This is a genomic window from Phaeobacter sp. JH20_26, from assembly GCF_048056275.1.
Lineage (GTDB): Bacteria > Pseudomonadota > Alphaproteobacteria > Rhodobacterales > Rhodobacteraceae > Phaeobacter > Phaeobacter bryozoorum.
In genome coordinates this window covers 1-57,671 of record NZ_JAYMWL010000017.1, presented here as the reverse complement: position 1 = coordinate 57,671, position 57,671 = coordinate 1, and the positions used below count along the sequence as shown (strand labels likewise).

The 57,671-nt window shown below is 64.6% G+C and carries 41 protein-coding genes (1 of these 41 running past the window's edge); 14 read left to right on the top strand and 27 right to left on the bottom strand.

Annotated elements, in window-relative coordinates:
• The 5 genes from VWY60_RS15225 to VWY60_RS15205 all read right to left on the bottom strand — a co-directional run.
• Positions 1–146: the beginning of a glycosyltransferase family 2 protein gene (locus tag VWY60_RS15225; RefSeq protein WP_340547848.1), read on the bottom strand. The gene continues 772 nt to the left of window position 1, outside the view; only the first 146 of its 918 coding nucleotides appear in the window; it begins with the start codon at positions 144–146; the stop codon falls past the left edge of the window.
• Positions 143–1,441, bottom strand: a complete 1,299-nt coding sequence (locus VWY60_RS15220) for a hypothetical protein (protein WP_340547847.1) — start codon at positions 1,439–1,441, stop codon at positions 143–145. Before VWY60_RS15220 ends, VWY60_RS15225 begins: the two co-directional genes overlap by 4 nt.
• Before the next feature lie 128 nt (positions 1,442–1,569).
• The gene (gene glf, locus VWY60_RS15215) at positions 1,570–2,733 is read right to left on the bottom strand and encodes a UDP-galactopyranose mutase (RefSeq protein WP_416541059.1); all 1,164 of its coding nucleotides are present in this window, start codon (positions 2,731–2,733) and stop codon (positions 1,570–1,572) included.
• Between the two features lie 159 nt (positions 2,734–2,892).
• Positions 2,893–3,549: an ABC transporter ATP-binding protein gene (locus VWY60_RS15210; RefSeq protein ID WP_340547845.1), complete on the bottom strand. Its 657-nt coding sequence runs from the start codon at positions 3,547–3,549 to the stop codon at positions 2,893–2,895.
• 17 nt (positions 3,550–3,566) lie between these two features.
• Positions 3,567–4,991 (bottom strand): sugar transporter, encoded by a 1,425-nt coding sequence (locus tag VWY60_RS15205; RefSeq protein WP_416541058.1) that lies wholly within the window; start codon positions 4,989–4,991, stop codon positions 3,567–3,569.
• A gap of 116 nt (positions 4,992–5,107) precedes the next feature.
• Here VWY60_RS15205 and VWY60_RS15200 point away from each other — a divergent pair, with 116 nt between their 5' ends.
• Positions 5,108–6,016, top strand: a complete 909-nt coding sequence (locus tag VWY60_RS15200) for an ABC transporter permease (RefSeq protein WP_416535230.1) — start codon at positions 5,108–5,110, stop codon at positions 6,014–6,016.
• A 12-nt stretch (positions 6,017–6,028) separates the two neighbouring features.
• On the opposite strand, the gene VWY60_RS15195 is transcribed toward VWY60_RS15200, so the two are convergent.
• Complete coding sequence (locus VWY60_RS15195) at positions 6,029–7,069, bottom strand: glycosyltransferase (RefSeq protein ID WP_416541057.1); 1,041 nt, start codon at positions 7,067–7,069, stop codon at positions 6,029–6,031.
• A gap of 153 nt (positions 7,070–7,222) precedes the next feature.
• Between VWY60_RS15195 and VWY60_RS15190 the strand changes: the two genes are divergently transcribed.
• Both VWY60_RS15190 and VWY60_RS15185 read left to right on the top strand, forming a co-directional pair.
• A complete protein-coding gene (locus tag VWY60_RS15190) occupies positions 7,223–8,233 on the top strand; it encodes an NAD-dependent epimerase/dehydratase family protein (protein WP_416541056.1) in 1,011 nt (336 codons plus the stop codon).
• A 334-nt stretch (positions 8,234–8,567) separates the two neighbouring features.
• Positions 8,568–9,872 (top strand): UDP-glucose dehydrogenase family protein, encoded by a 1,305-nt coding sequence (locus tag VWY60_RS15185; RefSeq protein ID WP_260107657.1) that lies wholly within the window; start codon positions 8,568–8,570, stop codon positions 9,870–9,872.
• Positions 9,873–9,954: 82 nt separating this feature from the next.
• Here the strand turns inward: VWY60_RS15185 and VWY60_RS15180 are convergent, their stop codons facing one another.
• Positions 9,955–11,082: a ParB/RepB/Spo0J family partition protein gene (locus VWY60_RS15180; protein ID WP_416541055.1), complete on the bottom strand. Its 1,128-nt coding sequence runs from the start codon at positions 11,080–11,082 to the stop codon at positions 9,955–9,957.
• 101 nt (positions 11,083–11,183) lie between these two features.
• Positions 11,184–12,599, bottom strand: a complete 1,416-nt coding sequence (locus tag VWY60_RS15175; protein WP_340547839.1) for an AAA family ATPase — start codon at positions 12,597–12,599, stop codon at positions 11,184–11,186.
• A 497-nt stretch (positions 12,600–13,096) separates the two neighbouring features.
• Between VWY60_RS15175 and VWY60_RS15170 the strand changes: the two genes are divergently transcribed.
• Complete coding sequence (locus VWY60_RS15170) at positions 13,097–14,113, top strand: replication initiator protein A (RefSeq protein WP_340547838.1); 1,017 nt, start codon at positions 13,097–13,099, stop codon at positions 14,111–14,113.
• Positions 14,114–14,354: 241 nt separating this feature from the next.
• Here the strand turns inward: VWY60_RS15170 and VWY60_RS15165 are convergent, their stop codons facing one another.
• The 5 genes from VWY60_RS15165 to VWY60_RS15145 all read right to left on the bottom strand — a co-directional run bounded on the left by VWY60_RS15165 (position 14,355) and on the right by VWY60_RS15145 (position 22,416).
• A complete protein-coding gene (locus VWY60_RS15165) occupies positions 14,355–15,758 on the bottom strand; it encodes an HlyD family type I secretion periplasmic adaptor subunit (protein WP_416535226.1) in 1,404 nt (467 codons plus the stop codon).
• Complete coding sequence (locus VWY60_RS15160; RefSeq protein ID WP_340547836.1) at positions 15,755–17,521, bottom strand: type I secretion system permease/ATPase; 1,767 nt, start codon at positions 17,519–17,521, stop codon at positions 15,755–15,757. The genes VWY60_RS15165 and VWY60_RS15160 overlap by 4 nt, the downstream gene beginning before the upstream one ends.
• Before the next feature lie 162 nt (positions 17,522–17,683).
• Complete coding sequence (locus VWY60_RS15155; protein WP_416535224.1) at positions 17,684–20,008, bottom strand: calcium-binding protein; 2,325 nt, start codon at positions 20,006–20,008, stop codon at positions 17,684–17,686.
• Between the two features lie 405 nt (positions 20,009–20,413).
• Positions 20,414–21,241 carry a hypothetical protein gene (locus VWY60_RS15150; RefSeq protein WP_416541054.1) on the bottom strand — a complete coding sequence of 276 codons (828 nt, stop codon included), beginning with the start codon at positions 21,239–21,241 and terminating at the stop codon, positions 20,414–20,416.
• The gene (locus VWY60_RS15145; RefSeq protein ID WP_416541053.1) at positions 21,238–22,416 is read right to left on the bottom strand and encodes a helix-turn-helix transcriptional regulator; all 1,179 of its coding nucleotides are present in this window, start codon (positions 22,414–22,416) and stop codon (positions 21,238–21,240) included. The genes VWY60_RS15150 and VWY60_RS15145 overlap by 4 nt, the downstream gene beginning before the upstream one ends.
• Before the next feature lie 1,025 nt (positions 22,417–23,441).
• Between VWY60_RS15145 and VWY60_RS15140 the strand changes: the two genes are divergently transcribed.
• Positions 23,442–24,218: a helix-turn-helix transcriptional regulator gene (locus VWY60_RS15140; protein ID WP_340547831.1), complete on the top strand. Its 777-nt coding sequence runs from the start codon at positions 23,442–23,444 to the stop codon at positions 24,216–24,218.
• Between the two features lie 162 nt (positions 24,219–24,380).
• On the opposite strand, the gene VWY60_RS15135 is transcribed toward VWY60_RS15140, so the two are convergent.
• Positions 24,381–25,625 (bottom strand): glycosyltransferase family 4 protein, encoded by a 1,245-nt coding sequence (locus tag VWY60_RS15135; protein ID WP_340547830.1) that lies wholly within the window; start codon positions 25,623–25,625, stop codon positions 24,381–24,383.
• Between the two features lie 315 nt (positions 25,626–25,940).
• Between VWY60_RS15135 and VWY60_RS15130 the strand changes: the two genes are divergently transcribed.
• The 5 genes from VWY60_RS15130 (at position 25,941) to VWY60_RS15110 (ending at position 35,062) form a co-directional block, all read left to right on the top strand.
• A complete protein-coding gene (locus VWY60_RS15130; RefSeq protein WP_416535221.1) occupies positions 25,941–27,950 on the top strand; it encodes a polysaccharide pyruvyl transferase family protein in 2,010 nt (669 codons plus the stop codon).
• Between the two features lie 414 nt (positions 27,951–28,364).
• Positions 28,365–32,612, top strand: coding sequence for a non-ribosomal peptide synthetase (locus VWY60_RS15125; protein ID WP_416541052.1), 4,248 nt, complete (start codon positions 28,365–28,367; stop codon positions 32,610–32,612).
• A gap of 283 nt (positions 32,613–32,895) precedes the next feature.
• Positions 32,896–33,627: an amino acid ABC transporter substrate-binding protein gene (locus VWY60_RS15120; protein ID WP_374015690.1), complete on the top strand. Its 732-nt coding sequence runs from the start codon at positions 32,896–32,898 to the stop codon at positions 33,625–33,627.
• An 8-nt stretch (positions 33,628–33,635) separates the two neighbouring features.
• Positions 33,636–34,310, top strand: coding sequence for an amino acid ABC transporter permease (locus VWY60_RS15115; RefSeq protein WP_340547826.1), 675 nt, complete (start codon positions 33,636–33,638; stop codon positions 34,308–34,310).
• Complete coding sequence (locus VWY60_RS15110; protein ID WP_416541051.1) at positions 34,307–35,062, top strand: amino acid ABC transporter ATP-binding protein; 756 nt, start codon at positions 34,307–34,309, stop codon at positions 35,060–35,062. The genes VWY60_RS15115 and VWY60_RS15110 overlap by 4 nt, the downstream gene beginning before the upstream one ends.
• A 186-nt stretch (positions 35,063–35,248) precedes the next feature.
• On the opposite strand, the gene VWY60_RS15105 is transcribed toward VWY60_RS15110, so the two are convergent.
• From VWY60_RS15105 to VWY60_RS15080, 6 genes are all read right to left on the bottom strand, one after another.
• Complete coding sequence (locus VWY60_RS15105) at positions 35,249–35,455, bottom strand: hypothetical protein (protein WP_340547824.1); 207 nt, start codon at positions 35,453–35,455, stop codon at positions 35,249–35,251.
• A 181-nt stretch (positions 35,456–35,636) separates the two neighbouring features.
• Entirely contained in the window at positions 35,637–36,374 is a 738-nt protein-coding gene (locus VWY60_RS15100; RefSeq protein ID WP_416541050.1) for a YjbF family lipoprotein, read from the bottom strand.
• Positions 36,371–38,545, bottom strand: coding sequence for a YjbH domain-containing protein (locus tag VWY60_RS15095; RefSeq protein ID WP_416541063.1), 2,175 nt, complete (start codon positions 38,543–38,545; stop codon positions 36,371–36,373). The genes VWY60_RS15100 and VWY60_RS15095 overlap by 4 nt, the downstream gene beginning before the upstream one ends.
• A gap of 347 nt (positions 38,546–38,892) precedes the next feature.
• Positions 38,893–40,767: a polysaccharide biosynthesis protein gene (locus VWY60_RS15090; RefSeq protein WP_340547822.1), complete on the bottom strand. Its 1,875-nt coding sequence runs from the start codon at positions 40,765–40,767 to the stop codon at positions 38,893–38,895.
• Between the two features lie 509 nt (positions 40,768–41,276).
• A complete protein-coding gene (locus tag VWY60_RS15085; RefSeq protein ID WP_340547821.1) occupies positions 41,277–41,888 on the bottom strand; it encodes a sugar transferase in 612 nt (203 codons plus the stop codon).
• Complete coding sequence (locus tag VWY60_RS15080; RefSeq protein ID WP_416541049.1) at positions 41,885–42,871, bottom strand: NAD-dependent epimerase/dehydratase family protein; 987 nt, start codon at positions 42,869–42,871, stop codon at positions 41,885–41,887. The genes VWY60_RS15085 and VWY60_RS15080 overlap by 4 nt, the downstream gene beginning before the upstream one ends.
• A gap of 98 nt (positions 42,872–42,969) precedes the next feature.
• Between VWY60_RS15080 and VWY60_RS15075 the strand changes: the two genes are divergently transcribed.
• Positions 42,970–44,109 carry a polysaccharide biosynthesis/export family protein gene (locus tag VWY60_RS15075; RefSeq protein WP_416541048.1) on the top strand — a complete coding sequence of 380 codons (1,140 nt, stop codon included), beginning with the start codon at positions 42,970–42,972 and terminating at the stop codon, positions 44,107–44,109.
• Positions 44,110–44,262: 153 nt separating this feature from the next.
• Here the strand turns inward: VWY60_RS15075 and rfbA are convergent, their stop codons facing one another.
• From rfbA to rfbC, 4 genes are all read right to left on the bottom strand, one after another.
• The gene (gene rfbA, locus VWY60_RS15070; RefSeq protein ID WP_416541047.1) at positions 44,263–45,135 is read right to left on the bottom strand and encodes a glucose-1-phosphate thymidylyltransferase RfbA; all 873 of its coding nucleotides are present in this window, start codon (positions 45,133–45,135) and stop codon (positions 44,263–44,265) included.
• Positions 45,132–45,980 carry a dTDP-4-dehydrorhamnose reductase gene (gene rfbD / locus VWY60_RS15065; RefSeq protein ID WP_416541046.1) on the bottom strand — a complete coding sequence of 283 codons (849 nt, stop codon included), beginning with the start codon at positions 45,978–45,980 and terminating at the stop codon, positions 45,132–45,134. The genes rfbA and rfbD overlap by 4 nt, the downstream gene beginning before the upstream one ends.
• A 264-nt stretch (positions 45,981–46,244) precedes the next feature.
• Positions 46,245–47,297 carry a dTDP-glucose 4,6-dehydratase gene (gene rfbB, locus VWY60_RS15060; RefSeq protein ID WP_416541045.1) on the bottom strand — a complete coding sequence of 351 codons (1,053 nt, stop codon included), beginning with the start codon at positions 47,295–47,297 and terminating at the stop codon, positions 46,245–46,247.
• Positions 47,298–47,300: 3 nt separating this feature from the next.
• Entirely contained in the window at positions 47,301–47,855 is a 555-nt protein-coding gene (rfbC, locus tag VWY60_RS15055) for a dTDP-4-dehydrorhamnose 3,5-epimerase (protein ID WP_416535213.1), read from the bottom strand.
• Positions 47,856–48,066: 211 nt separating this feature from the next.
• On the opposite strand from rfbC, the gene VWY60_RS15050 reads away from it, so the two are divergent.
• Positions 48,067–49,518: a M10 family metallopeptidase C-terminal domain-containing protein gene (locus VWY60_RS15050; RefSeq protein ID WP_416541044.1), complete on the top strand. Its 1,452-nt coding sequence runs from the start codon at positions 48,067–48,069 to the stop codon at positions 49,516–49,518.
• Between the two features lie 425 nt (positions 49,519–49,943).
• Positions 49,944–51,290, top strand: a complete 1,347-nt coding sequence (locus VWY60_RS15045; RefSeq protein ID WP_416541043.1) for a M10 family metallopeptidase — start codon at positions 49,944–49,946, stop codon at positions 51,288–51,290.
• Between the two features lie 95 nt (positions 51,291–51,385).
• Here VWY60_RS15045 and VWY60_RS15040 read toward each other — a convergent pair whose 3' ends face one another.
• Entirely contained in the window at positions 51,386–53,572 is a 2,187-nt protein-coding gene (locus VWY60_RS15040) for a calcium-binding protein (protein WP_416541042.1), read from the bottom strand.
• A gap of 279 nt (positions 53,573–53,851) precedes the next feature.
• Here VWY60_RS15040 and VWY60_RS15035 point away from each other — a divergent pair, with 279 nt between their 5' ends.
• Positions 53,852–55,120, top strand: a complete 1,269-nt coding sequence (locus VWY60_RS15035) for a DUF2793 domain-containing protein (RefSeq protein ID WP_416537069.1) — start codon at positions 53,852–53,854, stop codon at positions 55,118–55,120.
• Between the two features lie 16 nt (positions 55,121–55,136).
• Here the strand turns inward: VWY60_RS15035 and VWY60_RS15030 are convergent, their stop codons facing one another.
• Positions 55,137–56,558: a mannose-1-phosphate guanylyltransferase/mannose-6-phosphate isomerase gene (locus VWY60_RS15030; protein WP_416541041.1), complete on the bottom strand. Its 1,422-nt coding sequence runs from the start codon at positions 56,556–56,558 to the stop codon at positions 55,137–55,139.
• Between the two features lie 126 nt (positions 56,559–56,684).
• A partial coding sequence (gene fcl, locus VWY60_RS15025) for a GDP-L-fucose synthase (protein WP_416541040.1) occupies positions 56,685–57,671 on the bottom strand: 987 nt, incomplete at its 5' end.

Sequence of the window (57,671 nt, the reverse complement as noted above, 5' to 3'; positions counted from 1 at the left end):
CCGGTTTCATCGGTGGAGGCATTGTCGATCACAAAGACCCGTTCCGGCAGGCAGGTCTGTGCCTGCAGGGCGGCGATCACGCGCTTCAGCTTGTCCAGCCGGTTATAGGTCACGATGACCGCAGCAAGGGAGGAACGGATATTCATGGCTGATCCTTCTGTGGCGCAGCCGCGGCTGCGGCATGTGCAAGGGCGCGGGCGGGCGGTGGTGTCTGGGCCGGCCTGTCAGATGTGGTGGCGGCGCTCTGTGTGGCGGGCGGCGCTGCGGTCTCGGATACGGTCGGCATCTCCGCCTCGGGGTCCAGCGGATCGCCATTTTCATCCAGCCCCAGACGCGCATTCTTGTGCCGCTCAATATCCTTGATCCGGTGGCTGTGGAAATAGGAGGGCCATTTGCCCTGCCGTTCCAGCATACCTTCGATGATCTTGGCCATGACGGTCAGATTGCGCAGATGTTCGGGGCTGAAGAACTGACTCGGATCCAGCGAGGGCGCACGCGGGGCGGATTGTTTTTCCATGTCGCGCAGCGCATTCCGCAGGAGCGGCCGGCCGCCAAAGAATTCGCGATCCATGATCTCGGCATCGCTGCGGTAGGCGGCGGTGGCGGCCTCGGCCAGATCCCGCGCCATCACCAGTTTGCGCACCTTGGCCTCGCTCTCGCTGCGCGAACGGTCCAGCTGGCGCGACAATTCCCAGCCCAGCGTATGGCGCAGCCAGGGGTCCTGCTCCTGGAACTGGCCCTGCAGGAAATACATCAGCGCCAGCTCGCGCACGGTCATGGCCTGGTTTTCAGGCTCGAATTCCTCCACCGTGCAGGGCCGCCCGTCAAAGGCCACCTCGGCGAAATCATCCAGTACCGAACCGTTTTTCAGCTCCTTGCGGATCATCGGGCGCAGGGTGAACTCATCGCCGAACAGCGCCCGCCACTGGGCAAAGCGCGGCGCGTAATGGAACCGGCCATTTTGCAGATTGTGGTCAAAGAAGTCCTGCATGCTGTCGCGATACCAGCCGATCTTGATCTGCTCGGCATAGCTCGACAGGATCCGCTGCGCATGGGGGCGCACATAGGCCACGATATGGATGCGATCGGCGCAGCCGCGAAAGAAGGTCTCGACCAGATCGTGGAATTCCGGTGCCGGGATGTTTTCAAAGGCCTCGGCGGACAGCACCGCATAATCCGCATCCGAGGCCGCAATCTGGGCCGCCACCTCTTCCAGACCATCGCGATCCTCAAGATGCTTGGGCAGGGGGGTGCCCTTGCGATAGCTGGTGATGAACCCGGTCAGGTAATTATGGTTGAGCTTGGCCGGGTACAGCAGCTTGGCGTCATGCAGCTGAATGCTGCCAACAGCCAGCGCGTTCTGAATGGTGGTGGTCCCGGTCTTGTGGTCGCCGATGTGAATCACAAGCGTCTTGGGTCTGGCTCCGGTCTTGTCGCTCATCGGCTCCATCTCGTTTCTGCATCAGCCTTGTTTTCCAGCGCCCAAGCCCTACTCTAACATCCGGCACGGGTCCAGACCAAGCCGCCGCCCCGGCAGCGGCCCGCCCTCTCACATCCGCTCCGATCCGCTCAGAGCGGCGCCACGAAGAACGCAGGCACCCGGGCGTTCTGCGCCTCAGCCGCCAGGAACCCGCGGGCGGTGTCCAGCGCCTCGCGGATGGTCACATCCATATCGAGATAGCGATAGGTGCCCAGACGGCCGACAAAGGTCACCCCTTGGGCCTGTTCCGCCAGCGCCACATAATCGCCCAGCAGCGCCTTCTCCTCGACCTGGCGGATCGGGTAATAGGGGATGTCCTCGGGCTCTGCGGCGCGGGAATATTCGCGGTAGCAGACCGAGCCGTCGTGGCTTTCCCAGGGGGCGAAATGCTTGTGTTCGGTGATGCGGGTATAGGGCACCTCTTCCTCGCCGTAGTTCATCACCGCGCAGCCCTGATAATCGCCCTGATGGGTAAAACGTTCGAAATCCAGCGTCCGGTAGCCAAGCCGCCCCAGCTGGTAGTCGAAATACCCATCCAGCGGCCCGGAGTAGAACACATGGTCAAAATCTGCCGCCTGGGACTGATCAAAAACAGTCTCTAACTTGACCGTTATGCCCGGATGATCGAGGATTTTGGCGATCATCGCGGTATAGCCGTCCTCCGGCATGCCCTGATATTTGTGGAAGAAGTAATTGTCGTCGTAGTTGAACCGCACCGGCAGCCGCTTCAGGATCGAGGCCGGCAGCGCGCTTGGCGCCACGCCCCATTGCTTGATCGTATAGCCCTTGAAAAACGCCTCATAAAGATCGCGCCCGACAAAGCGCAGCGCCTGTTCCTCAAAGGTCTGCGGATCGGTGATGGAGGTATCGGCCTGTTCTTCGGTGATGAAATCATGCGCCTCTTCGGGGCGCAGGGTCTTGCCGAAGAACTGGTTGATCGTATGCAGGTTCACCGGCAGCGAGAACACGCCGCGCCGCCCCTCGGGGTCCAGGCTGGTGGTCTTCACCCGGTTCTTATAGGGCAGGAAACGCGCGAAACGGTTCACATAGTCCCAGACCTCGCCGTCATCGGTGTGAAAGATATGCGGCCCGTAGACATGCACCATGACGCCGGTCTCGGCGTCGCGCTCGGTATGGCAATTGCCGCCGATATGGCTGCGGCTGTCCATGACCGTGATCCTGTGGCCTGCCTCGGCCAGATACCGTCCGATCACAGCGCCCGAAAGCCCTGCGCCCACCATCAGTATATTCACCCCGGCACCCCGTCCTGTTTGCGTCCCCTGCCCTTTTTGTCAAACAATCCAGAGGCACACAAGGTTCGGTTTCCGCACAGGCGAAGAGCCGCATTTCCCTTTTGTTTCAGAATATTGCGACGACATAACCGCAGATCGGGCAGCGCCGCCAGACCGCCATCAGACCGCCATCAGGCGGTGATGCTCGGCAATGGCCTCATCCAGATCGCTGAAATAGCGCAGCCGACCATTGTCCAGAACCAGCCCCGCATTGCAGAACTGGCGCAGCTGGCGCATCGAATGATTGACCAGAATGGCGCTGGAGTGGCGCATCCGGTCGGTAAAGATATCGCGGCTCTTGCGCTTGAAGGCGGCATCGCCCACCGCCGTCACCTCATCCACCAGATAGGTGTCGAATTTGATCCCCATAGACGCACCAAAGGTCAGCCGCGCCCGCATCCCCGAGGAATAGCTGCGCATCGGCATATGGTAGAATTTGCCCAATTCGGCAAAATCCTCGACAAATGCCACCAGATCATCGGTATCGACCCCATAGATCCGGGCGATGAAACGGACGTTCTCCGCCCCGCTCAGATCGCCATGAAACGACGCCGCCAGCCCCACCGGCCAGGAGATCGACCCATCGGAGATGATCTCGCCATGATCCGGGCGCATGGTGCCCGCCACCAGCTGCAGCAGGGTGGATTTGCCCGCCCCGTTGCGCCCCAGAAGCGCCAGCGACCGGCCCGTCGGCAGCGTCAGGTTCAGATTGTCGATGACAACCCGCCGCTCCCCCTTGAGCCAGAAGCTCTTGGTCAGATTTTCAAACCGGATCACTGCCCTGCCCTCTCGCCTCAGCTGCGGTCGCGGATCGAATAATAGATCAGCGCCAGAATCGACCAGGTCAGCAGCAGGAACAGCCCGGCCAGGGCCGCCAGCACGGCGCGGCGCGGGTATTCCGGCTCCGTGGCACGGGTGGGGTTGATATAGGTCGCCAGATAGCGGCTCTGGCGGGCGGCATCATCGCGCGCCACCTCCAGCGCCGTCAGCGCGGCACGGTAGCTTTCCTCGGCATATTCGCGATCCACCGTCAGCCGTTCGAATTCGGCAATCAGCGACGGGTAATCCTCACCGACACCACCGGTGTCGGTATTGTCGGAGGTAAAGGTCTGCCGTTCGATATTGATGCGGTCGCGAATGACGTCGATATGCTGCTGCGCCTTGGTCAGCCGCGGATCCGCCTCGCTGACCGTGCCCCGCAGCAGATCATATTGGATCAGCGCCTCGGCCAGCTGCTGCTGAAGGTTGTTCATCACCCCCATACGGCCCTGGATATCGGCCTCGGGATCGACGATCCGGGTGCGGGTGCGAAATTGGGTCAGCAACTGGCGCGCGGCCTTCAGCCGCTCCAGCGCCTCGTCCAGATCGGCGCGGGCATAGCGCATCGCATCGGCGCGCGCCTGTTCATTGAGCGCATTGATCCGGGTCTGGCTCTCGGCGACGATGGCTTTTGTGATCGCCTGCGCGGTTTCTGCGTCAAAGGCCAGCGCCTGCACCTCAATGAGCCCCGAGCCGCTGTCAAAGGAGATCCCGACAATGCGCTGCCAGTACCAGGTCAGATCCTCGATCGTCGCCTCCGGCCAGAGCGCAAAGGCCCAGTCGCGCGGCCAGAGCGCACTGTAATGCCCCTGCAGATCCACCGCCGCATCGACCGCGGCCACCATTTCCTGGCTCTGGATGAATTCATAGAGGATGTCGCTGTCCGAGGCGCTGCTGTTGCCGGTAAATTGCGCCAGCCCGCCCAGAAGATCATTGGCGCCGCTGCTTTCCTGGCTGCGCACGGTAAAGCCTGCGGTGGAGGCATATTGATCCTCGGCAAAGGTCCAGAGATAGATCATCACCGCCAGGAGCGGCGCCAGCACCAAGGCCACAAAGCTGATCACCAGCCCCCAGTGGCGTTTTTTCATGCTGGCAGGCCGTGCCAGCGGATAGGCCGGGCGCTGCTCGGCCTCAGCGATACGCGCCTCCAGCTCGGCAACGGCGGCCTCGGCCTTGCGCGCCTTGCGCCGTACCCGTTTCAGCTGTTTGACCGGATCCGGCACCCGCTGGACAGGGGCTGCGGCCTCTGCCGCATCCGGGGCCGATGCTGTGGCAGCAGGAGAGGCAGCGGGTGTACCGGTTGCTGTGCTTGCTGCGGTATCTGCCGCAGCCGCCTCCTCTGATGTCGCCTCTTCTGAGGCGGGGCGTCCGGCCAGGGCCGACGGGGGCGTCTGTGTCATGATCAACCTGTCCCGGCCCAAAAGCACCCTGCCCCAAGCCGTTTGTCATTGTCTTTTGTTTCTCTCATAATACCGTTCGCGATCCGCGTTTCACAATGGGTATTCATGGGGTGTTCATGGCCAGCCTGTCTTCTTCTGCGCCCCCGGCTCAGCCCCGTCCGTTAAGCCCGCCAAAGACACAGGTTACGGCACAGGCTCCCGCCCAGACGCCGGCCCAGATCCCCACCAGCCCAGCCGCCAATCCGCATCGCCGCCACCGCCGCAGCATGGCGACGCTGCGCACCGTGGCCGCGCTGGTGCTGCGCGAGATGTCGACCCGCTACGGGCGCACCCCCGGTGGCTATCTCTGGGGGATCCTGGAGCCCCTGGCCGCGATCCTGTTCCTGTCGCTGGGCTTCTCGCTGGTGATCCGCACGCCGTCGCTCGGCACCAGTTTCCTGCTGTTTTACGCAACCGGATTCCTGCCATTTAACCTGTATCAGACTCTCTCCGGCACCGTTGCGCGGGCGCTTGCCTATTCCCGCCCCCTGCTGCGATACCCCGCTGTCACCTGGCTGGATGCGATCCTGGCACGGTTTGTGCTGAACAGCCTGACCAGCATTGTCATCACCACCCTGCTGATGACCGGTATCCTCGCGGTGATCGACAGCCGCACCGCCATCGACCTGCCCCCCCTGGTCGAAGCCATCGCCCTCGCCATGATCCTCGGGCTGGGGGTCGGCTGCATGAATGCGGTGCTGATGGGGCTGTTTCCCCTGTGGGATGTGGCCTGGTCGATCATCACCCGGCCGCTGTTCCTGGCCTCCGGCGTGATCTATATCTACGAGGACCTGCCGCCGGTGGCACAGGACATTCTGTGGTATAATCCGCTTCTGCATATCATCGGGCTGATGCGCACCGGATTTTATCCCACCTATAATGCCGATTACGTCAGCCATGCCTATGTGCTGCTGATCGGCATGACACTGACCGCCCTGGGCCTGATCCTGATGCGCCGCTATCACCGGGTGATCCTGAACCGCTGATCTGCGCCTTATTTATTCGCGAGCCTCTGCCAGCACCGCGGCATGGCGGCGCCCCAGGCGCCGCAGCAGCCCGTCGCGCACCGCCAGCCAGGTGAGCCGCAGATAGGCGCGGCGCACGCCGGGGTGATGACGCACTTTCAGGATCCATTTCGGCAGGATCAGCAGCAGCACCGGCCAGAACAGCCAGCCCGCCGCCTGCCGATAAAGCAGCAGCAGATTGCGGTGGTGGTAATAGACCTTCCACAGCGGGCGAAAGCGCTGGCCGCTGTCGCCATTGCTGAAGGTGGAGAAATCATGCTCGAACCGCACATTGGCGGCAAAGCAGATGCGCCCGCCCGCCGCACTGAGCCCCAGCGTATAAAGCGCATCATCACCATAGATGAACAGGTCCGGATCCGGGTAGCCCACCCGCCGCACCGCCGCCGCCGAGATGAAAAACCCCACAAAAGACGTCACATCAATCGCGCTCAGCCCGCCGTCATAGGCGCTGCGCGGAATATGGAACCCATCGCGCCCTTTGCGCGCGGTGGACAGGAAATGCCCCAGGCTCCAGAACGGATTGCGCGAGGGGCGGTTCATCTCGCAGATCTCGCCGCTTGGGAAATAGACCGCCGCCGCCACCGCGTCCCAATGGGCCAGCTCACCGCTCTGCCCCATGGCGTGAAACGCCGCCAGCCCGCCGGGTTCCGGGCGGCCGTCATCATCCATCACCACCAGCCAGTCGGGGGCATGCGCCTCCATCGCGCGCTGCATCCCCAGGGCAAAACCGCCGGCCCCGCCGCGGTTGATCTCGCTGCGCACCACATCGGCGCGGGGATGATCCGCAGCCCAGGTCGCCAGCCAGTCGCCGGTGCCATCATCAGAGGCATTGTCCACCACCACCAGAGCGGCCAGCTCCGCGCCCGGGCTGTCCAGCAGCCGCGCCAATGTCACCTTGAGTTTCGCAAGCCGATTATAGGTGACCACCACCGCCACCAGACGTCCGGCACCAGCGGTAGCACCAGCGGCGGCCGCAGCCTGATGCGCGGGCTCGGGGATCAGGGTTTCAGTCACGGTGGCAAAGGCTCCTGTGGGCGGCGGCGGATCTGGTTCAGGGCGCAAAGCTCATAAATAGACCGTGCTGTCAATTCACCTGCCGGTCACAGGTCGCTTTCCCGCGCCACAGGACGCATTGACACCCCGCGCCCAAGCCGCCACCTAAGGGGCATGAAAACCGCTCTTATCACCGGATCGGCCGGCTTTATCGGCTATCACCTTGCAGACCGGCTGCTCGCCGCAGGCTGGCATGTCATTGGGCTGGATTGCCTCTCGCCCTATTACGACGTCACCCTGAAGAAACGCCGCCATGCGCGGCTGGCGGATTACGCGAGCTTCACGCCAATCATTGGCAAGCTGGAAGATCCCGGCCGCCTGATGGGGCTGTTTGCCACCCATAAACCGGATGTGGTGATCCATCTCGCCGCCCAGGCCGGGGTGCGCCATTCCATCGATGCGCCGCGCGATTATCTTGAGGCCAATCTGATCGGCACCTTTGAACTGCTGGAGGCCGCCCGCGCCCATCCGCCCGCCCATATGCTGATCGCCTCCACCTCCTCGGCCTATGGTGCCAACACGCAGATGCCCTTTGATGAGCGCCAGCAGGCGGATCATCAGATGTCCTTTTATGCCGCCACCAAGAAGGCCGGCGAGACAATGGCGCATTCCTATGCCCATCTCTACGGGCTGCCGACCACGATGTTCAGGTTTTTCACCGTCTATGGGCCCTGGGGCCGGCCCGATATGGCGCTGTTCAAATTCACCAGGGCGATAGAGGCCGGTGAGGCGATCGACGTCTACAATCACGGCAGGATGAGCCGGGATTTCACCTATATCGACGATCTGGTTGCGGGCATCACCGGGCTGATCGACGCGGTGCCGGGGGATCAGCCGGTCTCGGAACAGGACAATCTCAGCCCTGTCGCCCCCTTCCGGGTGGTCAATATCGGCGCCTCCAGACCCACGCCGCTGATGGAGTATATCGCGGCGCTGGAAACCGCGCTGGGGATCACGGCCCGCAAAAACCTGATGGACATGCAGCCCGGCGATGTGCCTGCCACCTGGGCCGATACCAGCTTGCTGAGCCAGCTCACCGGATATGAACCGCAGGTCAGCGTCGCAGAAGGCGTCGCGCGGTTTGTCGCCTGGTACCGGGCGTATTACAGCGGCACCCAAGGCTGATCCGGGCAGGGTTGATCTGGCGCGACATGCGCTTCTGACCTGTCACCTTTCCCCAAATACTCGCGCCGCAGGCCTCCCGATTTCTGTGAAATCGGGATCAGGACATCTCCCTAATTTAGGTCAGCATAATTGACCAAATGTTTCGCACGCGAAACATTTGGTCCGAACCGGACCTATTTCGCTCCCCGCCCCATTGGGCCACTTCCGCACCCTGATCAGCCTGAGTCCTGACCAAAATTCCGGTTCCCGCTTCCCGCGCGCCCGTATATGTCTGATCCCCAACACTCCGCCCCTGCAAGCGGAGGATATGAGGCAACAGCAAAGGACCGCCCCCATGCGCATTGCAATGATTGGCACCGGATATGTCGGATTGGTCTCCGGCGTCTGTTTTTCCGACTTTGGCCATGATGTGATCTGTGTCGACAAGGATGCGGCCAAGATTGCGCGGCTGCAGGCCGGCGAGGTGCCGATCTACGAGCCGGGGCTGGAGGATCTGATGGCGCGCAATGTGGCTGCGGGCCGGCTGTCCTTTACCGATGATCTGGCCGCCGCCGTGGCCGAGGCCGAAGCGGTGTTCATCGCCGTCGGCACGCCCACGCGGCGCGGCGATGGCCATGCCGATCTCACCTATGTGATGGCCGCCAGCGAGGAGATCGCCGCCGCCCTTCAGGGCTATACCGTGGTGGTCACCAAATCGACCGTGCCCCTGGGCACCAACCGGCAGGTGAAACAGGTGATTGCCAAAGCCAATCCGGCGGCGGAATTTGACGTCGCCTCCAATCCGGAATTCCTGCGCGAAGGGGCGGCGATTGATGATTTCATGCGCCCCGACCGGGTGGTTGTCGGCGTGCAGAACGACCGCGCCGCCGAGGTCATGGCCGAGATCTACCGGCCGCTTTACCTGCGCGATTTCCCGATCCTCACCACCGATCTCGAAAGCGCCGAGATGATCAAATATGCCGCCAATGCGTTTCTCGCGACCAAGATCACCTTCATGAATGAAATCGCAGGCCTCTGTGAACGGGTGGGCGCCGATGTAAAGGAGGTCGCCCGTGGCATCGGGCTGGACGGGCGCATCGGCAATAAGTTTCTGCATGCCGGTCCCGGCTATGGCGGGTCGTGTTTCCCAAAGGACACCGCCGCGCTGGCGCGCATCGGGCAGGACCACGCCTATCCGATGCAGATCACCGAAACGGTGATGCGGGTCAATCAGGAGGTCAAGGCGCGGATGCTGGAGAAGCTGCGCGATGCCTGTGACGGCAGTTTCAACGGCAAGACCATCGCGGTGCTTGGCGTCACCTTCAAACCCAACACCGATGACATGCGCGAGGCCCCCAGCCTCACCATCGTGCCGGCCCTGATCGGCGGCGGCGCCAAGGTGCGGGTGGTGGACCCGCAGGGCGAGGCCGAAGGCCGCGATCTGCTGCCCGGTGTCAAATGGGAAGACGATCCCTACAAGGCCGTGCGCAATGCCGATCTGGTGGTGCTGCTGACGGAATGGAATGAATTCCGCGCCCTCGACCTGAAGGCGCTGGGGCGCAAGATGGCGCAGCCCCGGATGGTGGATCTGCGCAATATCTACACCGCCAAAGCCGCCAAACGCGCCGGGTTCGAGACCTATATCGGGGTGGGCCGCTAAACCCACCCGGACATCACCCCAAACACAAAAAGACCCTGATACAGCTGTATCAGGGTCTTTTCACATCATCCTCAGACTCTGTTCAGCGGTGGCGCAGCCAGGCCTTCAGATCCTCCATCAGGGTGCTGTCCACCGCTGTCCCGGTGAGTTCGATCCGCTGCTGGCCGGGGGTGAATCCCAGCCGCACGCCAGCGGCGGCCTGCACGCTCACCCGCTCATGTGCGCCGATGCTGTCCGCCGGATCCAGGCTGCGCACCCGTGGCACCGGAGAAGGACCCGGAGAGGAACCCGGGGCAGAGGACGGAACCGGGGCAGGGGCCGCCTCCGGCGGATCTGCCGGCGCGATCTCACTCCCCTCATGGGCCTCAAGCAGCTGGCTCAGCAGCGCCTGTTCCGCCTCTGCCGTGGGGCGGGCGGTGGCGCGCAGGGCCGCGACCACCGCATCGGCAAAGCCCGGATCCTGCACAAAGGCCCGCGCCAGCCCCAATCCCAGTTTCTCGCGGATGGCGGTGGGAAACAGCAGCTCCTCATCCAGCGCCTCGACCAGGGTGACAAAGCTGCCGATCTTGGAGCGTTTGGCGCGGGTGGCATTGGCAAAGAGCGATTGCAGCGCGTATTTCTGGCTGCTGTAGACCCCTTCGCGCAGCGCCCGCACCGCAATGCGGGCGCGTTCGTAATGGGAGAGGTTCACCCGGATTTCGTTTTCCTCGACCATCGCCACATAGGCGCCCTCGGCCCCGTCGGGCTGGATCACCAGCGCCTTGATGGTGGCAAAGGCAGGATCATTGCTCTCGGCATATAGCCTGCGCATCGCGGTCAGACGGCGCCAGCCGGAGATCAGACCATGGGTCTTGCCCGCCGGGGCCTGCGCGCCCAGGGCGACCACCTCGATCGGGGTCTGCTGGCCACGGGCGCGCAGGGATCCGACCAGCGCCCCCATCTCTTCCTCGTCCTGCTCCAGCCGGTCGCGCACCAGATGGGTCTCGTCGATGGCGCCAAGCGCGATCTCCTCGATCATCAGCCCCTTGGCGCGGGCGGTCTCCAGCACCGCTGTCAGCTCCTGCAGCGCGCCCTCTGTGGCGGCTTCGGAGGCGACCTGCGCAATCGGCGGCGCTGACAGCGAACCGGGGCCGCCGAGGGCGGATTTGTTCTCAGGTGCCGTGCTGAGATAGGTCGGCTGTGCCGGTGAAAGCCGTTTGCGTTTTGCCATCTGCCTGTCCTCTTCCTGCGCCTGTTCTGATCCCTGCACGCCCTGTTTGCCCTTTGGGGGGTGCAGGGTCGCAGTATGAGGCGCTTTGCGTTTTTAGCCCGTTACTGCGCCGCGCGCTGCATCTGCAACTCATCCCGGCGCCAGACCGCCAGCAGGAGCCGCTTGAAGGCCGCATAGGTGGCGTCAAAGGTCTCGCGCCCCCTTGCGTAGGTCTCGCGGTTGAAATCGCGGTAATCGGCCTCGTAGATGCCATTGACCTGCTCGCCGGCCTGGCCGATCAGCGCGGTGTAATCCTGCCGGTGCGGCGACAGGGTGGGGCCCAGATAGGCCTGCATCAAGGCCGCCAGCTCGCCCTGCTGGGCGCCGTCATAGCGGGTGATCACCGTGCGCACCGCATCCCATTCAAAGGCAATCTCCGGCCGCCCCAGCGCGCGCGCCGCCAGATTCTCGCCCTCCTCGATGGAGGCGAAGGTGGAATGCAGCATATCGAAAAACCGCCCCGTACTGTCGAATTCCAGAAACGACGCGCCCATCGGCACCAGAAGGATATCCGCCGCCGACAGCCCGTTGATGGTGAGATAGCCAAGCGCCGGCGGCGTGTCGATGAAGATCACGTCGTATTGCTCCAGCACCCCGTCGGCCTCCAGCCGCTCGGTGAGCGCATCCCAGAGCTTCCAGCTGCGCGCGGCCATCCGCCAGACCGGGATCTGGAACTCCGCCCAGTAGAGGTTCAGCTGCGCGCCGATCAGATCGATATTGGGCCAATGGGTGGGCTGGATCACATCCGCTGCCGTCATGCCCATCGCCGCCGACAGGCTGTCGTCCAGCGGCTGGGGCGCATCGCCGCGATCCAGACGGCGCTGGTTTTCCAGGCGCAGGTGATCGCCGTAATGGCGCGCCAAGAGCGGAAAGGCGGTCTGCCATTCATCCTCCACGCGGCCACCAAAGATCGAGGTCATCGAACCCTGGCTATCAAGATCGATCACCAGCACCTTGTAGCCATCCAGCGCCGCCGACATCGCCAGATGGGCCGCTGTGGAGGTCTTGCCGACGCCGCCCTTGAAGTTGGCGACAGCGACCATTTTGGCGGGCAGCCCTTCGGGGCGGTAGGGCTGGTAATCCTTCGCCTTGGATCCCTGGGCGGCAAAATGCGCGCGCAGGCGCAGCACCTCGTCGAGAGTGAACCATTTGGCGCCACCTTCGGTCTCGGAGCGGCCCTGCGGCAGATCTGGGTTGGCCTTCAGCACCCGGCGGAAATGGGCCTGGGCGACCGGGATCAGATAGCGGGTGATCTCCCAGGTGGAGAACAGGCGCAGCTCCTTGCGGCCCTCTTCGTTCATGCCCCGGCTGGAGAGATCGGCCCGGCCGCGCGCGCAGGCCTCGGCGATATCGGCAAAGCCGCCGGTGCTGGTGGGGGCCTCCAGATCGCCCAGGGCGGCGTCGGGGTCGATGTTGAAATAGGGGGGCAGCCCGGCCGCATTGCGGCCTGGATCTTTCTTCTGGATGTCTCGTGCCATTGCTCTCACGCCTCTGCCTGGGTCCGCCGGTGCAGGGATCCTGTAGGGCTCCCTGTTTGATGTGCGGCCTTTTGGAGATGATAGCATAAAACAGCGCACATGAAAGATATATGCGCATCTGTTTTGAATTTTCTAAGCAAATCCGGGGGTTGCGGTAAAAGAAACCGGCGGGATCCGGGGCGGGACCGGGGCAATTTCTGCCCTGTCGATTTTTTCTACCTGTTATAATTGAGTTATATATAAGTTAAGGCGCAACACCAGTGGCGGCAAAGCCCTTTTTTCATTGGCGTTTGGAGCCGATTTTCGGGCTGCTGCGATTCCGAAACCCCGAAAGACTGACTCTGAACCCCCGAACCAGTGACTCCGAACCCCCGTTGAGAAGTGGTGTGGATAACTTTAGGGTGGGCGTAATCAAAACCACGAAGACGCGAGTCACCCCGAAAGAGGCCATAAGGCCCGGATAAGCGGGGGGCGGGCAGAGCAGACGGGACAGCAATATGGCAGGCCAGATTTCGGGCCAGATGACCGCAGGGGGCAGCGCGGCGCAGGGGGGGGATTTCTTTCTCTGCGATATCTTCGATGCGATTCCGAAAAACGATCTCGCCTCGATGGAACATCCGCTGTTCTCGCTCGGCACAAGACCGGACCGGCGCATCCTGAACTATGAACATAATGGTGCGGAGATCACCGTGGTGCCCTCGGTCAAAGGGCTGGCGACGATCCATGACAAGGACATCCTGATCTTCTGCATCAGCCAGCTGATGGCGGCGGTGAATGCCGGCCGGCAGGTCAGCCGCACGCTGCATCTCACCGCCCATGATCTGCTGGTGGCGACCAACCGCGAGACCTCGGGCGATGCCTACCGCCGCCTGCGCGAGGCGTTCGAGCGGCTGGCGGGCACCCGCATCACCACCAATATCGTCACCGGCGGTCAGGAGGTCACCAGCGGCTTTGGCCTGATCGAGAGCTGGGAGATCGTGCGCAAGGCGCGCGGCGGGCGGATGGTCAATGTGGTGGTGACGCTCAGCGAATGGATCTATCGCGCGGTGCTGTCGAAATCGGTGCTGACCCTCAGCCGCGATTACTTCCGTCTCCGCAAACCGCTGGAGCGGCGCATCTATGAGCTGGCGCGCAAACATTGCGGCCGCCAGGACAGCTGGCAGATCTCGGTGGAGACGCTGTTGAAGAAATCCGGCTCCGCCAGCCCGCGCCGGGTGTTCCGCAAGATGCTGCGCGACATGATCACCGCCCAGCCGCTGCCGGATTACGCGATGGAAGAGCTGCCGGGGGATCTGATCCGCTTTTCCCAGAAACATGCGGTGCTGGACAACAGCCAGCGCCCGCCGGTGCTGAGTGCGCGCGCGCTGGAACAGGCCCGCAGCCTGATCCCCGGCATTGACGTCTATGCGCTGGAGGCCGACTGGCGCGAAATGTGGGTGCGTTCCGGCGCGCCGCGGCTGCGCCGCCCCGATGCGGCCTTTCTGGGCTGGGTGAAGAAACGCGCCACGGAATAGGGCAGGGGAAAAGCCCCGTGTCAGAGACGGGTTTGCCTTTAAAATAGGTCAGTATTGTTGTCTAAATGTTTCGCGTGCGAAACATTTGGGCCGAACCGGACCTATTTTGCACGGCGGTGCCTGCCGGCGGTCTGCCCAGATAAAGACCCGCCCGGCCAGAGGCCGGACGGGCGAAAGGAAGTCTGATCAGGTCCCCCCCAGGTATGAAACGCCAGACGTCTTACCGGCCGCGCATCCCTGATCAGCCATTCCCCTCTCTCAACGCGTTCGACATGCTGCGCAGCACCGGGCTGAGCAGGTAATCCGCCAAGGTCTGCCGCCCGGTTTCGATCATCGCCTGGGCCGGCATGCCGGGCAGGGTCTTGACGTTGGGCAGCGCCGCCAGCTCTTCGGGCGGAATGCGGATGTGAACGCGGTAATAGGGAATGCCGCTGTTGAGATCGGCAATGCTGTCGGCCGCCACCATCACCACCTCGCCCCGGACCGGCGGGGTGGAGCGGAAACTATAGGCGGTGAGCTGCACGCGGGCCCGGCCACCGGTCACCACCTCGTCGATATCGGTGGGCGAGACGCGGGTCACGACAATCAGATCGCTGCCCGAGGGCACCAGCTCCAGCACATTCTGGCCCGGGTTCAGCACCTGGCCCAGCGTATTGATGGAGAGCTCCACCACCCGGCCGGCCTGCGGCGCGCGGATGGTCTGGCGTTCGATCACATCCTCCGCCGCATCCAGCCGCTGGCGCAGGTCCAGAATACGCTCCTGCACCAGCTGGGTTTCGCTGGAGATCCGGTTCACCGTGTCGCGGTGCACCTGCAGAATGCGCTCCTCGGTTTCGGCGACACGCTCCTGAAGGTTTTCGCTGTCGCTTTCCAGCGCGCCAAACGTGCCCATCAGCCCGGTTTCCTGCAACAGCCGGTCGCTGAGCCGGGTCTTGGGAACCAGGCCTTTTTCATAGAGCTTGTGCAGATCGGCGACCTCGCCCCTGATCAGGGTCAGCTGATCCTCCACCGCGGTCAGCCGCGCCTGCCGCCCGATGAGCTGTTTGCCCAGCTGGGCAATCCGGTCGCGCAGGATCTGCACCTGACCTTCATACAAGGCGCGGTTGCTGGCGAAGACATCGCGCTGCACCTCAAACAGCGAGACCAGCTCTGGATCCTCGGCAATCAGCTGGTCCAGCTCGGCCGGGATCTCGATCTGATCAGCCTGGGCCAGCTCCGCCTGAAGCCGCGCCTGCTGGGCCAGAAGACTGGCCATCTGGCTGGTCAGGATGGCGCGGTTGGCGCGCATCCGGCGCCCGTCCAGCACCGCGATCACATCGCCCTCGGCAACCATATCGCCCTCGGCCACATTGATCTCGCGGACGATGCCGCCCTCCAGATGCTGTACGCTGAGCCGGTCGCCATCCACGGTGAATTCCCCGGGGGCCACCACGGCGCTGGTCAGCTCGGCCCTGGTCGCCCAGAACACCAAACCGCCAAACAGGCCAAAGCCGCAGACCAGCATCCACAGCACCAATTGGCGCACGCGGGTTGGCGGGGTGCGGGGCAGGGTGAAGCCATCGGGCATCAGGTCCTGAAAGCCCCGGTTTATTTCAATCTCGCTGGCGGCGCGCGGGGCCAGCTCCCGGCTGTTGCTGCGGCTCATGACTGGGCTCCTTCTGCGGCGCTGGCCTCTGCATCGGTGTCCGTCCGGGCCGCCGCCCGGCGCGGTGCGAGATTGGTCACCTTGGGATCGCTCTGGGCCCGGCTCATCGGCTGGGCGGCGGCTTCGATGATCTGACGGGCCTCGCCAAAGCGGGCAATCCGCCCTTCCTGTATCAGGGCGGCATGGCTGACCCGCCGCAACAGGTTGAGCCGATGCGTCACCACCACCACGATGGCACCACGGGTGCAGACCTCCTCGATGGCGGCGGCCAGGGCCTCTTCGCCTTCGGGGTCGAGATTGGCATTGGGCTCATCCAGCACGATCAGCTTGCGATCGCCAAAGAAGGCGCGGGCCAGGCCAATCCGCTGACGCTGCCCTGCGGAGAGGAACCCGCCGCGCGGGCCGACTTCGGCGTTATAGCCGCCGGGCAGGGCCAGGATCAGCTCATGCACGCGGGCCAGTTTGGCGGCGGCCACCACATCGGAGGGTTTCGATGTCGGATCCATCATGGCGATATTCTCGGCCACGGTGCCGCGGAACAGCTCCACCTGCTGCGGCAGAAAGCCGATATGGCGGCCGATCTGTTCGGGGTCCCAATCGGTGAGGGCGGCATCATCGATGCGCACATGGCCCCGCACCAGCGGTTGCAGCCCCACCAGCGCCCGCGCCAATGTGGTCTTGCCCGCGCCCGACGGGCCGATCAGCCCCAGCGCATGGCCCGGTTGCAGCGACAGGGTGATGTCGAGAAGCAGCGGATCCTGCCGCCCCGGCAGCACCACGGTGGCATTTTCCACTGACAGCCGCCCGGTGGGGTCGGGCAGTTCCATCCGGTCGCTGGTGTCTTCGGCATGGGCCAGCAGGAGGTTCAGCCGTTCCATGGCGCTGCGGGCCTTGAGCAGGGCACGCCAGCCGGCGATGGATTGCTCCACCGGGGCGGCGGCCCGGCCCAGCAGGATCGAGGAGGCAATCATCAGCCCCGGTGTCAGCTGGTTGTTGATCACCAGCACCACGCCCACGCCAAGCACGGCGATCTGCAGACCCATGCGGGTGGCCTTGGCCAGCGAGGTCATCAGCGCCACCCGGTCGGTGACCAATGTGCCAAAGAGAATGGCGGTAAAGGCGCGCCCCCGCCAGCGGCCGATCTGGGCAGAGGTCTTGCCCATGGCGTGGATGATCTCGGCATTGACCATCATCTCCTCAACCGCGGCATTGGTTTCGCGGGCGGCCTCCTCGGAGGTCTTGCCGGGCGCGCGGGCAAAGACCTCGCTCAGCACGCCAAGCCCCAGCAGGATCAGCAGACCCACCACCGAGACCAGCCCCAGGACCGGGCTGAACAGAAAGATCAGCCCGATGAACAGCAGCGACCAGGGCGCATCCAGGAGCGCAATGAACACCGGGCTGGTGACAAAGCCGCGCAGATCCTGAATGTCGCGGATCGGTTCCGCCGTGCGCAGAGGCGCGGGCAGGTTGCCGCTGATCATCCCTTGCAGGACAACCGGGCTCAGCCGGGCCTCCAGCCGCGAGCCGAGGCGGGCGACGAGGCGCTGGCGAATGACATCAAAGAGAAAGAAGAACACCAGCGCGATTGCCGCGCCGGTGGTCAAAGCAATCAAGGTTGGCATGCTGCCCGAAGCCATGACCCGGGCAAACAGTTGCAACATGTACAGCGGCGCTGTCAGGACAAGCAGGTTAACAAAGATACTCGCTACAAAAATTGAGGTGATAACACCCCGCTGTCCGTCAAAGACCCGTTTCGTCTTCATACCCGTGACCCCCCGGTTGCACGATGTGAAGTTTCTGAAGCTGGCAGATCAGCGCCCTGGTCCAAGGTGGCAATCCTTGGCCGGGGACCAAATCGCTGTCCTGAACCAGGGCTAGACCCCCCCGGGTGGCGGCCGCCACCCGGGAGGATCATTCCTTATGGCTCAGAGCGTATGACCCCAGATGTTGTCATAGCTGTCGTCAAAGCCGTCATCGCTGGCCACGACCCGGATCGGCTCGTAGCTGCCGGCGTCGCCGGTGCCGACCGCATTGATGCCAACACCGCCAGAGGGCAGGGCGTCCTGTCCCAGGGAGGTGTAGCCATTGGCATTGGTCAGACCCTTGATGACCACGGTGGCGCCACCAACAGAAATGGTGGTGTCGGTGCCATCATCCGAAACACTGGCCACGCCATTCAGGGCGCCAAAGGCCGCCTCTGACGAGGTGCCTGCACCAGCGTCGATATTGGTGACGCGGAAGGCCAGCACATCGTGGTCCTCATCAATGTCAAAGTCATTGATGCAGTCGATGCCATCGCCGGAGCTGAAGGAAGCCCCGTCCCAGGTCAGGTCGATGATGAAGACATCCTTGCCGTTGCCACCGGTCAGATCGTCATCTCCCGCGCCACCTTTCAGGTAGTCGTTGAAGTTGCCGTCGCCGCCGTAGAGGGTGTCATTGCCTTCACCGCCATCCAGGAAGTCATGGCCACGGCCACCGTCCAGATCGTCATTGCCAACTTCGCCATAGAGGCAGTCGTTGCCATTGTCGCCGTTCAGGTCATCGCCACCGTTGCCGCCCAGAAGGACGTCATCGCCGTCGCCGCCATTCAGTTCGTCGGCACGGTTGTCGCCCATCAGCAGATCGTCGCCATCATCGCCGTTGACGGTGTCTTCGCCGTCGCCGCCGCTCATGACGTCATTGCCAGTGCCACCATGCATCAGGTCATTGCCATGACCGCCATACATAGTGTCATTACCGGCATCGCCATAGAGCGTATCGGCCTGGTTGTTGCCGTAGATCAGGTCATCGCCATCGCCGCCTTTGACGGTGTCGTTGCCGGAGTTGCCGAACAGCACGTCGTCGCCGACATTGCCGTGGACGCAGTCATCGCCTTCGTTGCCATAGAGGGTGTCATTGCCCTGGTTGCCATAAAGACGGTCACGACCGATACCCCCATATCCGAGGTCGAAACCACGGCCGCCGATGATGACGTCATTGCCCTCTTCGCCGAACATGGTGTCATGGCCGGAGCCACCGCGGATGCGGTCATTGCCGGCTTCGCCACCGTCCTGCGGTGTGTAGCAGTCCGGGCAGTCGACGGGACGCAGATCGGTTTCATCGCTGGTATGCGCTGAGGCCTCGACCGATGTTTTGGGGTCGTCGTCGCAGCAATCCCAATCGATGTCGCCATAGCCCTTGACCCGGGCATGGTCACCAAAGATCAAATCGCCCTGGGCACCACCTTCGAGCACGTCATTGTTGCTGCCGCCGCGGAGAGTGTCCTTGCCGGCATCGCCATTGACGTCGTCACGGCCTTCGCCACCATCCATCAGGTCACGGCCGCGGCCGCCCTGCATCAGATCGTCGCCGGTTTCGCCGAACATGGTGTCCATGCCACCCTGACCATCCATGGTGTCATGGCCATCGCCACCTAGCATGCAGTCATTGCCGTCTTCATTGGGGCCTTTGCCAACCGGACCGCTGTCAGAGCCAAAGTCGAGATCGTCGCCCTGGGACTGACGTTCGTCGCCGAACATCTCGTCATCGCCGGAGCCGCCGATCACTAGGTCGTCGCCCAGACCACCGGCCATACGGTCGTCGCCGCCCTGACCGTTCATCCGGTCATTGCCGCCGCGGCCATACATGGTGTCGTCGCCGTCATAGATGGATTCGCCAGCGCGGCCGCCGCGGTCACCCCACATGCAGTCGTCGCCGCCTTCGCCGTCCATGCAGTCGTCGCCCAGATCCCCATAGAGGTAATCGCCGGCGTCGCCGGAGCCATCGCCCTTGCCGCCTTCATCCCCAAAGATCTGGTCGTCGCCATTGCCGCCAAAGACCGTATCCTGATCCTTGCCGCCCAGCAGCGAGTCATTGCCGTTTTCGCCATCGATGTAATCGCAGCCATCGCCGCCATCGATCCAGTCGTTGCCGTCGCGGGTCGCGTTGGTGCCATTGCCCCCGTAAAGGGTATCATTGCCACCATCACCATTGATGGCGTCATTGCCGCCGCGGCCTTCGATATAGTCCTGGCCGGACTGACCATCGAGCCGGTTGTTGCGCTCGTTGCCATAGACCGCATCATTGCCGCCGCCAGCTGCGGCGTTGTCGCCGGCATCATGGTCGTTCAGATTGATGACATTGCCATCGCGACCGCCACGTTCCGTGGTGCCATCATTGTAATTGGGACTGAATTTATTGTCCTCGTCAAAGATGATCTCGCAGTCTGGATTACACTCTTCCCATGGTGAGCCTTCGTCTGGTCTACCCATCTTAAACATCCTCCTAATTAATATACCGGGAGTGTGATGCGCCCCCCGACGCGACCCCCTTTAGAAATCTGGCCAGGGGAAATTGGGTGTGGGACCTGACCAGTACCAAAAGACCGCTTGGGTCTCTGATGGTGATTGCATCGCAAATCGGGTGGGGTGGATGCCCCCAAATGGGGACAAATTTTTCTCAAATTGTCGATTTCCGGGGGTGCGGCATCAGATGCCCGGCGGGCTCTTCTGCGAGATATGTGGGACAGGCACCAAAGCCGTCCGACGCATCTTTTCCGGGCCGGGGATTTGGGACAGCAGTCCGGCCCGGAGGGATGTCGCACCCCCGAAAGAGAAAGACTCTTTATCCTTTGTTAGAGTCTATTATTTGCAGATATCGCCAGGCCGTCTCCCTGCTTATTGGCCCGGATCTTCTCTGGTGGTTTCAACAAAACGGACAAGGCTGGCCCAATGGATCTGCGCCTCGCTCCAGGCCGTGCCGGCAGCGGCGGAAATCCGGCTGTGATAGAGCGTGCCCGCCGCCAGCCCGAGCGCCAGGATCAGCGCAAGATATCCGCCCTGGCCAAGCCCGCGTGCCAGCCGCTGCCGCAGGCTGCGGCGGTGGGCGGAGCTGTCGGCCAGCACCCTGGCAAAACTGTTGCGCAGCACCGGCTCCAGCTCGATCCGCAGCGCCCCTTCCATCCGGTTCACCGCCTCCTCCAGCGTGTCGATGCGCGCGCTCAGCGCCTTGCGATCCGCCTCGGCCTTCCGGGTGTAGATCTCACCCAGCCCGTCGTTGAGGGTGGCGAACATCGCCGTGATCCGCTTGTGCAGCTCGATGAGATCGCCGCGCCCGGCCAGAGGCTGGGGGCCGCCGCGCAGATGGGCGGCCAGCTGGTCCAGATCCGCCGGGGCGAGCCTGTGGGCGGCGGCCTCCGATGCGGCCTCCGATGTGGCTTCTGCATGGGCCGGCTCCCCGTCGGGGCGCGGCTTGTCGGTGTTCTGCGTGGTCTGATCCGTGGTGCTCTCCATCTCGATATCTGATGCCGGCTCGGCTGCGGTTTCTGATCCGGCTGCCGACTTGGCCTTGCCGGTGTTTCTGGTCGCATCCGTGGTCGATCCTGTGGCGGGGTCTGCCGCGCGGCGGTCCTGGGCGGCCAGGGCTGCGGCGCCGATCGAGGCCGCGGTTGGCGCGACCGGTGCGGGTGGCCCCTGGGTGAGGCTTTCATGGGTTACCTTGTTCATGACGCTCTCCCCAGAGAGGCCTGCCAGGTCAGCCGCTGCGCCATTTCCGTGCGCCCGGCCACCTCAAGCTTGGACATCACCCGCTTGGCATAGGTGTTGAAGGTCTGTTCCTTGATGCCCGCAATATGCGCAGCCTCGCGGTTGGACAGCCCCAGCTGGATCAGCGCCGCAACCCGGGCCTCGCAGGGCGACAGCCCCATTTTCTGCGCCAGCATCTCGATCCGCTGCTGATCGGGCTGGCGCGGCAGGATCGCCACCACCAGCGCGCGCCGGGTGTCGGCACAGAGATAGCAGGTCAGCGAGACCGGCAGCCGCATTCCCGAGCTGGCATCCTGCAGAAACAGGATCAGCTCCTGGCTGGCCCCGCCGCCGGGCACATGGGATCCGGCGGCTGCTTGGGTCGGGGTGCGCGCGCATTCCTGCACGGCTGCGTAAAACGCCCGGGTTTCCCGGCTGTTGGCACAGCGCAGCACGCCGTCGCTGTTGCACAGCAGATTGCCTGCCGCCAGCATGTCGCAGCCGGCCCCATTGCAATCCAGCAGCCGGCCCGAGCTGTCCAGCACCAGAACCGCGCTGTCGCTTTTGGTGGAAATTGTCCAGAGCATCGCTTCGGAGGTCTCGGAGGCCTCCAGGGCCAGCTCCGGCGCCGGTGTGCCGGCGAGCATCTCGCGCAGCACATCCTCGCGGGTGAGCGGCCAGATGGCAGGCAGGATATCGGCGCAATGGCTGTCATGCTGGCTGCCTTCCAGATGCAGCGCGACCCGGTCTTCGCTGCCATCGGCAAAACGGCAGGCAAACACCACCCAGCGGCCAGATCTGTGGCCAGAGCCATCCGCACGCAGGGCAGCGGGATCCAGCCAGTCGGGCCAGGCGTTGGGATGGCTCTGCGGATCATGCAGCTGGGTGCAATGGATCAGCGGCCCGCTGCGCAGCAGGGAGCGAAGATCCTCCCTGGGCGGTTTCGGCCGCGACCCGGCTGCGGATCGTGATGCGGATCCGGCACCGCTGGCCCCGTCGCCGCTGGTCACAAGACATGTGGTCACCAGCAGACGGGCAGGCCCGGTGCAGTCGATCTCGGCAATGGCGGTGGTGGTGATGGATGAAACTTGTCTTTGAAACGATCGCGCAAAAGCGATCTCGCCCGTGTGGATCACGGCGCCCCCGAACACATTCATATTGCCCCCCGGCATATCAAAACGAATATGTCCCAGCCTAGCATATCGCCGGTGCCGTCAAATTGTGCAGAGGGCGTACCCCTTCGGATGTGACGATTCGCTGTTGGTTTGGGCTGTCCTTGCGATCAACCAACGGGCGAACCCACAGAGGGTTGAGTTTTAATCAATATCTGGTGTGGTGACGCAGGGTAAGCCACAAGTCACGGCGAAGAGCCAATTCGGTATCTTCCATAATATTATTATTTTTCAAATGATTATATATTGGCAAAGATCCGCCGCCTGAGTGAAGGGCTCAAGGAGAACTACCTCGGAGGGGGTAAGGATCCGGGCGGGGGCGCAACAAAGGAAGGGTGATTCCATCTCCTGCGGTAGGATTCGCGAAGATTGAACACCATTAGGTTGTAGAAACCGGCCCGAGGCGGATCATAATTAAGGAATTCGCACATCTTTGGATTTGCCCGCCCTGAGGATATTCTTGTTGATAAAACAAAAGCCTATATCGAAAACAATACTTTAGGCTTTGGTTCTGGTGGCGCCAACATTTCGCCAATGGGTAAGTTTTTTGACAAAAACGGATGGATTCGGGCTATTTTGGAGTGCCGCATAGCGGTGCAGCGCTGATACGGGCTGCAATTTGGAGGCAGGGGGGCGTGATATTTGGCCCCGGCATTTTAGGGGGCTGGCCTGGAGGAGGCCCGCCTGAACAGCAGGCCCTGTGAAACTTCCCCGTGATAGGGGGGGCTGCAGCGGGGAGCTGAGAGATGGCCTGCGGGCAGGCGGCTGAGGCGTTCCCTTGGTCGGCCGGGTCGCAATGCGGCGCTCATCTGATCGAAAGGACAAAAACACAAGACATAAGACAACACCGGGGTGCCATCTGTGACGGGGGTCGCAACAGCACCGCGAGGGCCAGGGCGGGGTGTTCCAAACCCGCAGAAAAGCCCGGTGACCTCCCTGTTCCGGAGATCATTCATTGAGACCATCTGATCGTGTGTGGATCAGTTTTTTTAAGAGTATGGGGGTATATCATGCCTGTTCATATTGTGGGCGAAAGTCGCTTGTTACGCGACATGTTCCTCGCCATTTGCCAGAGCAACGACTACCAGATCGGCACCTGCTGCGATGAGCTTTCGACGCTCTCCGGGCTGGGGGTGGATGATCTGGTTTTATATTACAGCCATGAAACCGGACCGGAGCTGGTGGAGGAATTGCGCCAGTTCAAAGAGGGCAATGACGCCTCTCTGCTGATCCTGATCATGGGGCGCGAATGTTCCACCAGCATGCAGAATGCGCTCAGCGCCTATGCCGAGGCGGTGATCCCGCAACGCAAATCGGCCGAGGCGCTGATTGCGGCGCTGCGGGTGGTGCAAAGCGGCTATCGGATTGTGCCATCGGATATTTCCGCGGCGCTGCGGGCGGCGGATGTGACCACATCCAGCGGCGACCAGGCGGCGGAAACCCTCGGCGCCTCTGCGGATTTTGCGGCGGTGACCCTGGACGGTCGGGTCAATGGGAGCCTGTCTGAGGCAGGCTCTAACAAGGGGAAACCCAACGGTGTTCCGGCCGATCCCCTGCCAGTGGACCTGCGCCGGATGCCGGCCTCGGCTGCGGCGCGCGGGCTGTCGGGACGCGAATGGCTGATCCTGACCAAGCTGATCGACGGCGCCACCAATAAATCCATCGCCAATGAGCTGGGCATCTGCGAGGCCACGGTGAAGGTGCATCTGCGCACCTGTTTTCGCAAGGTCGGTGCCAAGAACCGCACCCAGGCCGCGATCTGGGCGTCGGAGCAATTCCTGTCCTGATCCCACCATCTGGTGGGCCGGGCAGGTCGGGGCTGCGTCGGCCATGGATCCATGCTGGGGGGCTGGATCCCGGGTCGACGCAGATCATCCCCGGATACTCTGCTGCGGACCGAGCTGGTACAGACCGAACTGTTACAGACTGGGCGGTTGCCGGCCCGGGTGTCAGATCTTCAGCTGTTTGCCCGCAGGCAGCAGCGCGTTGATCTGGCGGGCGTGCTCGGGCATGCAGCGGGTCAGAAAATCGTAGGTTTCCACCACATGGGCGCGGGCATTGGGGCCGAGATGGGCATAGGCGCCGGGATTGGCCAGCACATCCACCACCTGATCGGCCAGCGCGCCGGGATCAAAGAAATCCACCAGCATGCCGGTCTCATTATGGGTCACCGCCTCGCGCACCGGCTCCACATCGGCGGCGACGACAGTGGCCTGCATCGACATCGATTCCAGCAACGACCAGCTGAGCACAAAGGGCATGGTCAGATAGATGTGGCAGCGGCTGATGCGGATGATCTTGCACAGATCGCTGTAAGGCACCCGGCCGAGGAAATGCACCCGGCTCCAGTCGACGCTGTCGCCCAGCTCATCCTCCATCTCGCCGCGCAGCCCTGCGGGATGGGTGCTTTCGCGCCCATAGGAGGTCTCATTGCCGCCGATCATCAGGATCCGCGCATTGGGGCGTTCCGACAGGATCTTGGGCAGGGCGCGCATCATCACGTGAAAACCACGGGCGCGTTCCATATTGCGGGCGATATAGGTGATCACCTCATCGTCGCGGCTGAGCGGCCGGGGCAGGCGGCCGAGGCCGATGCTGGCCTGTGGGTCCGGTTGCAGCCGGTCGGTGCGGATGCCGTCATGGCTGACGTAGATCTTGTCGTGAAAGCTCTTGGGGAAGCGGTCGCGCTGCCAGTAGGTCGGGCTGTGGCCCAGATCGACCACCTCGATATTGGCAAAGGGCACGGTGTTGCGGGCATGGGCAAAGAACCCTGCGTGTTCGCCGGGGGGATTTTCCGGGTCAAAGCCAACCAGCCCGCCAGTGGTGCGGTAGAAATATTCAAAGAAGCCAATAATTGGCACATCCGGCCAGACCTCTTTCATGAAGGTCAGCTCCCCCCAGCCGGTGTGGCCAATGATGATATCGGGCTTGAAGCCTTCCCTGGCCTCCAGCTGGCGCGCGGCGAGGGCGGCGCCAATGCCATTGCCGGCTGCCGCCTCCCAGTCCTTGGACAGCCCGTAGGCATCGGCGGCAGGCTGGTGATGGCTGCTGTAGGTTGCGGTGGTGACCCCGGGCAGCTTCACATCATTCCGCTGGGTCAAAAACACGATCTCATGCTCGCCCTGATCGGCCAGCCACTGGATCATCTCCCGGTACTGGCCGGGCATGTTCTGGTGCACAAAGAGAAATTTCATCCCCTATCCATGCCGCGAGAGGGCGGCAGGCGCAACCCTTTCGGCGGGGCGCGGGCGGGGAGATCTGGCCGGGCGTCCAGTACGTCCAGGCGCGCGGGTGCGCGGGGCGCCCCCATGGGCAGGGTTTCACCACCAGGGGCCTCTGCCGGGTTTTCCGGGCTTGTCCCCAGAGGTCATGGCGCTAACATGCGCGCAACGCAGCAATCCCGGGGGCTGCGGCCGCCGGAGACGCCAAAGCGCGGTTGCCGATCCCCTATTTTCAATAGGCCATACCATCCGTTTGTGGAGGCTATGGCGAGTAACATCTGGTGATATATGAGAATCCTTTTCCACGCTCCCGTGCTTTCGGTCCACCGTCCGGATCCGGCACTCTCCAGTATCCTGGGGGTGCCGCCGACGGTGACGGACACATTGTTCGGTCTGAAACCGGCGCATCGGCTGACCGGGAATCGCGGCAATATCATCCATGCCGAAGCCCCGGCGCGCAGCCTGCGCAAGGACCCGGATGGGTCGGCGGTGGGCAATATCGCCAATCTGCAGAAGAACCTCGGTGAGGGCTATGCCGAGACCATCGCCGAGCATTTCGACATGATCGTGGTGTCACTGGCCAATTTCATCCGCCCCAATCACGATGGTATCCGGCTGTTTACCGCGCTGGAGGCGCTGGATGGGCGGGTGCCTTTTGTGGTGCTGGGGGCCGGGATGCAGGGCAGCCATGCGTTTGAGGACCTGCTGCCGGGCAACCGCGATCTTCTGGCGCTGCTCAATGAACGGGCCAATCTGTTTGGGGTGCGCGGCACCCAGACGGCAGAGTGGCTGGCCAACAACGGGCTGGAGAACACCACCGTGCTGGGCTGCCCCAGTCTCTATGTCTATCCGCAGTCGATCATGGCCATCGACGGGGCCGCGGCCCAGGCCAAGGGGCGTCAGGCCAATGTGATGACCGCAGGCCATTTCTCCATGCGCGACGGCGCCATCGTTGAACGCGGCACCGAACTGGCCAAGGCGTTCGACAAGATCGACGCCTCTTATGTGTTCCAGGATGAGATCTTTGCCTATGGTAAATTCATCACGGACCGGTTTGGCTATAATGAGGGCAATAATATTGCCCAGCCCGAGATGCTCAATCGCTGGCTGAGCCGCAAATGCGGCCATAAGGTCGATTTCAACCGCTATTATTACTTCTCCGAGGCTGGCGCCTGGCGGCAGGCGGCGATGCTGCATGATGTCTATATCGGCGACCGGTTCCACGGTGGCGTGGCGGCCCTGCAGGCGGGTCAGCCGGCGATTTTCCTCAAGCATGACAACCGGGTGGCCGAGCTGACCGAACATTTCGGCCTGCCGGCGCTGAACACGCAGAAATTCATGCGCAAGGGGCTGAAGGCGACGCTGGATGAATATCTGTCGCCCGAGATGCTGGACACGATGAAGGCGACCTATCGCCAGCGGCATGCCGAATATGTGGCGGCGCTGGCCGAACACGGGCTGGAGGTCGACACCATCGTGCCCGACGAGCCGCAGCCGGTGCCTGCGGTGGACCGGCAAGGCCATCTGGGCGCCATCCGCAGCCAGAAGGCCCCCGAAGAAGCGCTGCCAGAGGGGCTGTGGCCCACCACCACGCTAACCCCGTCTTATGCCATGCGGCGGCTGCATCCGGAGGGCGCGCGGGAGCTGGTTGTCACCTTTGAAGGGGCAGGCCAGGCGCTGGACCGCAAGGATCCCTTGCGTCCGGGCTTTGGCGAGCGTTTCCTGATCAAATCCGGCTATGCGGTGCTGTCGGTCTTGCCGCATCAGCAGAACTGGTACCGTCCGCTGGATCTGGAACAGTATTTCCGGGCACCGGACACCCGCGCCTGGATGGCTGGGTTTGACAAGGTGCATGTGCTGGGCTCCGGTATGGGGGCCTTTGGCGCCATGGCCTTTGCCGACCTGATCGGCGCGGAAAACGTGGTGGCGCTGCAGCCGATCACCACCCTGGCCGAGGATCTGATCCCCGGAGAGACCCGTTTCCCGGCGGCGCGCAAGCTGGACTGGAGCAGTGGCTACCGCGATGGCTGCAGCGGCTGTGACCGGGCGGCCCGGATCTATGCCATCCACGGCGATCATCCGCTGGATCTGGCTCATGTGGAGCGGCTGCGCGCGGCGGCCGGATCGCGGCTGATCAACGCCGAGCTGTCCCATGACAGCAAGCGCCCGGTGACCCCTTTGCTGCGCGCCAAGCGCCGTCTGCCCCGGACCGTGCTGACCTGCCTGCGCGGCGGCGACGCGGCGGCGCTGGAGCAGGTGCTGGGGGAGCTGGTTGCCCAGAAAACCCCGGCGGAATGATCCGCTGCTGCTGGTGTCATGTCGAACCCAGATACAAAGGCCGCCTGACAGGTGGCCTTTGTCACATCTGCCCGCTGAATATATCGCCGCGACGCGGTAAATGCACAATAATTTAACATAAGATTGATTAAGGAGCTTTTACACCCGGAGCACATTCCGAACCGGGGTGCGACAAATTCCCTATCTTGCCGGATCAGACGGAGATGTGATCGTGGCCGGGTGGTGTTTTATTGCTCGTCTGCCGTTTGATCTGGTAGCCTTTGACCCTGCGGTCGGCATCATCGGAGGCCGGGCCGGAAGGGCCGCAGACAGGTGGATGTTAAGAGTGACGTGATACCCAGACCACCTGGGCGCGGCACAGGATCGAAAGTATGGCGCGGGTTGGCCCAGGCCCGATGTCAGGTAGGGGGCATCATGACCGGTACTTCACAGGCAGCTAAGCCTGGCTCGACATCTGCGATGGGCGAGACGGATCTTCAGGCAGCGTCTGTGGTGGACGGGGCGCGGGATATCCCCCTGACGCCGATGCAGCAGGGGCTGCTTTATGAAAGCGCGGCTGCCGGCCGACCTTGGGTCAATCTGGAACAGATCGTGGTGCATCTGGACGCCGAGGCGCCCGCGCCCGAGGCGCTGCAGGCGGCCTGGCAGCAGGTCTGCGCCCGCCATCCGGTGCTGCGCAGCGCGGTGCTGTGGCAGGGCCGCCCGCAGCCGGTGCTGCAGGTGGCGCCGGTGGCCGTGGCCGCGGCGCAGGTCACGGTAGAGACCGAGGACTGGCAGGGGCTGGGGGCGGAGGGTCAGACCGCCCGGCTGGAACGGTTCCTGGCCGAGGATCGCAACCGGGGCTGCGCGCTGGAGCAGGCGGTGTCCTGGCGGGTGCTGCTGGCGCGGCTGGGGCCGGAGCGGTCGGTGATGGTCTGGACCATCCACCACGTGCTGGTCGATGGCCGCAGCATGGCGGTGGTGCTGGAGGATGTCTTTGCGGCGCTGAGCGCGGGCGATCTGCCTGCCGAGACCGCGCCGGTGACCGGTTTTGACGCCTTCAGCCCGGCCGTGGCGGAGGTCTCGGGGCGGGCGGAAAGCCGGGCGTTTTTCCAGGATCACCTCAAGGGATTCGAAACCCCCAATCAGATTGCCCGGCTGGCGGATCTGCCGGCCGACACACCGCAGGACAGCTCCGGGCGCAAGCGGATCCTGCAGCGACATCTGCCGGCCGAGCTGCGCCGCGCCCTCATGCAGCGCGCAGGCGCGGTCACGGCGACAGAGGGCGGCGGCGCGGCCACCCTGGCCAATATGGTCCATGCCGCCTGGGGGCTTCTGGTGGCGCGCTGGAGCGGGCGGGAAACGGCGCTCTTCGGGGTCACCCGATCGGGGCGCTATCTTCTGGAGGGCTGCGGGCGCACGGTGGGCTGCCTGATCAATACGGTGCCGCTGTATCTGCATCTGTCGGGGGGCGAGACGGTTGACGGGCTGCTGGCGCGCCTGCGCCGCGATGCGGTGGCGCTGCGCGATCATGAACATGCCGCGCTGGCGGATATGCGCGGCTGGTGCGGGCTGCCGGGCAGCGTGCCGCTGTTTGACAGCATGGTGATGTTCGAACGCGACAGTCTGAACGAGCGGATGCGCAGCCTCGGCGGTGCCGATCCGCAGACCCCCTGGCGGCACCGTCGGGTGGAACTGCGCGAAGAGGGCGCGATGCCGCTGACCCTGGCGGTCTATGGCGATGAACAGCCGCTGCTGATGCTGGAATATGATCCCGAGGTGCTGCCGGGCACACAGGTGGAGCGGATGCTGGATCACCTGTGCCAGCTGTTGCAGAGCCTCGCCACGGCGCCCGCGGGCATGGCCCTGCGCGATCTGGGGATGCTGCCGGAGGCGGAGGTCACGCAGCTGGTGCGACAGGGCCGCCCGGATCCGGCGCTGGCGCAGAGGCTGGCGCAGGATATGGCAGCGGCCCCGCCCTGTATGGCAACCCGGCTGGAGGCCACGGCGGCGCGGGCGCCTGAGGCCCCGGCCCTGCAGATGGCCCCGGACGGGGCGCTGCTGAGCCATGGAGATCTGCAGGCCCGCGCCGATCAGCTGGCGGGGGTTCTGCAGGCGCAGGGGGCGGAGGCCGGCGATATCATTGCCATCTGCCTGCCGCGCAGCCCGGAGTTCATCATTGCGATGCTGGCGGTGCTGAAGGTTGGCGCCGCCTTCCTGCCGGTGGACCCCACCTACCCGGCGGCGGTGATGGCCCATATGCTGGAGGACAGCGGCACCCGGCTGGGCATCGGCGGGCCGGATCATGGCACCGTTTCAGGCTCTGACATGAGTGAATCCGCCGATCAGGCTCCTCAACATGAGACGGCGCTGACCTCAAACGGGCTGGTCTGGATCCCGCCCGGGGCCGGGCAGGCGCAGCCCCGATCCGCAGCGCCGATCCGCCCCGCGCCGGATCCGGCGCGGCTGGCCTATGTGATCTATACCTCCGGGTCCACCGGCAAACCCAAGGGGGTGCGGGTGCCGATGCGGGCGCTTCTGGCCCATGCCAGCGCCATCACCGCCGCCTTTGACCTCCAGGCCAGCGACCGGATGCTGCAATTTGCCAGCCTGTCCTTTGATGTCGCCATCGAGGAGGTGCTGCCCAGCCTCCTGGTCGGCGCCTGCGTGGTGCTGCGCGCGCCCGATATGATCGGCGCGCCGGGGCTGTTTCTGGACCGGGTGGCGGCGCTGGAGCTGACGGTGCTGAACCTGCCGACCGCCTTCTGGCATGTGCTGTGCGATGTGATGGCCGACAGTGGCCGCAGCCTGCCGCCCTCGGTGCGGCTGGTGATCGTCGGCGGGGAGCAGGTCAGCCCGCAGGCGCTGGCGCGCTGGCAGCAGCTGGCGCCGGGGGTGCGCTGGCTCAATGGCTACGGGCCGACGGAAACCACCATCACCTGCACGCTGCATGATCCGGGCGGCCCGGTTGATGCGGAGGAGGATGTGCCCATCGGCCGCCCCACCGCCCATGCCCGCGCCTATGTGCTGGCCGCTGATGGCAGCCTGGCCCCCGCAGGGGTGGCCGGGGATCTGTGGATTGGCGGCCTGGCGGTGAGCGATGGTTATATCGGCCGCCCCGAGGACACCGCGCGGGCGTTCCGGCCCGACCCCTTTGCAGCAGAGCGCGCGGCGGCGCGGATCTATCGCACCGGGGATCGCGCTGCCTGGCGGGGGGATGGCACGCTGGCCTTTCTCGGGCGGCAGGACCGGCAGGTCAAGCTGCGCGGCTTTCGCATTGATCTGCGCCATGTCGAACAGGTGCTGGAGCGCGCCTGTCCCGGGGTGCAGGCGCTGGCGGCGGTCCGGGGCAAGGATGGGCCTGCGGCGCAGCTCTGCTGCTGGGTCCGGGGCGTGGCGCAGACGGGCGATGGCCAATGGGATCTCGGCCCCTTGCAGCAGGTGGTGCAGCGCGATCTGCCCGCCCATATGCGCCCGGCGCTGGTGGCGCTGGCAGAGTTTCCACGCACCGCAGGGGGCAAGATCGACATGGCCGCCCTGCCCGCCCCGGAGCAGGCCGCAGGGGCGCTCGGTCTGCGTCTGCGGCGGGACGCCGGAGCGGCGGTCGACACCTCTGCCCCGCCCTCGCCGCTGGCCCGGCAGCTGACGGAGATGATGGCCGATATCCTGGGCCAGCCCGATCTGGCGGCGGATGACAGTTTTTATGACCGCGGCGGCCATTCGCTGCTGGCGATGCGGCTGATTGGCCGGATCGAGGCGGATCTGGGCCAGCGGCTGAGCCTGGCGGCGCTGCATCTGACCCCCAGCCCCCGCGCCCTGGCGGCGGCGCTGGAGTCGGAGCAGAACGGGGAACAGACCGGCGCGCCGGAAACACCGGAAGGCCACAGCCTGCCCGATCATCTGGTGATCATCCAGGATGGCGCGGCGCGGCCGCCGCTGTTTGGCGTGCATGTGCTGGGCCGCAACGAGGAATTCTATCGCCCGCTGGCCCGTGCCCTTGGCCCCGACCAGCCGGTCTACGGGCTGAGTATCGGCCTGCTGGATGATGACACCCCCACCGGGGTGCGGACCACCGCCAAGATGTATCTGGACGAGATCCAGACCCATTACCCCAGCGGGGTTGTGCATCTGGCGGCGGTGTCTCTGGGCAGTTATTTCGCCTTTGAACTGGCGCGTCAGCTGCTGGCGGCGGGGCGCGAGCTGGGGCTGGTGGCGCTGTTTGATGCCGAAGGGCCGGCCGGGCGCAGCCGGGTGCAGGGCCGGGCCAGGCTGGGCGCCCATCTGCAGCTGCTCCGGCGTATGGGGCCTGCCTATCTGCGCCATATCGTGGCCAATCGGATTGAGACCCTGCGCAATTCCTTTGAGCGGCGGCGGCTGGAGTGGACCGGCGGCGGCAAGCTGACGATCGACGCGCTGATCGCGGCAAACCAGCAGTCGGTGGAACATTACGCGCCGGAGCCGCTGGCCACGCCGCTGACCGTGTTCCGGGCCGGCGACGATCTTTTTGACAGCTCCGAAGGGCTGGCCCATGGGCTGGGCTGGGCGCCGGTGGCCGAGGCCGGGTTTGAGCTGATCGAGGTGCCGGGATCACATCTGTCGATCCTGCAGCCACCCAATGTGCAGCAGCTGGCCCGCCACATGGCGCGCCTGATGGCGCATTCGGCAGATGGGAAAACCGGCTGATCCCGCTCAGATCCGGGCGCATTCCGGCCCGGATCGGAACAAACCCGAGAAAATCGACCCAACAAGGGAACAAGTTCCCGCTTTGCGGCGTCTGTTCCGTAGGCTGGTTCTCTGCCTGCCGTCTGGCTGCGAACAGGCGGGCTTATTTGTCATTTCCGGGCCTGCGACATCTTGGTCCCCGGCGGCAGGGGGATTAGGTCGGGGCCGAACTCAAAAGGATTCCCTTGTCATGATGAAACCATTTGTCCGGCTTGCCCGCACTGCGGCCATCGCCGTGAGCCTGATGTCCGCCTCCTCAGCCCTTGCCTCCGACACGCTGCGGGTGGGCATGTCGGGCGGCTATTTCCCCTTTACCTTCGTGCGGCAGGATGTGCTGCAGGGGTTTGAAGTGGATGTGATGAATGCGGTGGCCGAGGAAACCGGCCTTGAGGTGGAATTTGTCACCATGTCCTTCTCCGGGCTGATCGGCGCGCTGGATGCCGGGCGTATCGACACCATCGCCAACCAGATCACCATCACGCCCGAGCGCAGCGCCAAATTCGCCTTTACCCAAGCCTATGTCATTGATGGCGCCCAGGTGGTGGTGAAACGCGGCAATGAGGACAGTATCGCAGGCCCTGCTGATCTGGCGGGCAAGACCGTGGCGGTGAACCTCGGTTCCAACTTCGAGGCGCTGCTGCGCAACCTGCCGGAGGCCGACAAGATCGAGATCAAGACCTATGAGGCCAATATCGCCCAGGATACAGCATTGGGGCGGGTCGATGCCTTTGTGATGGACCGGGTGTCCTCGGCCCAGCTGATCCAGGAAAGCCCGCTGCCGCTGGCGCTGGCCGGCGCGCCCTTCTCCGAGATCCGCAATGCCCTGCCGTTCCGTCAGGACGAGGCGGGGCTGGCGCTGCGCGACCGTGTGGATGCGGCGCTGACCCGGCTGCGCGACAGCGGCAGGCTGGCCGAGATCTCGCAGACATGGTTCGGCACCGATATCACGGTTGCCACCGCAGCGGTCGAGAAGTGAGCCGGTAAATGCAGGGGTTGGACCTCGCCTATATGCTGGGGCTGGTGCCGGTGCTGCTGAGCTATGTGCCGCTGACGCTGTTCATGGCGGTGGTGGCCATGGCGCTGGCACTGGTGCTGGCGTCCCTCTTGGCGGTGGAACGGGTGCTGCGGATCCCGGTGCTGGACCAGCTGGTGGTGCTGTTCATCAGCTTCTTTCGCGGCACGCCGCTTCTGGTGCAGCTGTTCCTGTTCTACTACGGGCTGCCGCAGGTGTTGTCGGTGCTGACCCAGATTGACGGGGTCACCGCGGCAATCATGGGGCTGACCCTGCATTTTGCTGCCTATATGGCCGAAAGCATCCGCGCCGCCATTCTGGGGGTGGATCGCAGCCAATGGGAGGCGGCGCAGTCGATCGGCATGACCCGCGGCCAGATGATGCGTCGTATCGTGCTGCCGCAGGCGGCCCGGATCGCGGCGCCGACGCTGGTCAATTACTTCATCGACATGATCAAGGGCACTTCGCTTGCCTTTACGCTGGGGGTCACTGAAATGATGGGGGCGACCCAGAAAGAGGCCGCAGGCAGTTTCCTCTATTTCGAGGCCTTCCTGGTGGTGGCGGTGATCTACTGGATTCTGGTGGAGGCGCTGTCGCTGGCGCAGCGGCTCCTGGAGACCCATCTGAACAAGGCCTATGCACGATGAGCGATGCAAGATCCGACACCGCGATTTCCATCACCGGGCTGCGCAAGACATTTGGCGATGCGGTGGTGCTGGATGGCATCGATCTGACCATCCAGCCCGGCGAGCGTATCGTCATCATCGGCCCGTCGGGCACCGGCAAATCGACGCTGCTGCGCTGCCTGAATTTCCTCGATGCCCCGGATGCCGGTCTGATCCGCATTGGGGATCTGGAAGTGGACGCCGCCCGCGCCAGCAAGGGCGATATTCTGGCCCTGCGCCGGCGCACGGGGTTCGTGTTTCAGAACTATGCGCTGTTTGCCAATAAGACGGCGGCGGAAAACATCATGGAGGCGCTGGTCACCGTTCAGAAGCAGCCCCGCGACACAGCCCGCGCCCGCGCGCTGGAGATCCTGGCGGAGACCGGTCTGGCGGAGAAGGCCGATGCCTATCCCGCCAGCCTGTCGGGCGGCCAGCAGCAGCGCGTCGGCATTGGCCGCGCGATGGCGCTGGGGGCCGAGCTGATGCTATTTGACGAGCCGACCTCGGCGCTGGATCCCGAATGGGTGGGCGAGGTGCTGGCGCTGATGCGCAAGGTCGCCGAAGAGCGCCAGACCATGCTGATCGTCACCCATGAGATGCAGTTTGCCCGTGAGATCGCCGATCGCGTGGTCTTCATGGAAGGAGGGCGGATTGTCGAACAGGGCCCGCCGGCGCAGATCTTTGACGCGCCACAGGATCCGCGCACAAGGGCCTTTCTGCGGCGGGTGGGGTGACGCCCGCCATCGGAGCCATCAATCGCAGAGACGATCCAGACGCAAAAAGCGGGCCACTGGCCCGCTTTTTTCCATCGCGAGGATGGGTATTCCTGAGACGCTGTCAGCCTGGGATCCACACCCTGCCCTGCTCAGGCGCGCCGGGCGGAGGTCAGATCCTGCCGCACCCCATCAGATCGCAAGCGATCAGTTGGTGGTGGTGGTGGTGCTGGTTTCGTCGTCGTCGTTCAGGATCACACCCAGAATGACCGCAGCGGCAACGCCGCCTGCAATCAGAGTGCCCTGCTCAAGGCCGGTACCGCCGAGCAGGGTCGGGGTGCCTTCTTCCTGAGCGGAGGCGGTGGTGGTTGCGGCCAGGGTGGCCAGGGCGAGTGCTGCGAAGAACTTGTTCATAATCCAAAACTCCTTTGGAGACCGTTGAGCTGAGAGTAGGTGAGTTACCCTTTGAATTCAACGCAGCTTTTAGCAGCAATATCCCGGGGACTGGAATTTTTTTTCCGACGTTGCCGAGATATCGCTCATTTTGGCGGATCTGCTCTAAAATCGCCTGTTTTTCATAGCCGCCGGGGCCGGATCAGCCGCCGGTGGTCAGCTGACGGATGCGCAGATAGCCGACATTGGGGCCGGCCCATTGGCGTGATTGCCAGACCCGGCCGCTGCGCGAATCTACCCAGTAGTCATTGACGATCTCGCCGCCGCGCCCCGGCTGGCTGGGCTGGCAGCGTTCCTCGATGTGGCGGGTCGGGTAGCGCAGCTCCACGATGACAACCGGATCAGCCCCGAGATCGCGGCGGCTGCAGAGCATGTCGAGCTGCCAGGCGTCATTGTCCAGCCCGCGGATATGATAGCGCCGGGCGCCGCTGCGCAGAGGTCCACCGGTCTCCCCCGCCACCAGGGCGGAGCTGGACAGGATGTCATTGCCAAGGTTGCGGGTGGCCACCAGAACGCCGTTGCGCAGGGTCAGGCTGATATTATCCTCGGTGCGCCAGACCGCCACCGTGCCGGGACTGTCATCGCGGCGCAGCTGCTGGCGCGACAGATAGGCAAAGACGCCGTTTTTCTCGATGGTGACCTCGATATAGGGGGCCTTGATCTCATCCAGACCGGCGCGGGTCAGCGGCGGGCGCGCGGCCGGATCCGCCCGGCCCCCGGACAGCCGGGCGCCAACCCGGTCCGACAGGTTGCGCAGCAGTTCGACCTGCAGGGGCGGCGCGTCCGGTCCGCGGCTGCAGGCGGTCAGCGCCAGCAGCCCCAGCAGGGCGACAAACGGGGCCAGACGCCCCCGGGGGTGACCCGTTGCAGACATCATCATTCCCAGATCCTCGCCCGTTGCCGGGTCAGCTGCGCGCGGTGGGCCTCGCGGATTTGTCCATAAAGCCGGTCGGGGACATGCACCCGCTGGCCACCATCCCGCTGGGTCGGGCGCACCACCATGCCAAATGTATTGCGGCTGGGTTTGCCCAGAAGCCAGTCCAGCGGGATGCTGAAGCGGAAGCCCTTGTCAAAGGAGCCTTCGCCAAAATCCTCGGAGGAGACATCGGTGAGGGTAAAGAAGCCGCCGACCCGCCAGCCATTGGCAAATTCGCGGTCCAGGCTGAAGGTGGCGCCATAATCGCCGGCCAGATAGCGCCCGGCATCCACCTGCACATGGTAGCCTTTGTCCAGCTGGTAATAGGCCGAGGCATGGCCGGTGAAGGTCTTGTAATCGCGAAACGACAGCCGCTGATCGTAATCGCGCTGCACCACGTAGTTGGTCTCAATCCCAAGCGCCAGACGGCTGGAGACCGGTTTCCACAGCAGTTCGCCCGAGACGCCGCCAAACATGCTTTCAAACAGGCCGACGGTGCTGCGGGCATAGAGATCCCGCCCCATCTGCCATTGCTTCGTGACATAGAGGTTTTTCAGCGTGGTGCCGAATTGGGCATATTCCCTCGCATCTGTCCGCACCCGTGGCAGCACCGAATTGGAGGCGCGCCCGTCTGCCACATTGCCCCAGACCCGCTGGCGGAGGGTGCCCGCGATGCGCCAGCCCGGGGCGGGCGCATAAGAGGCCTTCAGATCCACCCCCACATCCAGCCGGAACGGCAGATCCGGGTCAAAATAGGACGGCGCGGTATAGGGGCTGATGGAGGTGGAAAACGCCGGGTAGAGATCCTGCGCGACCAGCGCCTCCCCGGCCAGCGGGCCTGCCTCCTGCAGGCCGGTCACCGCCCAGAGCGCCTCGGTGGCGTCGGGGTGATGTTCCAGCGCCTCCAGATCGCTGCGCCGGATCACCACCTGCGACAGCGCCAGCCCACCGCGCATCGGCACGATTTTCAGCGTCTCCACCGAGGGCGGCAGCAGCCGTGCCATGGCGCGGGCGGCGCGGCCGATGGCGAGGGTCTGGGCGCGGTAGCGGGGATTGCGATAGCGCAGCTCGGCCTCGGTGCCATCTGCGGGCAGGGTCAGCGCCTCAAGAATGAGCCCATCCTGTTGTAGCGCCGCGCTCATCAGATCCCGCAGGGTGGTCTTGGCGCGGGTGCTCCGGGCCCAGTCGCGGCTCCAATGGGCCTCCTCGGTGGCCCAGCTGCTGCGCGGCGCCACCGGCACCGGCGCGCTCACCCGCATCGGCTGGGGGGGGTGTTTCGGATTGAGCTGGATCTGCGCGGTCACCCCCAGTTCCGAGCCATAGAGGTAATAGGCCCCCAGCCGCAGCCCCGGTCTGGCCTGGTATTCGGCGCCGAAGCTGAAGGAGGATTTGCGCTCAAACACATTCGGAGCGCCGGTCTCCAGCACATAGGCATCGGAGGAATATTCCGCCTTCAGCCCCCAGCGGTCATTGGGCAGCCATTCGATACCTGCAAAAGGCGCCATCTCGCCGCGAAACCACTGGTCATAGGACAGTTCACCGCCGGTACTGCCGGCCGTGAACCCCGGTCTGCTGCCGGCCTGGCTGCCGATGGATCCGCTGGTGCCCAGGCGTCCCCAGCCCAGACCGGCGGTCAGCTTCAGCCGCCCGGCCCCGCTGCGATGGCTGAGGGCGGGGGTGTCAAAATTCTTGGTGGCGACGATATATTCGCCGGCATAAATCCCGGTGCCGGCAAAATCCTGCAGGCCCAGGGTCACGGCCGGACGATAGCGCCCCTCGCGCAGCAGCCGCAGCCGCACGTCAAAGCCGCGGTCATAATAGGTGGAGAAGCCGGCAATCTGCGCGCCATTGGTCTGGATGCCATTGTAGCGGAACGCGGCGCTGAGCCAGGGCGTGGCCTGAAAGGTCAGATTGTAGCGGGCCTGACCGCCAAACCAGGAATAGGTGGCGGCAAACTGCCCGTCCGGCAGCATTTCGGCGCTTGGCATGTCCACCAGACCGGGGGAGCCGTAGAAATTGAGGCTGGGGGCGGGCAGCGGTTTGAAGCGCGGGGCCTCCGGCTTGGGCGCGGTGAGCGCATCCTGCGCCTGTGCGGCCCCTGCACCCAGACCCGGACTGAGACCCAGCACAGCCACACAGGCAGAGGGCAGAAGCACCGAAGCGCGGAGAGATCGAAGAGCAAAGATCACGGGCGGGCTGCCTTGTTGTCTGGTCGGGGCTTCGGAGGGTCCGAGAATCGGCGGGCCGATCCGCAGCTCTGCGCCCCGGGGGCGCGGTTGGCCCGGTTAGACCACAAAAGCCGCAGGCGGATCAACGATCTGGCCAGCGCCGACGCCTGCCGGAGATCGACCTGTGACCGGCAAACTATAGTGTCTGCGCATTCCTCCCGATGACCGCTCCCCAGTTCCCGCCCCCAGTTGCCATCCCCGGTTGTCGGCGCTGTCCGTCAGCGCGACGGGCGATGTGACAGGACACCGGGTCGTCAGGAGGTCTTGCGCGCCTCTTCGGGGGTGCGATAGCCCTCGACCCAGCGTTTGATCAGCGCCCGGGCCGCGCCTTCGTCTCCTGCTGCCACTGCCTGGCGCAATCCGCGGATCAGCGCGGCGACCTCGATTTCCGACAGCACCGCCTCGCGGGCGCAGAAGATCTTCTGATGGCGGGTGGTGATCAGGTCCGAACTCAGCGTCAGCTCTTCCTGCATCTTTTCGCCGGGGCGCAGCCCGATGATCTCGATGGCGATATCGCCGTCGGGATCCTCATCGTCGCGCACCGAATAGCCGGCACTTTCGATGACCTGACGGGCCAGCTGCAGGATCGAGATCGGCTCGCCCATGTCGAGCACAAAGACCTCGCCGCCAAGCGCCTCGGCGCCGGCCTGAAGCACCAGCTGCACCGCCTCGCGGATGGTCATGAAATAGCGTTTGACGCGCGGATCGGTGACGGTGACCGGCCCGCCGCGGCTGATCTGCTCCTGAAACAGCGGCACCACCGACCCCGAGGAGCCGAGCACATTGCCAAAGCGCACCATGGTGAAGATGGTGCCGGGATTGCGGGTGGCCAGATCCTGCACCACCAGTTCCGCCATCCGCTTGGAGGCGCCCATCACATTGGTCGGGCGCACCGCCTTGTCCGAGGAAATCAGGATAAAGCGTTCCACCCCGCTGCGCGCCGCCGCGCGGGCCAGGGTTTGCGTGCCAAAGACATTATTGGCCAGACCGGGCAGCGGGTTGGCCTCCACCAGCGGCACATGTTTATAGGCCGCCGCATGCAGCACCACCTGCACGCCGTGATCGGCCAGCACCATGCGCACCTGGCGCGGATCGGTGACCGAGCCCAGCACCGGCACCAGGTCGATACCGGTGCCTTCCAGCTGCTGCTCCAGCTCCTGATGGATGGTGTAAAGCGCCAGTTCCGACAGCTCGTAGAGCACCAGTTTGCGCGGCCGGCAGGCCAGCACCTGACGGCAGAGTTCGGAGCCGATGGACCCGCCGGCGCCGGAGACCAGCACCACCCGGTTCTGATAGGACCCGCTGGCCTCCTGCAGGGGCACATCGCGGGTGGCCCGACCGAGGAAATTCTGCGGCGCGACGGGTGTCAGCTTGTCCACCAGTGCCTCTTCGCCGATGAGCTGGGCAAAGGAGGGCAGCGCCTGTACCTCCAGCCCGATCCGCTGCAGGCGCTGGATGATCTGGGCCTGTTTCGGCTGGCTCTGCGAGGGCATCGCCAGCAGCACCCGTTTGACCTGGCGAGCCTCGGCCAGCTCGGCGATGCGGGCGGGCGGGAACACCGGCAGCCCCACCAGCGTCACCCCCTGCAGCGAGGTATTGTCATCGACAAAGGCGACAGGATCAATGCCGTCATGGGCCTTCAGCGCCTGGGCCAGCTGGGCGCCGGTGGTGCCGGCCCCGTAGATCAGCACCCGGCAGCGCGGCTGGGCGCGCCGGTAGATCGCCACCACCACCTGATAGAGCAGCGCCCGCGCGGCCAGAAGGCAGAGAAAATAGGTGGTGGCAAAAACCACATGGGTGCCGGGCGGCAGATCCGGGCCAAACAGCAGCGTCAGCCCCGCCGTGGCTGCGGCGGTGATCGAGGCCAGCAGCGCGGTCAGCCCGACGGCATGGCGCTCATAGGCGTTGAGCTGCACCTTGGGCAGCCCCAGCCACAGCGCCACCGCCGCCGCCAGCGCCAGCACATAGGGCAGCACCGGCAGCATGGCCGCCAAGGTGGCCAGCGCCGATCCCGGCAGCGGCAGCACCAGAAAGGTCAGGAACAGCGCCAGCGGGATCAGGGTGAGATCAATGGTGAGAAAGATATAGGATTTCTGTTTGCGTGACAGCGCACTGATCAGATTGAACATCCCTGGCCGTCCCCGCTTCCAGTCCCCGGTGGCCGCCTGCAGTCCGGGGCGGCCCGTCGATATGTCCCGATGTCGCGCCGAAGTCACCCCGATGCACATCGTTTCAAATGTGTTTTTATCAATCCCCGCAGCAGGTCCCCGGACCCTCATGCGCTGGGTCTCTCTGGCTGCGGGCCTATGTTTCTTTGGTCCAACCTTCGGGCCCTGTCCAGGAAATCCAGCCTGAAACATCCAAAGGTCATCCGAAGATCACTTTAGACCCATTTAGGGGCTAATACAAAACCGCAACCAGCAAAAAAGCGCCGCCTGCCGGTGATTTGCCCGGTGATTTGCCCGTTTTGCCGCGCCGGTGACCTGCCCCGAGCCTTGATGCCGGTTCTGAAGGCCCCGGTGCCGCCGGAGTGGCGGAGGTGGCGGGTCCCCTGCCGCTCCGGGGGGGCGATATGGGCCCGTCCGGCGGGAAACGGCCGCTCCGGGGGGCGAATCATCGGATCCCCGCAGACCTGTTCTCAGCCGCGCCGGAACAGGTTGCCGATGGTCTGAAACACCAGGTCAAAATCGTAACACATGCTCTGGTGGCGCTGGTAGATCAGGTCCAGCCGCGCCTTCATCGGCACGCAGAGGCGGGAATAGACCTGATCGGTTTCCTCGGCGGTGGTGCAGCGCGCCAGCAGGGCGGCCTCATGCCGGTGATAGGTGATCGAGGCCAGGCCGGTGACGCCGGGGCGCGATTTCAGCACCCGGGCATAGAGGTCGGGGTTGGCCTCGACATATTGGCGCAGCGGCGGGCGCGGCCCGACAAAGGAGAGATCCCCCTTGAGGATGTTCCACAGCTGCGGAAACTCATCCAGCCGCCGGGCGCGCAGCCAGGCGCCTGTTTTGGTGATGCGGGCCGATTTGTCGCCGCCGGAGACGCCGGTATCCTGGTCCACCACCTGCATGGTGCGCAGTTTCCACAAGGCAAAGGGCTGATCGACGCCCTTCATCCGCTCGGCCACATAAAACAGCGGGCGGCCTTCCTTCAGCAGCAGCCAGGCCATCAGCGCCAGCAGCACCGGGCCCAGCACCACCACCAGAAGGCTGGCAAAGAAGAGATCAAAGAGGCGTTTGCGCCAGGTCATATGCGGGGGTCCTTATCGGAAACGGAAGGGGACAACAGGCCCAGTCCGCGCGCCTCGGCCACCAGATCAGCCGCTGTGGCAACAGGCAGGCAAGCTGGCAGATCTGCGGCGGGTGCAGGCTCTGGCGTCAAAAGCCCGATCAGCCGGCTGACGTCAAGCTGCACCTCGGCAATGGCGTCACCCGGCGCGGGCCTGCGGGCAAACTCCAGCCCCGCCGCCTGCAACAGATCGCCCATTGCCACCAGCCCGGGCTGGGCGATGTTCAGCACCTGTGGCAGCGCCGGGCTGGCGATCAGGGCGGCCAGCACCTCGGCCAGGGTCCGCGGGCCGATATAGCTGCGCCGCGGCGTCTGCCCATCGGAAAATTGATCCAGGCGGAACCCGGCCCGCCAGCCGCCAAGAATGGCATCAAAGCCGGCAATATTGCCAATCCTGAGCAGGGTGACATCCAGCCCCAGCTCTGTGGCGCGGGCGCAGGCGGCCTGTTCCATCTCGGCCTTGGCGACGCCATAGGGGGCCAGCGGCGCCAGCGGGGTGTCTTCCCGCAGCGGGCCGGGGGTCGCGCCATAGACCGCCGCCGAAGAGGCCAGCAGCACCCGTGGCGCCCCTGCCCCTGCCCCTGCTCCTGCGTCGCGCGCCCGCGCGGAGGCCTCCAGCGCAGCCAGCGCCAGGTCGCGATGCTGCACCAGCTGGCCCGCCCTCAGATCGCCGCCCGCCGTGCCGCCGGGCACCGGCCCCGCCAGGCAGAGGATCGCCGCACAGCCCACCGCCGCCTGCAGCAGCGCTTCGGGCTCTGCCAGCGGATCGAAAACATGCCAGCCCCGGCCGTCGGGACCGGTCCCGACAGGCGGGCGGCGGCGCTGCCAGCGCAGCCCCTGCTCCGGCCCGCTCCACTGGCTGTGCAGGAGCCCGCCGATCCGCCCCGAGGCGCCCATGATCAATACCGGAGCCAATACGGGGATCAATATGGGTGGAAAACGCATCAGCCCCCCTGTTACCGTTGCCCTTGCGGTTGACGCAGTCTGCATGCCCAGTATCTTGCGGAGAACAAAAATCAAGCCGTTTTCGGACAAGGACTCTCATGCGCCGCCTCACCCTCCTGCTTGCCGCTCTTGGCCTTGCCCTGTTGCCGGCCGCCTGTGGCCGCCTGCCCGGTGGCGCTCCCGCCAGCGAAGAGATCCTGAAAACCGCCGATGATGCGGATGCCGATTTTGCCCTTTATCCGGTGACCCGCGCCTTTCTGCCCACCGTGGCGCATTGGCCCGAAACCGGACCGCAAAGCGGCGGCGGCCAGAGCGGCAAGCGCCCGCTGAAATGGATCGGCGCCACCCGAGGCGCCAAGACCCAGATCATCCAGCCCGGCGACCTGCTGACCCTGCGGATCTGGGACAGCAGCGACAATTCCCTGCTGACCTCGCCTGAAGAGAAAATGGTGCAGCTGCAGGATGTGACGGTGGCGGCCAATGGCAGCATCTTCATGCCCTATGTGGGCAATGTGAACGTCAACGGGCTGACCCCGGATCTGGCCCGTGAAAAACTGCAGCGCGAGCTGGAAACCATTGTTCCCTCGGCCCAGCTGCAGCTCGATATGACCGAAGGCCGCAGCAATTCGGTGGATCTGGTCAGCGGCGTCACCACCCCCGGCACCTACCCGATGCCCGATCGCAATTACACGGTGATGGGGCTGATCGCGGCCGGCGGTGGCATCAGTGCCAGCCTCAACAACCCGCAGATCCGCCTGGTGCGCGGCAGCAGCATCTATGGCACCTCGGTGGAGGCTTTGCTCAATGATCCGCGCCGCGACACGCTGCTGCGCGGCGGTGACCGGGTGTTTGTGGAAGAGGATGCGCGCTATTTCCTGTCCTTTGGCGCCACCGGCCGTGAGGATCTGCACACGTTCACCAAGGATCAGATGTCGGCGATGGATGCGATGTCGGTTGCCGGCGGGTTTCAGGACAGCCGCGCCGATCCGCAGGGCCTGCTGGTGCTGCGCGAATACCCCGACAGTGCGCTTGCCCCCGGTCAGCGCGGCCCGCGCCAGGCGCGGGTGGTCTTTACCCTTGATCTCACATCGGCCGACGGGTTGTTCTCGGCCCGCCGCTTCCAGATCAATTCCGGCGACCTGCTGATCGCCACCGAGGCACCAGTGAACGACGCGCTGACCATCTCCAATATCATCGGCAATTTCTTCGGCGTCTTCAGCCGCGCCGGGGTGCTCTGATCGGCGCCTGCTGAGATCGGGGATCTTTGATCTAAGCCGTGCTCATGAAGCGGGATTGGTCCCCAAAGGCAAACCGGGAACCCTCACGGAACCGATTCTGACGCGGCTCCGGCTGCTGCGCCCCGCCTGAGGCGGAGCGGGTTCGCGCTCTGATCAGTCCAGCAGCCGTTCCAGATAGGCACCATAGGCGTTTTTGGCGAACATCTCGGCGCGGGTGCGCAGCTGGTCGGCGCTGATCCAGCCCGCCTCATAGGCGATTTCCTCGGGGCAGCCGGTCTGCAACCCCTGGCGTTCCTGCAGGGTGCGCACGAAATTGCCGGCATCCAGCAGCGAGCCATGGGTGCCGGTGTCCAGCCAGGCATAGCCGCGGCCCATGGTCTCCACCCGGAGGGCGCCTTCGTCCAGATACATCTGCAACAGATCGGTGATCTCCAGCTCGCCGCGTGGGCTGGGGGTGACCTGCCGCGCCCGCTGCGGCGCGCTGCCGTCCAGGAAATACAGCCCCGTCACCGCATAGTTCGACGGCGGCACGACGGGTTTTTCGATGATCTCGCGGGCGCGGCCCTCGGCGTCGAAATCCACCACGCCATAGCGTTCGGGATCGGCCACGTGATAGCCAAAGACGGTGCCGCCGCTGGTCTGCGCATCCGCCGCCGCCAGCAGTTTCGGCAGGCCATGGCCAAAGAACACATTGTCCCCCAGCACCAGCGCCGAGGGGGCGCCGGCCAGGAACTCTTCGGCCAGCACAAAGGCCTGTGCCAGACCGTCCGGGCTGGGTTGCTCCACATAGGTGAGATGAACGCCCCACTGGCTGCCATCGCCCAGAAGCCGGGTGAACTGATCCTGATCCTGCGGCGTGGTGATCACGCAGATCTCGCGGATGCCCGCCAGCATCAAGACCGACAGGGGATAATAAATCATCGGCTTGTCATAGAGCGGCAAGAGCTGTTTGCTGACCGCCATGGTGATCGGATAAAGCCGCGTGCCCGAGCCACCGGCCAGAATGATACCCTTACGTGCTGTCATGCCTGCGCTCCCAGATCCTTCAGAATATCCCTCAGCCCGGCCCGCCAATCCGGGCGTGTGATGCCAAAGACCTTCTCCAGCGTGCTGCAATCCAGCCGTGAGTTCAACGGTCGCGGCGCCGGGGTCGGATAGGCCGTACTGGGAATTTCCGCCACCGCACAGGGGATTTCTGCCTCGGCGAAAATCTCGGTGGCGACCCCGGCCCAGCTGGTCTCGGGCTGGCCTGCAAAATGATAGGTGCCGGATTTTTCCGGCGCCGTCATCAGCTGGCGGGCGATCTCCACGCAGGCCGCCGCAATGGCCCGGGCCGGGGTCGGCGCGCCGATCTGGTCGGCCACCACACGCATCCGGTCGCGGTCCTGGCCGAGCCGCAGCATGGTCTTGACGAAATTGCTGCCATGGGCCGAGACCACCCAGGAGGTGCGCAGGATCACATAAGCCCCCCCGGCCAGGCGCACGGCGGCCTCCCCGGCCTGTTTGGACCGCCCATAGGCATTGACCGGCGCCACCGGCTCATCCGGGTGCCAGGGGCTGCTGCCCTTGCCGTCGAAAACATAATCGGTGGAGAGGGTGACAAAGGGAATGCCCAGCATGGCGCAGGTCTCGGCCATGACGCCGGGGGTGCTGCCATTGATCACCGTGGCCAGGTCCTCTTCCGCCTCGGCCCGGTCCACAACCGTATAGGCCGCCGCATTGATCACCGCGGCAGGGGCATGGGCGCGGATCATCTCGGCGCAGGCCGCAGGATCCGTGAGATCCGCCTGATCGCGGCCGAGGCAGAGAATATCATCATGCGCCGCCAGTTCCCGCGCCACCTGGCCGGTCTTGCCAAAAACGAGGATCATATACGGCTTCCTTTATGACATAGATACAAGGCTGTAGCCCAGATAGCCAGTTCCGGAACAAAGGTCCAATGCAGCAGAAAGGACAAAACCCAATGAGGCTGGCTGGCTGGTACATAGCCCGATGGCAGATGCGCTGTCAGCATCAGGACATCGGCCCCATAGAGGAAACTGCCCGGCAGCATGCCGGGCGCGCCTGACCTTCCCCCCGGGAAGGCGCCTTGCACCTTCCCAAGGTCAGACTCGCCCTTTGTGGCCTATCTGCCGTCACTTTCCCGTCCCCAACCGCTGGCCAACCCCGTCGCGGCTTTGCAGCGCGCGCCACCAGGCCTCATTGTCGAGATACCATTGCACCGTGCGCGCCAGCCCTTCCTCCACGGTGACGCTGGGCCGCCAGCCCAGTTCATCGCGGATACGGGAGGGGTCGATGGCATAGCGGGCATCATGGCCCGGCCGGTCGGTCACAAATGTGATCTGGTCCTTGTAAGATCCCCCGTCATCCCGGGGCCGTTTCTCGTCGAGGATCGCACAGAGCGTCTCGACCAGCTCCAGATTGCTCCGCTCATTCTCGCCGCCGATATTGTAGCTGCGCCCCACGCGCCCCTCGGACACCACCAAGAGCAGCGCATCGGCGTGATCCTCCACATAAAGCCAGTCGCGCACATTGGAGCCATCGCCGTAGATCGGCAGCGGCCTGCCCGCCAGCGCATTGAGGATCACCACCGGGATCAGCTTTTCGGGGAAATGAAAGGGACCGTAGTTGTTCGAACAATTGGTCAGCACCACCGGCAGCCCATAGGTCTCATGCCAGGCGCGCACCAGATGGTCGCTGGCGGCTTTGCTCGCGGAATAGGGCGAGCGCGGATCATAGCCGGTCTCTTCGGTGAACAGCACATCAGGGTCGGCAGGCAGGCTGCCATAGACCTCATCGGTGGAGATGTGATGGAACCGGAAGGCCTCCGGGCGGCCCGCCTCGCTCCAGTATTTCCGCGCCGCTTCCAGCATCTGATAGGTGCCGGTGATATTGGTCTCGATGAAATCCCCGGGGCCGTCGATGGAGCGGTCGACATGGGATTCCGCGGCCAGATGCATCACCACATCCGGGTGATGTCGGGCAAAAACAGTGTCTAATGCGGCGCGATCACGGATATCGACCTGCTCAAAGGCATAAAGCGGGCTGTCCGCCACAGCCGCCACATTGTCCAGACAGGCCGCATAGGTCAGCGCATCGAGGTTCACCACCTGATGGCCGCGCGCCACCGCCAGTCGGACGACGGCCGAGCCGATGAAACCCGCCCCACCTGTCACCAAAATCTTCATCTCTTATCCTTCCCACACGAAGGGGCTGTCGAAATCTTCAAACCGGGGCGCCCTGGCGTCCTTGTCGGACAGGACCGGGCTGCCGTCAAACCCCCAGGTGATGCCGCAGCTGTCCCAGGCCACCCCGCCGTCACACTCCGGCGCGTAGTAATCATTGCATTTATACAGCACCTCGGTGTGCGGCAGGCGGGTGATGAACCCATGCAGGAACCCGGCCGGGATCAGCAGCTGGCGCCCGTTTTCCGCCGACAGCTCCACCCCGGTCCAGCGCCCATAGGTGGGCGAGCCCTTGCGGATATCCACCGCCACATCAAACAGCGCCCCCTGGCCGCAGCGCACCAGCTTGGCCTGAGCATGGGGCGGCGCCTGGAAATGCAGCCCGCGCAGGGTGCCCGGCTCCATCGACAGCGAATGATTGTCCTGCACAAAATCGAAATTGAGCCCCGCCTCGGCCATCCGCGCCCGGTTCCAGCATTCGGAGAAAAACCCCCGCGCATCGCCAAACCGCGCCGGTGTCAGGATCTTCACCCCCGGCAGGTCCGTGTCCTCAATCTGCATGTCCTCTCCCCCCGATCTGCTGCCGTGGTCCTGTCCTCTGTCCTAACGCCCAGACGCCGGTGATGCCAAGGGAAAGGCACATATTGTGGTCCCAACCCACTCTGCGGCTGCCTGACAGCGGGGCCATATGGGATTTCATGAACAATTAAAGGTTTGGACACAGCGCCCTGCTAGGCTCCCCGGAAACGGGCTCATAGCAGGCAGGGATGATATGCCGATATATCAGGATTACCGCGCAGTTTTGATAGATGACGCCACCGGCTGGCATGATGGCTCCGGCGTCATTCGCTATCAGTTCATCACCTCGGTGCCGGATTATTACGACTATGACCCGATCTGGGGAGATTATGACGTCGGCGGAGAATACCTGCCCGAGGGGGCGACGGTGAACATGGACCCCGCCGAACGGCAGATGATGTTGCAGGCGGTCGCAGCCTGGAACGAAGTGGCCAATCTCAACCTGATGCCCGCCGAGGGCGGGATGGCGGATCTGACCTTTGCCAGTGCCCATTTCGCCGATGACGGGCTGTTCGGCTTCATTTCCGATTTTCCCGAACCGGCTGATCTGGGCCGTACCCCGTCGCTGGCCGGGGATCTCTGGATCAACAACAGCAACCCCGATCAATATGTGCCAAACATCGGACCCATACTGGGGCATACCAGCTGGAACACCTATCTGCATGAGCTGGGCCATGCGCTGGGGCTGCGTCATCCCAATGAGCAGCCCGACAACCCCGACACCAGCGGCCAGTTCACGGTGATGTCCTATGTCGCCCATCCGGGCGAGGCGGATCTGAGCTATAACGCGCAGGGCTGGGCGCTGACCCCGATGCTCTGGGACATGCAGGCGCTGCAGGCGCTTTATGGCGCCAATACAAACACCCGCACCGATGCCACCAGCTATTTCGGGGTCGGCGACGGGCGTGGCGGCCAGGCCTATCAATACGGGGCGGATGAGATGACGCTGCGCGGTGCGGATGGGGTGGCGCGCAATGTCAGCCTGACCATCTGGGATGCCGGCGGCGCGGATCTGATCGACGCCTCCGATCTTGGCAGCAACAGCCGGATCGACCTGCGCCCGGGGCAGTATTCCACCATCGGCAGCCTTGAGAACAATGTCGCCATGGCCGCCGCGGTCCGGGTAGACGGGCGCACCGTCAACCTGATCGAGGACGCCTGGGGCGGGGTCGGCAATGACCATCTGATCGGCAATGGCGCCGCCAATACGCTGGTCGGCAACGCCGGGCGTGACACGCTGGCCGGGGCACGCAACAGCGATGTGCTGATCGGCGGGCAGGGCAGCGACCGGCTGCAGGGCGGCAAAGGCCATGACCTGCTGGAGGGCGGGCGCGGACGCGACACGCTGAAAGGCGGCGCCGGGCAGGATACGCTGGAGGGCGGCGGCGGCAATGACCGCATGGCCGGGGGACGGGGCGCGGATGTCTTTGTGTTCTCACGAGGGGCCGATGTGGTGATTGATTTTCAGGGCAACGACCGGATCGACATGGCTGCCGCCACCGGGGTGCTGGATTTTGCCGATCTGCGCGAGGATCACCTTGAGGAAGACGGCGCGAATCTGGTGATCCGGGATCAGGACGGCCAGTCCCTGACCCTGCTCAACACGGCATTCGGTGATCTTGCGGCGGATGATTTCCTGTTCTGAGGGCGCCTCGGACCGCCGCCTTCAGCACCGATCCCTCTATCGCCAGACCTTCTGTCAGAAGATGAAAGCATCAGCCGGCAGGCCCCTGTCCTCAATCTGCAGGGATGCGCTCTGCTGGGCTCCCCTGCGCGCACGCTGCCAGAGCGCGCTTCTCTTATAATCTGCCCTCCCCTCAGTGTCCCGGATATCCCACGGTGGAGGGACAAAGAGGCGGATTTCTGACGCCTCTGTTCCAGGTGCGGATCTCTGCCCGCCATGGGTACCGCCGCGCGGCCGTCCTTGCGGGGTGCTGCACCGTGCCCCTTTCCCCTGAGTGACCCAAGGGAATGCCGCCTCTGGCAAAAAATCTACTATTGCGCGATCTTTATCTACAATATGCACGTTTAACGTGAGTCTTGTTTCATTACAGATGGAAAGCAGATCCCATGCCGTTATATCAGGATTACCGCGCCCTTTTGGTCAGCAACACCGATGGCTGGCACGACGGGGATGACACGATCTCTTATGGCTTTGTGAGCCAGGTGCCAGGCTATTACCCCTATGACCCGGCCTTTGACGACTATGCTGTCAGGGCAGGCTATATCCCGGCCAGCGCCTCTGTTGCGATGGATGCGCGGCAACAGGCGCTGATGCTACAGTCAGTGGCAGCCTGGAACGAGGTCGCCAATGTCAATCTCACCCCTGCCGGACCCGGGGATGTGCTGGATATCGCCTTTGCCAGCTACGGGTTTGACAACACCGGTCTCTTTGGCTTTGTCGCCAATTTTCCCGATGCAGATGATCTGGGCACGGAGGCCTCTATGGCCGGGGATCTCTGGATCAACAGCAGCAACCCCAATCAATATGTGCCGGGCATCGGCCCGATACTGGGGCATACCAGCTGGAACACCTATCTGCACGAGCTGGGCCATGCGCTGGGGCTGCGTCATCCCAATGAGCAGCCCAGCGACGCGGCCACCAACGGCCAGTTCACGGTGATGTCCTATGTCGCCCATCCGGGCGAGGCGGATCTGAGCTATGACGCGCAGGGCTGGGCGCTGACCCCGATGCTCTGGGACATGCAGGCGCTGCAGGCGCTTTATGGCGCCAATACAAGCACCCGCACCGATGCCACCAGCTATTTCGGGGCCGGCGACGGGCGTGGCGGCCAGGCCTATCAATACGGGGCGGATGAGATGACGCTGCGCGGTGCGGATGGGGTGGCGCGCAATGTCAGCCTGACCATCTGGGATGCCGGCGGCGCGGATCTGATCGACGCCTCCGATCTTGGCAGCAACAGCCGGATCGACCTGTGCCCGGGGCAGTATTCCACCATCGGCAGCCTTGAGAACAATGTCGCCATGGCCGCCGCGGTCCAGGTAGACGGGCGCACCGTCAACCTGATCGAGGACGCCTGGGGCGGGGCTGGTGATGACCTGCTGATCGGCAATGAGGCCGCCAATACGCTGGTCGGCAACGCCGGGCGTGACACGCTGAAAGGCGGCGCCGGGCAGGACAGGCTGGAGGGCGGCGAAGGCAATGACCGCATGGCAGGAGGCCAGGGCGCCGATGTCTTTGTGTTCTCACAAGGGGCCGATGTGGTGATTGATTTTCAGGCCGAAGATCGCATCGACATGTCCGCCGCCACCGGGGTGCTGGATTTTGCCGATCTGCGCGAGGATCACCTCGAGATCCGCAACGCCGATCTGGTGATCCGGGATGACAACGGCTGGTCCCTGACCCTGCAGAACACCGCGTTCGAGGATCTCAGGGCGGATGATATCCTGTTCTGAGGGCCCGGCCCGTCAAGCTCTGAGCAGGTTCCGGGCACGTCCGGGAACCTGCTCTTGGGGCGGCCCTCTGCCTATTTCCGACAGCCGATAGCGGATCAGAAGATAAAGTCATCCGCCGTCAGGTCTGCGGCGATCTGATCGAGCAGCAGGATCTCCCCCGCCCCGGTCTGGATCAGCGTATCCTCGCCCTGCTGCTGCAGGCGCAGATCCCCCAGATCCTCGGCGATGCCCGCCCGCGCCAGACGTCCAAGGTGGATCACATCCACTCCTTGCGTGAAATCGCGGATCCTGTCGCTGCCGTGGCCCGCCCCAAAGACAAAGACATCGGCACCCTGGCCGCCCACCAGAAGATCATTGCCGCCGCCGCCATCCAGCGTGTCATTGCCCTTCTGGCCAAACAGCTTGTCCCGGCCGCTCTGGCCCAGCAGCCGGTCGCCCTGGGCACCGCCGCGCAACAGGTCGTTCTGGCCGCCGCCGCGCAGCAGATCCGCATCGGATCCGCCCAGCAGCCGGTCGCCGCCGCGTCCGCCATCCAGCGTGTCACGGCCGGCCCCGCCCACCAGAAGATCGCGCGCGCCCTGCCCCAGCAGAACGTCATTGCCCGCCTCGCCGCGCAAACGGTCGCCGCCCTGACCGCCCAGCAGCCGGTCATGGCCCGCATCGCCCCAGAGACTGTCGCGCCCGTCGCCACCCAGCAGCGTGTCATTGCCCCCCAGCCCGTTGATCTGATCGCCGACACTGCGCGCAGCAATCCGGTCGGCGCCGCCGCTGCCATAGCGCATCGGATCCGGTGCCTCTGCGGGGGGCAGCATCCGGTCGGCAAAGACAAACCCCCCGGCAAAAAGATCCGCCACATCCAGACTGCCGCCATCGGCGCTTTGCACCACAACCTCGGTGCGGCTGCCATCCGCTGCCTGATGGGTGATCACGGCGCCATCGCTGCGGCTGCGGATCTGCAGCCCATCCAGGCTGCGCAGCCCGTCAAACCCCGACAGATCCAGACTGTCCTGCCCGGTCTCGAAATCACTGATGCGCAGGCTGCCACTGCGCCCCTCCTCGGCCGGGCGCAGCACGAAGACATCCGCCCCCGCGCCGCCGCTCAGCACTGCACCGATGCCGCCCGCCAGCACATCCGCCGCGCCGGTGCCGCTGATCCGGCCGCCGACAGTGGTGATCACATCGCCCAGCTCTGCCAGCGGCAGGGTGAACTGCGACAGCCCCTCGGCCGTGCCGGAGCTGGCAAAGATCTGCAGATCCCCCCCCACCACCGCCGCCGCCAGCGCGGTGACATTCTCCAGCCCCAGCCCGGCCTCGCCGGCATTGCTGGCATGGGCGAGGCTCGTGACATGCACCAGCTGGCCCTCCGGCAGGATCCGAAACAGCGCCAGACCGTCGTCGCTGCCCGCCGCCAGCACCAGCATCTCGCCGGCGACCTCGACCACCTCCAGCGCGGTGACCCCGCCAAAACGGGTGGCGGCGGTGTCCAGCACATGATCGCTCAGGCTCATCTGACCATCTGCCGCCAGCGCAATCAGGCTGAGCGAGCCGCTGCCCGCCGCCGCCAGCACCGCCCAGCTGCTGCCAAAGGCGGAGAAGCTCTCCACCGCGGTCGGTTCGGCCAGCCCCAGCCCATCCGCCGCGCCAAGGCTGCCGGCCACCTGCAAAGCGCCGCTCTGCGGATCGATCCGGTAGCTCAGCAGCCCCTGTTCAATCCGGTCGGCCAGCAACAGCAGCTGCGCGCCGCCGCCCAGGTCCGCCAGCTCCAGCGCCACCGCGCCGGGGCGGTCATAGGCCGCCGCGCCGCCCGCCTTGGCCACCTCCGCGCCGCCCGCCCCCAGCTGCCAGCCGCTCAGCCGGCCATTGGCCAGCCCGTAGACCACCGATCCCCCGCTGCCCAGGCTGCCAACCACCGTGGCGTCCAGCCCCGCAGCCCCCGCCCCCGGCAGGCTGTCCTGCTGCTGCGCCGACAGCTGGCCATTGCCGCCGATCTGATGAAACGCCAGGGCGCTGCGGGTGCTGCCCTCGACCAGCAAACGCGTCTCGCCGCCGATCTCGGCCAGGGTCGCCTCGCCCCCCGCCAGCCCCAGCGCGCGATGATAGACCGTATCGCGCAGAACCGGCGTGCCGCCTCCCAGGCTGTAGCTGGCAATGCCGCCATTCAGCCCGCTGACCGCAAACAGCTGCACCGCGCCATTGGTGCCCTGATGGATTTCCAGATCGCGCAGATCGCTGTCCAGCAGCAGATCATTGGCTCCGAACCGTCCTGCAAATCGTAGATCCATCTGTGTTGCTCCCGCGCTACCTGATCACCAGACCCGCCGGAGTTGCATTTCCGGGGGCAGGATCAGCCTCACGGGGAGAGGCGGCGGCAGAGCGGACGGGAATGGGGCAGAAACGCGGCTATTGTTTACATATTGAAGACAATCCCCACGGTCAGGCGCGGAGGAAACAGTCGCCCCCCCCGCAAAAGGGGTGTTGCAGAGCGGGCGCGCGCCCCCTTAGGGGCCGGGTGATCCGACTGGGGCATTCTGGCGCCATCCCCGCGATCAGGAGCCGCCAGAATGCCAGACATCACCCCAGACACCCTGCCCCAGACCACCCCTCTTCTTGCCCTGCCCTATCTGATGCCCGCCCAGGCGCAGAAACATGTGACCCATAACGAGGCGCTGCGCATGCTGGATGCGCTGGTGCAGCTGCGGCTGGAGGCCATTGACGCCACCACCCCGCCCGCAAACCCGGCCGAAGGTGCGGCCTATGGGCTGGCCGACAGCCCGGCCGATGCCTGGGCCGGTCAGGGCGGGCGGCTGGCGATCTGGCAGGATGCCGCCTGGCAGTTCCTGACGCCGCAGCCCGGCTGGCGCGCCTGGGTGCCGGCGGATCAGGCGCTGCGGGTCTGGGATGGCACCCAATGGCAGCTGCCGCCGCTGAGCGGCGACCGGCTCGACCGGCTGGGCATTGCCACCGATGCCGATGCCACCAACCGCCTGTCCCTGCGCAGCCCCGCCAGCCTGCTCAGCCATGATGGCGGCGGCCATCAGCTGAAGATCAACAAGGCCTCGGGCAGCGATACCGCCAGCCTGCTGTTTCAGTCGAACTGGACAGGCCATGCCGAGATGGGGCTGGCGGGCAATACCGATTTCACCGTGAAACTCTCTCCCGATGGCAGCAATTGGGAGGCCGCCATGGTGCTGAAATCCGCCAATGGACGTGCCGGCTTTGGCACCTATGATCCCGGTGCCCGTCTGGAGATCAGCGGCGATGACAGCACGCTTCTGGCGCTCACCGCGACGGGCAGTTCGCAGGATTATCTGACCGCCGGCGATGGCAGCGGCGCGATGTTCCGCCTGGCCCAGAATGGCAATGGCTATTGCGATGGCGCCTGGACCGGCGGTGGCGCGGATTATGCGGAATTCTTCGAATGGGAGGATGGCAACCCGGACGGAGAAGACCGGCGCGGCCTCGCGGTGGTGATGGCGGGTGACCGGATCCGCGCCGCAAGCCCCGGCGAGACGCCGATCGGGGTGATTTCCACAACCCCGTCGATCCTCGGCAATGACGACGGCGGGCGCTGGCAGGGTCGCAGCCTGCGCGATGGCTTTGGCGCCATGCTGCGCGATGCCGGCGGCGCGCCCTGCCTCAACCCGGCCTATGACCCCACCCGCCCCTATCGCAGCCGCGCCGAACGTGCGGAATGGGCCATGGTCGGGCTTCTGGGCCGGCTGCGCCTGCGCACAGGCCAGCCCACCGATCCCCGCTGGATCCGCCTGCGCGCCCTGCCCGCCAGCCAGGACACCCCCGCCGAAGGGCTGGAGGAATGGCTGATCCGTTAGCCAGGGCAGGCGGTTGTCACTTGCGGGCGTAGATATCCTCGTAGCGGATGATGTCATCCTCGCCGAGATAGCTGCCGGTCTGCACCTCGATGAGGACCATCGGCACCTTGCCGGGGTTCTCCATCCGGTGCACCGCGCCCAGGGGAATATAGACCGACTGGTTTTCGCTCACCAGCTGTACCCTGTCATCCACCGTCACCTTGGCGGTGCCTTCGACCACGATCCAATGTTCCGAACGGTGGTGATGGCTCTGCAGGCTGAGCGCCGCGCCGGGGTGGACATGGATGCGTTTCACCTGGAACCGTTCGCCCACCACCAGGCTCTCAAACCAGCCCCAGGGCCGGTGATCCTTGGGGAAGGCCTCGGCCTGGCGGGCGGATTTCGCCTTCAGCGCGCTGACCGCCTGTTTGACGTCCTGCGCGCGGGAGGCATGCGCAACAAGCACCGCATCGGGCATTGCCACGGCAATCACGTCTTTCAGCCCGATGCCGACAACCTCCAGCCCGTCATCCTCCGAGCGCAGCAGGCTGTTGCTGCACTCAATGGCGGTGGCGCGGCCCTGGGTGACAATGCCATCGCCATCCGGCCCGCTTTCGCGCCAGACCGCATCCCAGCCCCCCAGATCGGACCAGCCGCCCGCATAGGGCACCACGGCGAGATTCTCTGCCCGCTCCATCACCGCATAGTCGATGGAGATATCCGCGGCCCCGTCCCAGGCGTCCGGGTCCAGCCGCAGAAAGCCCAGATCCGGCTCCCCCTGCTCCACGGCGCCCTGCACCGGCGCCATCAGATCCGGCGCATGGGTCTCAAAGGCGGCGATGATCGCCTTCACCGAGAACAGGAAGATGCCTGCGTTCCACAGGAACTGACCGGAGGCCAGCATATCCTCGGCGGTGGCCAGATCCGGTTTCTCGACAAAGCGTTTCAGGCCGATCACCTTGGGGCTGAAATCACCGGGATCGCCATCCAGTTCGAGATAGCCATAGCCGGTCTCGGCCCGGTCCGGTTTGATCCCGAAGGTGACCAGCTGGCCTGCCCGCGCCGCCGGTTCCGCCGCCGCCACCGCCGCACGAAAGGCCGCCGCATCGGGCACCACATGATCCGAGGGCGCCACCAGCATCAGCCCGTCAGGATCGCGCGCCCGCAGCCAGAGGGCCGCCGCCAGCACCGCAGGCGCGGTGTTGCGTCCCGCCGGTTCGATCAGGATGGCGCCCGGATCAATGCCCGCCTCCGCCAGCTGTTCGGTGACAATGAAGCGGAAATCGGAATTGGTCAGCACCATCGGAGCCGCAAACCCCTCGCCCGACAGGCGCAGGGCGGAGGCCTGAAACAGCGTGGTCTCCCCGACCAGGGGCACAAATTGCTTTGGGTAGCTTTTGCGCGACAGCGGCCACAGCCGTGTGCCCGAGCCGCCGCACAGAAGAATGGGGGTGATCATGAGCTGTCCCTTTCCGACCGGTCTGCGGGTCTTAGTCTGACCTGTTTGAGGCAAATGTCTGCCCATTTTTCAGGCCATCTCCCTGTCTTTTCTGGGCCTTTTTTGCGGCGATGGCCAGCGGGCTGGTCATTTGCTGCGCAACCGCTCCGGATCCTGCTGCAGATACCACGCATAGGTCTGGGCAATCCCGTCGCGCAGCGCAATCTCGGCCTGCCAGCCCAGCCGGGCCAGCCGCGAGACATCCATCAGCTTGCGCGGGGTGCCGTCGGGCTGCTCCGGGTTGGTCCGGATCTCGCCGTCAAAGCCCACCACCCCGGCCACCATCTCGGCCAGCTCCAGGATCGAGATATCCTGCCCGCAGCCGACGTTGATATGGCTCAGCATCGGGCTGGTTTCGCGCTGGTAGGTCTCCTGATCCAGATCCAGCACAAACAGCGAGGCCGCCGCCATGTCATCCACATGCAGGAATTCGCGCCGCGGCGTGCCGGTGCCCCAGATCGTCACATGATCCTCGCCCGCCCGCACCGCCGCATCAAAACGGCGAATGAGCGCCGGCAGAACATGGCTGTTTTCGGGGTGGAAATTGTCGCCCGGCCCATAAAGATTGGTCGGCATCACCGAGCGGTAGTCGCGGCCATATTGGCGGTTGTAACTTTCGCAGAGCTTGATGCCCGCGATCTTGGCAATGGCATAGGGCTCATTGGTGGCCTCCAGCCGATCCGTCAGCAGCGCCGCTTCGGCCATCGGCTGGGGGGCATGTTTGGGATAGATGCAGCTGGATCCCAGCTGCAACAGCCGCTCAACCCCATGCTGATGGGCGGCATGGATCACATTGCATTCGATCATCAGGTTTTCATAAATGAAATCCGCCGGATAGGTGTTATTGGCATGGATGCCGCCCACTTTGGCCGCCGCCAGCACCACCTGATCGGGGCGTTCTGCGGCAAAAAATGCCTGCACCATGGCCTGATCGGTCAGATCCAGCTCGGCGCTGGTCCGGGTGATCAGCTGGATGTCGTCTCCGGCCGCGCGGCGCGCCTGCAAACGGCGCAGGATGGCGCCCCCCACCATGCCACGATGGCCGGCCACATAGATTTTCACAGCGCTGGTGCC

Coding starts and splice junctions, on each gene's coding strand:
- VWY60_RS15220 (WP_340547847.1), bottom strand. CDS start 1,441: ATGAGCGACAAGACCGGAGCCAGACCCAAGACGCTTGTGATTCACATC.
- VWY60_RS15205 (WP_416541058.1), bottom strand. CDS start 4,991: ATGACACAGACGCCCCCGTCGGCCCTGGCCGGACGCCCCGCCTCAGAA.
- VWY60_RS15200 (WP_416535230.1), top strand. CDS start 5,108: ATGGCCAGCCTGTCTTCTTCTGCGCCCCCGGCTCAGCCCCGTCCGTTA.
- VWY60_RS15190 (WP_416541056.1), top strand. CDS start 7,223: ATGAAAACCGCTCTTATCACCGGATCGGCCGGCTTTATCGGCTATCAC.
- VWY60_RS15185 (WP_260107657.1), top strand. CDS start 8,568: ATGCGCATTGCAATGATTGGCACCGGATATGTCGGATTGGTCTCCGGC.
- VWY60_RS15180 (WP_416541055.1), bottom strand. CDS start 11,082: ATGGCAAAACGCAAACGGCTTTCACCGGCACAGCCGACCTATCTCAGC.
- VWY60_RS15175 (WP_340547839.1), bottom strand. CDS start 12,599: ATGGCACGAGACATCCAGAAGAAAGATCCAGGCCGCAATGCGGCCGGG.
- VWY60_RS15170 (WP_340547838.1), top strand. CDS start 13,097: ATGGCAGGCCAGATTTCGGGCCAGATGACCGCAGGGGGCAGCGCGGCG.
- VWY60_RS15165 (WP_416535226.1), bottom strand. CDS start 15,758: ATGAGCCGCAGCAACAGCCGGGAGCTGGCCCCGCGCGCCGCCAGCGAG.
- VWY60_RS15160 (WP_340547836.1), bottom strand. CDS start 17,521: ATGAAGACGAAACGGGTCTTTGACGGACAGCGGGGTGTTATCACCTCA.
- VWY60_RS15155 (WP_416535224.1), bottom strand. CDS start 20,008: ATGGGTAGACCAGACGAAGGCTCACCATGGGAAGAGTGTAATCCAGAC.
- VWY60_RS15150 (WP_416541054.1), bottom strand. CDS start 21,241: ATGAACAAGGTAACCCATGAAAGCCTCACCCAGGGGCCACCCGCACCG.
- VWY60_RS15145 (WP_416541053.1), bottom strand. CDS start 22,416: ATGAATGTGTTCGGGGGCGCCGTGATCCACACGGGCGAGATCGCTTTT.
- VWY60_RS15140 (WP_340547831.1), top strand. CDS start 23,442: ATGCCTGTTCATATTGTGGGCGAAAGTCGCTTGTTACGCGACATGTTC.
- VWY60_RS15135 (WP_340547830.1), bottom strand. CDS start 25,625: ATGAAATTTCTCTTTGTGCACCAGAACATGCCCGGCCAGTACCGGGAG.
- VWY60_RS15130 (WP_416535221.1), top strand. CDS start 25,941: ATGAGAATCCTTTTCCACGCTCCCGTGCTTTCGGTCCACCGTCCGGAT.
- VWY60_RS15125 (WP_416541052.1), top strand. CDS start 28,365: ATGACCGGTACTTCACAGGCAGCTAAGCCTGGCTCGACATCTGCGATG.
- VWY60_RS15120 (WP_374015690.1), top strand. CDS start 32,896: ATGTCCGCCTCCTCAGCCCTTGCCTCCGACACGCTGCGGGTGGGCATG.
- VWY60_RS15115 (WP_340547826.1), top strand. CDS start 33,636: ATGCAGGGGTTGGACCTCGCCTATATGCTGGGGCTGGTGCCGGTGCTG.
- VWY60_RS15110 (WP_416541051.1), top strand. CDS start 34,307: ATGAGCGATGCAAGATCCGACACCGCGATTTCCATCACCGGGCTGCGC.
- VWY60_RS15105 (WP_340547824.1), bottom strand. CDS start 35,455: ATGAACAAGTTCTTCGCAGCACTCGCCCTGGCCACCCTGGCCGCAACC.
- VWY60_RS15100 (WP_416541050.1), bottom strand. CDS start 36,374: ATGATGATGTCTGCAACGGGTCACCCCCGGGGGCGTCTGGCCCCGTTT.
- VWY60_RS15090 (WP_340547822.1), bottom strand. CDS start 40,767: ATGTTCAATCTGATCAGTGCGCTGTCACGCAAACAGAAATCCTATATC.
- VWY60_RS15085 (WP_340547821.1), bottom strand. CDS start 41,888: ATGACCTGGCGCAAACGCCTCTTTGATCTCTTCTTTGCCAGCCTTCTG.
- VWY60_RS15080 (WP_416541049.1), bottom strand. CDS start 42,871: ATGCGTTTTCCACCCATATTGATCCCCGTATTGGCTCCGGTATTGATC.
- VWY60_RS15075 (WP_416541048.1), top strand. CDS start 42,970: ATGCGCCGCCTCACCCTCCTGCTTGCCGCTCTTGGCCTTGCCCTGTTG.
- rfbA (WP_416541047.1), bottom strand. CDS start 45,135: ATGACAGCACGTAAGGGTATCATTCTGGCCGGTGGCTCGGGCACGCGG.
- rfbD (WP_416541046.1), bottom strand. CDS start 45,980: ATGATCCTCGTTTTTGGCAAGACCGGCCAGGTGGCGCGGGAACTGGCG.
- rfbB (WP_416541045.1), bottom strand. CDS start 47,297: ATGAAGATTTTGGTGACAGGTGGGGCGGGTTTCATCGGCTCGGCCGTC.
- rfbC (WP_416535213.1), bottom strand. CDS start 47,855: ATGCAGATTGAGGACACGGACCTGCCGGGGGTGAAGATCCTGACACCG.
- VWY60_RS15050 (WP_416541044.1), top strand. CDS start 48,067: ATGCCGATATATCAGGATTACCGCGCAGTTTTGATAGATGACGCCACC.
- VWY60_RS15045 (WP_416541043.1), top strand. CDS start 49,944: ATGCCGTTATATCAGGATTACCGCGCCCTTTTGGTCAGCAACACCGAT.
- VWY60_RS15040 (WP_416541042.1), bottom strand. CDS start 53,572: ATGGATCTACGATTTGCAGGACGGTTCGGAGCCAATGATCTGCTGCTG.
- VWY60_RS15035 (WP_416537069.1), top strand. CDS start 53,852: ATGCCAGACATCACCCCAGACACCCTGCCCCAGACCACCCCTCTTCTT.
- VWY60_RS15030 (WP_416541041.1), bottom strand. CDS start 56,558: ATGATCACCCCCATTCTTCTGTGCGGCGGCTCGGGCACACGGCTGTGG.